Origin of the sequence: Streptomyces sp. B6B3, assembly GCF_039871525.1 — a bacterium.
Lineage (GTDB): Bacteria > Actinomycetota > Actinomycetes > Streptomycetales > Streptomycetaceae > Streptomyces.
Window position 1 is genome coordinate 55,102 of sequence record NZ_JBDPLU010000016.1, and the last position, 56,325, is coordinate 111,426.

50 protein-coding genes (2 of these 50 cut by a window edge) are annotated in these 56,325 nt (G+C 73.1%); 33 read left to right on the top strand and 17 right to left on the bottom strand.

The window, feature by feature from the left end; all coding sequences use genetic code 11:
* On the bottom strand, positions 1–1,100 hold the 5' portion of the coding sequence (locus ABGB06_RS27880) for a hypothetical protein (protein WP_347594308.1). It extends 238 nt beyond the left edge of the window; only the first 1,100 of its 1,338 coding nucleotides appear in the window; its start codon is at positions 1,098–1,100; its stop codon lies beyond the left edge, outside the window.
* Positions 1,101–1,651: 551 nt separating this feature from the next.
* Between ABGB06_RS27880 and ABGB06_RS27885 the strand changes: the two genes are divergently transcribed.
* From ABGB06_RS27885 to ABGB06_RS27900, 4 genes are all read left to right on the top strand, one after another.
* Complete coding sequence (locus ABGB06_RS27885; RefSeq protein WP_347594310.1) at positions 1,652–2,188, top strand: GNAT family N-acetyltransferase; 537 nt, start codon at positions 1,652–1,654, stop codon at positions 2,186–2,188.
* A 382-nt stretch (positions 2,189–2,570) separates the two neighbouring features.
* Positions 2,571–3,005 (top strand): hypothetical protein, encoded by a 435-nt coding sequence (locus tag ABGB06_RS27890; protein WP_347594312.1) that lies wholly within the window; start codon positions 2,571–2,573, stop codon positions 3,003–3,005.
* 107 nt (positions 3,006–3,112) lie between these two features.
* Entirely contained in the window at positions 3,113–3,979 is an 867-nt protein-coding gene (locus ABGB06_RS27895) for an alpha/beta hydrolase (RefSeq protein ID WP_347594314.1), read from the top strand.
* Between the two features lie 54 nt (positions 3,980–4,033).
* Positions 4,034–4,585 (top strand): hypothetical protein, encoded by a 552-nt coding sequence (locus tag ABGB06_RS27900; protein ID WP_347594316.1) that lies wholly within the window; start codon positions 4,034–4,036, stop codon positions 4,583–4,585.
* Positions 4,586–4,588: 3 nt separating this feature from the next.
* On the opposite strand, the gene ABGB06_RS27905 is transcribed toward ABGB06_RS27900, so the two are convergent.
* The 3 genes from ABGB06_RS27905 to ABGB06_RS27915 are packed head-to-tail and all read right to left on the bottom strand — an operon-like array spanning position 4,589 to position 6,975.
* Positions 4,589–5,392, bottom strand: a complete 804-nt coding sequence (locus tag ABGB06_RS27905; protein WP_347594318.1) for an SDR family oxidoreductase — start codon at positions 5,390–5,392, stop codon at positions 4,589–4,591.
* A gap of 59 nt (positions 5,393–5,451) precedes the next feature.
* The gene (locus ABGB06_RS27910; RefSeq protein WP_347594320.1) at positions 5,452–6,411 is read right to left on the bottom strand and encodes a nitronate monooxygenase; all 960 of its coding nucleotides are present in this window, start codon (positions 6,409–6,411) and stop codon (positions 5,452–5,454) included.
* Between the two features lie 39 nt (positions 6,412–6,450).
* A complete protein-coding gene (locus ABGB06_RS27915; RefSeq protein ID WP_347594322.1) occupies positions 6,451–6,975 on the bottom strand; it encodes an AAA family ATPase in 525 nt (174 codons plus the stop codon).
* Positions 6,976–7,121: 146 nt separating this feature from the next.
* On the opposite strand from ABGB06_RS27915, the gene ABGB06_RS27920 reads away from it, so the two are divergent.
* The gene (locus ABGB06_RS27920) at positions 7,122–7,862 is read left to right on the top strand and encodes a phosphotransferase (RefSeq protein ID WP_347594324.1); all 741 of its coding nucleotides are present in this window, start codon (positions 7,122–7,124) and stop codon (positions 7,860–7,862) included.
* A gap of 49 nt (positions 7,863–7,911) precedes the next feature.
* Here the strand turns inward: ABGB06_RS27920 and ABGB06_RS27925 are convergent, their stop codons facing one another.
* Entirely contained in the window at positions 7,912–8,883 is a 972-nt protein-coding gene (locus ABGB06_RS27925; protein ID WP_347594326.1) for a pyridoxal-phosphate dependent enzyme, read from the bottom strand.
* Between the two features lie 180 nt (positions 8,884–9,063).
* Here ABGB06_RS27925 and ABGB06_RS27930 point away from each other — a divergent pair, with 180 nt between their 5' ends.
* The gene (locus tag ABGB06_RS27930; protein ID WP_347594328.1) at positions 9,064–9,804 is read left to right on the top strand and encodes an HAD family hydrolase; all 741 of its coding nucleotides are present in this window, start codon (positions 9,064–9,066) and stop codon (positions 9,802–9,804) included.
* 16 nt (positions 9,805–9,820) lie between these two features.
* On the opposite strand, the gene ABGB06_RS27935 is transcribed toward ABGB06_RS27930, so the two are convergent.
* Positions 9,821–10,072, bottom strand: a complete 252-nt coding sequence (locus ABGB06_RS27935) for a hypothetical protein (protein WP_347594330.1) — start codon at positions 10,070–10,072, stop codon at positions 9,821–9,823.
* A gap of 73 nt (positions 10,073–10,145) precedes the next feature.
* Between ABGB06_RS27935 and ABGB06_RS27940 the strand changes: the two genes are divergently transcribed.
* Positions 10,146–11,063 (top strand): LysR substrate-binding domain-containing protein, encoded by a 918-nt coding sequence (locus ABGB06_RS27940; protein ID WP_347594332.1) that lies wholly within the window; start codon positions 10,146–10,148, stop codon positions 11,061–11,063.
* A 77-nt stretch (positions 11,064–11,140) separates the two neighbouring features.
* Here ABGB06_RS27940 and ABGB06_RS27945 read toward each other — a convergent pair whose 3' ends face one another.
* The gene (locus ABGB06_RS27945) at positions 11,141–11,740 is read right to left on the bottom strand and encodes an ABATE domain-containing protein (RefSeq protein WP_347594334.1); all 600 of its coding nucleotides are present in this window, start codon (positions 11,738–11,740) and stop codon (positions 11,141–11,143) included.
* Positions 11,741–11,825: 85 nt separating this feature from the next.
* Here ABGB06_RS27945 and ABGB06_RS27950 point away from each other — a divergent pair, with 85 nt between their 5' ends.
* Together ABGB06_RS27950 and ABGB06_RS27955 are read left to right on the top strand one after the other, a co-directional pair.
* Positions 11,826–12,614, top strand: a complete 789-nt coding sequence (locus tag ABGB06_RS27950; RefSeq protein ID WP_347594336.1) for an MBL fold metallo-hydrolase — start codon at positions 11,826–11,828, stop codon at positions 12,612–12,614.
* Between the two features lie 88 nt (positions 12,615–12,702).
* Positions 12,703–13,959 carry an MFS transporter gene (locus tag ABGB06_RS27955; RefSeq protein WP_347594562.1) on the top strand — a complete coding sequence of 419 codons (1,257 nt, stop codon included), beginning with the start codon at positions 12,703–12,705 and terminating at the stop codon, positions 13,957–13,959.
* A gap of 30 nt (positions 13,960–13,989) precedes the next feature.
* Here the strand turns inward: ABGB06_RS27955 and ABGB06_RS27960 are convergent, their stop codons facing one another.
* Entirely contained in the window at positions 13,990–16,113 is a 2,124-nt protein-coding gene (locus ABGB06_RS27960) for an alpha-galactosidase (RefSeq protein WP_347594338.1), read from the bottom strand.
* A gap of 50 nt (positions 16,114–16,163) precedes the next feature.
* Here ABGB06_RS27960 and ABGB06_RS27965 point away from each other — a divergent pair, with 50 nt between their 5' ends.
* From ABGB06_RS27965 to ABGB06_RS27985, 5 genes are all read left to right on the top strand, one after another.
* Positions 16,164–17,264 (top strand): LacI family DNA-binding transcriptional regulator, encoded by a 1,101-nt coding sequence (locus ABGB06_RS27965; RefSeq protein WP_347594340.1) that lies wholly within the window; start codon positions 16,164–16,166, stop codon positions 17,262–17,264.
* Positions 17,265–17,331: 67 nt separating this feature from the next.
* Positions 17,332–18,660 (top strand): ABC transporter substrate-binding protein, encoded by a 1,329-nt coding sequence (locus ABGB06_RS27970; protein ID WP_347594342.1) that lies wholly within the window; start codon positions 17,332–17,334, stop codon positions 18,658–18,660.
* The gene (locus tag ABGB06_RS27975) at positions 18,660–19,586 is read left to right on the top strand and encodes a sugar ABC transporter permease (protein ID WP_347594344.1); all 927 of its coding nucleotides are present in this window, start codon (positions 18,660–18,662) and stop codon (positions 19,584–19,586) included. Before ABGB06_RS27970 ends, ABGB06_RS27975 begins: the two co-directional genes overlap by 1 nt.
* Positions 19,583–20,425, top strand: coding sequence for a carbohydrate ABC transporter permease (locus ABGB06_RS27980; RefSeq protein ID WP_347594346.1), 843 nt, complete (start codon positions 19,583–19,585; stop codon positions 20,423–20,425). The genes ABGB06_RS27975 and ABGB06_RS27980 overlap by 4 nt, the downstream gene beginning before the upstream one ends.
* A gap of 18 nt (positions 20,426–20,443) precedes the next feature.
* The gene (locus tag ABGB06_RS27985) at positions 20,444–23,014 is read left to right on the top strand and encodes a CBM35 domain-containing protein (protein ID WP_347594348.1); all 2,571 of its coding nucleotides are present in this window, start codon (positions 20,444–20,446) and stop codon (positions 23,012–23,014) included.
* A gap of 79 nt (positions 23,015–23,093) precedes the next feature.
* On the opposite strand, the gene ABGB06_RS27990 is transcribed toward ABGB06_RS27985, so the two are convergent.
* Positions 23,094–24,179, bottom strand: coding sequence for an Rv2578c family radical SAM protein (locus ABGB06_RS27990; protein WP_347594350.1), 1,086 nt, complete (start codon positions 24,177–24,179; stop codon positions 23,094–23,096).
* A gap of 173 nt (positions 24,180–24,352) precedes the next feature.
* Between ABGB06_RS27990 and ABGB06_RS27995 the strand changes: the two genes are divergently transcribed.
* The 7 genes from ABGB06_RS27995 (at position 24,353) to ABGB06_RS28025 (ending at position 31,693) form a co-directional block, all read left to right on the top strand.
* Positions 24,353–24,805 (top strand): SRPBCC family protein, encoded by a 453-nt coding sequence (locus tag ABGB06_RS27995; protein WP_347594352.1) that lies wholly within the window; start codon positions 24,353–24,355, stop codon positions 24,803–24,805.
* Between the two features lie 230 nt (positions 24,806–25,035).
* Entirely contained in the window at positions 25,036–25,857 is an 822-nt protein-coding gene (locus ABGB06_RS28000) for a PAS domain-containing protein (RefSeq protein WP_347594354.1), read from the top strand.
* A gap of 189 nt (positions 25,858–26,046) precedes the next feature.
* A complete protein-coding gene (locus ABGB06_RS28005; protein WP_347594356.1) occupies positions 26,047–26,883 on the top strand; it encodes a M55 family metallopeptidase in 837 nt (278 codons plus the stop codon).
* Complete coding sequence (locus ABGB06_RS28010; protein ID WP_347594358.1) at positions 26,876–28,273, top strand: M20/M25/M40 family metallo-hydrolase; 1,398 nt, start codon at positions 26,876–26,878, stop codon at positions 28,271–28,273. Before ABGB06_RS28005 ends, ABGB06_RS28010 begins: the two co-directional genes overlap by 8 nt.
* Before the next feature lie 8 nt (positions 28,274–28,281).
* Positions 28,282–30,351 carry a prolyl oligopeptidase family serine peptidase gene (locus ABGB06_RS28015; RefSeq protein WP_347594360.1) on the top strand — a complete coding sequence of 690 codons (2,070 nt, stop codon included), beginning with the start codon at positions 28,282–28,284 and terminating at the stop codon, positions 30,349–30,351.
* A 570-nt stretch (positions 30,352–30,921) separates the two neighbouring features.
* Positions 30,922–31,353: a CBS domain-containing protein gene (locus tag ABGB06_RS28020; protein ID WP_347594362.1), complete on the top strand. Its 432-nt coding sequence runs from the start codon at positions 30,922–30,924 to the stop codon at positions 31,351–31,353.
* 85 nt (positions 31,354–31,438) lie between these two features.
* Positions 31,439–31,693: a LapA family protein gene (locus ABGB06_RS28025; RefSeq protein WP_347594364.1), complete on the top strand. Its 255-nt coding sequence runs from the start codon at positions 31,439–31,441 to the stop codon at positions 31,691–31,693.
* A 35-nt stretch (positions 31,694–31,728) separates the two neighbouring features.
* On the opposite strand, the gene ABGB06_RS28030 is transcribed toward ABGB06_RS28025, so the two are convergent.
* The gene (locus ABGB06_RS28030) at positions 31,729–33,072 is read right to left on the bottom strand and encodes a geranylgeranyl reductase family protein (protein ID WP_347594366.1); all 1,344 of its coding nucleotides are present in this window, start codon (positions 33,070–33,072) and stop codon (positions 31,729–31,731) included.
* Positions 33,073–33,428: 356 nt separating this feature from the next.
* Here ABGB06_RS28030 and ABGB06_RS28035 point away from each other — a divergent pair, with 356 nt between their 5' ends.
* From ABGB06_RS28035 to ABGB06_RS28060, 6 genes are all read left to right on the top strand, one after another.
* Complete coding sequence (locus tag ABGB06_RS28035; protein ID WP_347594368.1) at positions 33,429–34,190, top strand: DeoR/GlpR family DNA-binding transcription regulator; 762 nt, start codon at positions 33,429–33,431, stop codon at positions 34,188–34,190.
* Between the two features lie 130 nt (positions 34,191–34,320).
* Positions 34,321–35,676 (top strand): sugar ABC transporter substrate-binding protein, encoded by a 1,356-nt coding sequence (locus ABGB06_RS28040; RefSeq protein WP_347594370.1) that lies wholly within the window; start codon positions 34,321–34,323, stop codon positions 35,674–35,676.
* Positions 35,673–36,677 (top strand): sugar ABC transporter permease, encoded by a 1,005-nt coding sequence (locus ABGB06_RS28045; protein WP_347594372.1) that lies wholly within the window; start codon positions 35,673–35,675, stop codon positions 36,675–36,677. The genes ABGB06_RS28040 and ABGB06_RS28045 overlap by 4 nt, the downstream gene beginning before the upstream one ends.
* Entirely contained in the window at positions 36,674–37,561 is an 888-nt protein-coding gene (locus tag ABGB06_RS28050) for a carbohydrate ABC transporter permease (RefSeq protein ID WP_347594374.1), read from the top strand. Before ABGB06_RS28045 ends, ABGB06_RS28050 begins: the two co-directional genes overlap by 4 nt.
* Positions 37,558–38,547, top strand: a complete 990-nt coding sequence (locus tag ABGB06_RS28055; protein ID WP_347594376.1) for a zinc-dependent alcohol dehydrogenase family protein — start codon at positions 37,558–37,560, stop codon at positions 38,545–38,547. Before ABGB06_RS28050 ends, ABGB06_RS28055 begins: the two co-directional genes overlap by 4 nt.
* Before the next feature lie 148 nt (positions 38,548–38,695).
* Positions 38,696–39,541 carry an SAM-dependent methyltransferase gene (locus ABGB06_RS28060; RefSeq protein WP_347594378.1) on the top strand — a complete coding sequence of 282 codons (846 nt, stop codon included), beginning with the start codon at positions 38,696–38,698 and terminating at the stop codon, positions 39,539–39,541.
* 33 nt (positions 39,542–39,574) lie between these two features.
* Here the strand turns inward: ABGB06_RS28060 and ABGB06_RS28065 are convergent, their stop codons facing one another.
* The 3 genes from ABGB06_RS28065 to ABGB06_RS28075 form a co-directional block, all read right to left on the bottom strand.
* Positions 39,575–40,162 carry a hypothetical protein gene (locus ABGB06_RS28065; protein ID WP_347594380.1) on the bottom strand — a complete coding sequence of 196 codons (588 nt, stop codon included), beginning with the start codon at positions 40,160–40,162 and terminating at the stop codon, positions 39,575–39,577.
* Between the two features lie 17 nt (positions 40,163–40,179).
* The gene (locus tag ABGB06_RS28070) at positions 40,180–40,680 is read right to left on the bottom strand and encodes an SRPBCC family protein (protein ID WP_347594382.1); all 501 of its coding nucleotides are present in this window, start codon (positions 40,678–40,680) and stop codon (positions 40,180–40,182) included.
* Between the two features lie 138 nt (positions 40,681–40,818).
* Positions 40,819–42,741, bottom strand: coding sequence for an alpha-L-fucosidase (locus ABGB06_RS28075; protein WP_347594384.1), 1,923 nt, complete (start codon positions 42,739–42,741; stop codon positions 40,819–40,821).
* A gap of 122 nt (positions 42,742–42,863) precedes the next feature.
* Between ABGB06_RS28075 and ABGB06_RS28080 the strand changes: the two genes are divergently transcribed.
* Positions 42,864–44,810, top strand: a complete 1,947-nt coding sequence (locus tag ABGB06_RS28080) for a family 20 glycosylhydrolase (RefSeq protein WP_347594386.1) — start codon at positions 42,864–42,866, stop codon at positions 44,808–44,810.
* A gap of 48 nt (positions 44,811–44,858) precedes the next feature.
* A complete protein-coding gene (locus ABGB06_RS28085; protein WP_347594388.1) occupies positions 44,859–45,446 on the top strand; it encodes a GrpB family protein in 588 nt (195 codons plus the stop codon).
* A 68-nt stretch (positions 45,447–45,514) separates the two neighbouring features.
* Here the strand turns inward: ABGB06_RS28085 and ABGB06_RS28090 are convergent, their stop codons facing one another.
* A complete protein-coding gene (locus tag ABGB06_RS28090) occupies positions 45,515–46,213 on the bottom strand; it encodes a TetR/AcrR family transcriptional regulator C-terminal domain-containing protein (protein WP_347594390.1) in 699 nt (232 codons plus the stop codon).
* Positions 46,214–46,321: 108 nt separating this feature from the next.
* Between ABGB06_RS28090 and ABGB06_RS28095 the strand changes: the two genes are divergently transcribed.
* Positions 46,322–47,821: an MFS transporter gene (locus tag ABGB06_RS28095; protein ID WP_347594392.1), complete on the top strand. Its 1,500-nt coding sequence runs from the start codon at positions 46,322–46,324 to the stop codon at positions 47,819–47,821.
* Positions 47,822–47,955: 134 nt separating this feature from the next.
* Entirely contained in the window at positions 47,956–50,607 is a 2,652-nt protein-coding gene (locus ABGB06_RS28100) for a glycosyl hydrolase family 28-related protein (RefSeq protein WP_347594394.1), read from the top strand.
* A 2-nt stretch (positions 50,608–50,609) separates the two neighbouring features.
* Here the strand turns inward: ABGB06_RS28100 and ABGB06_RS28105 are convergent, their stop codons facing one another.
* From ABGB06_RS28105 to ABGB06_RS28115, 3 genes are read right to left on the bottom strand one after another with little or no spacing between them, the layout of a single operon-like run.
* Positions 50,610–51,482, bottom strand: coding sequence for a carbohydrate ABC transporter permease (locus ABGB06_RS28105; RefSeq protein WP_347594396.1), 873 nt, complete (start codon positions 51,480–51,482; stop codon positions 50,610–50,612).
* Between the two features lie 5 nt (positions 51,483–51,487).
* The gene (locus tag ABGB06_RS28110) at positions 51,488–52,423 is read right to left on the bottom strand and encodes a sugar ABC transporter permease (protein ID WP_347594398.1); all 936 of its coding nucleotides are present in this window, start codon (positions 52,421–52,423) and stop codon (positions 51,488–51,490) included.
* Entirely contained in the window at positions 52,420–53,733 is a 1,314-nt protein-coding gene (locus ABGB06_RS28115) for a sugar ABC transporter substrate-binding protein (RefSeq protein ID WP_347594400.1), read from the bottom strand. Before ABGB06_RS28115 ends, ABGB06_RS28110 begins: the two co-directional genes overlap by 4 nt.
* Positions 53,734–53,939: 206 nt before the next feature.
* Between ABGB06_RS28115 and ABGB06_RS28120 the strand changes: the two genes are divergently transcribed.
* Together ABGB06_RS28120 and ABGB06_RS28125 are read left to right on the top strand one after the other, a co-directional pair.
* On the top strand, positions 53,940–55,010 hold the full coding sequence (locus ABGB06_RS28120) for a LacI family DNA-binding transcriptional regulator (protein ID WP_347594402.1): 1,071 nt from the start codon (positions 53,940–53,942) through the stop codon (positions 55,008–55,010).
* A 145-nt stretch (positions 55,011–55,155) separates the two neighbouring features.
* On the top strand, positions 55,156–56,325 hold the 5' portion of the coding sequence (locus ABGB06_RS28125) for a beta-L-arabinofuranosidase domain-containing protein (protein WP_347594404.1). 723 nt of this gene lie beyond the right edge of the window; the window shows 1,170 of its 1,893 coding nt (coding positions 1–1,170); it begins with the start codon at positions 55,156–55,158; the stop codon falls past the right edge of the window.

The following is a 56,325-nucleotide window of genomic DNA, read 5'->3' on the forward strand; positions in this document are numbered from 1 at the left end:
TTGACGAGCAGCCGGTCGACGCGGTCCCGGTCCAGGGACGCCCCGGCGTTCTCGATGACGTACGCGTACGCCTCCGTCGGGCTCATCAGGTCCTCGACGGCCGGGTACGGGTACGGCGTGTCCATCCAGGTGACCGTCGTGTACTCCTCGCGCGGCACGTCGTAGCCGTCCAGCACGCCGTCGCGGTCGGGGTCGTGGTAGTTCTGCTCGGCGAACAGGTGGAAGTTCTCGTTGCCGCGGGTGAACGGGCCCGTCTCGGTGCTCGGCCCGGCGATGAAGTAGTTGTTCTGCACGTTGGCCTCGGAGGTGTACTGCGAGCCGCCGAGGATGTACGCCTCCCGCCGCCAGTTGTAGACGACGTTGTTGACGTACTGGTTGACGCCCTTGACCTTGGGGTTGCGGATGTCGTTGTCGATGTAGAGGTTCCGCAGCAGGCTCACGCCGCCGGCGGTCTCGATGAGCCCGCCGGCCGAGTGCGTGTCGAGCCCCTGGCCGATGATCGAGTCCTGGACGGTGATGCGGCTGGCGCCCGCGGCCGGGTCGCCGTTGCTGATGGAGAACACCTCGTCGCGGCCCCAGGTCACGGAGAGATGGTCGAAGATCATGTTGTCGCCGGTCACGATGGTGATGGCGTCGGTCTCGGGGGTCCCCTGGACGCCCTGGCGGACCCGGAAGTGTCGGGCGATGGTGCTGTTCGCGTCGGTGAAGGACAGCCCGTTGCCGTAGATGGTGATCCCCTCGCCGGGCGCGGTCTGCCCGGCGATGGTGATGTACGGCGCCACCTGGACGCGTTCCTCGATCTCGATGATGCCGCCGACGTCGAAGACCACGGTGCGGTGCGGCTGGCTCACCGCGTCCCGGAACGAACCCGGGCCGCTGTCGTCGAGGTTGGTGACGTGGTAGACGGTGCCGCCCCGGCCGCCGGTGGCGTAACGGCCGAATCCCTCGGCCCCGGGGAAGGCGAGCAGCTGCTCGCCCTCGCCCTCGGCGGCGGCCGCGGAACCGGCGACCGGCGCCGCGCCGGCACACAGGCCGAGCGCCGCGACCCCGGCGACCAGCATCCGCCCGCGTCGTTGTCTGTGACTTCCCGAACGAGTCATGCGGTGCTCCCTCTGGGCGATGACGCCCTGTCGTACCCATCGCAACTGGCTCGTTCCCGACATACCGTCGGGCATTGAATGGATTCAACTCTGGTTGGCCCAAGTCTGACATCCGCAGCTGATGTCCGACCAGACCCCTGCGGAAATCAATTTCCAGACGGTGTGTCAGCTCTGCGACCCACTCCGCCGGCCGCCGCGCCGGCCGCCGCGTTCCTCCGTCAGCCGCCCGACGGGTCGGGCAGGGGCCAGCGGTCGCTGCGACGGACGACTCCGCTAGCTGCCGGGCCGACGTGCAGGTGGCGGCCAGGTGATGCCAGAACGGCGGCTCCCATCCGGCGCCGTCACCCTGCTCGGAGGGCCGCGTCAGGGCTGTGGCAACCGGAGACGTGCCGACCGCCGGGGCGACGTCGAGCTGCCTCGTGGTCGTGGCGGATGCGGTCCCGGACGCCCCCCGGCGGCCGGGATGCTCTCCAGGCTCCGAGCGGGCCATTTCGTCCGCATATCGAAGACGCCATACGCGCTGACAACATCACGCTGCCTTGACTGGAGGCATGACCGACCGCGAGACGGCACGTACGGTGCCGGTAACGAGCGATGCCATCGCCGCAGACAACCGGTCGCGAGCCGCGACAGCCGCCGACATCACTGAACTCACTCGCCTGCGCTCCGTGATGCTGTCCAGCCTCGGCCAGGACCCCGGCGGCGAGGGCGCGCCGTGGAGGAAACAGGCCGCTGTCTGGTTCAGCGAGCGGCTGGCCCGGCCGGAGGAGTGGGCCCTCCGGGTTGTCGGTCCACCCGGGGGCCCGCTGGACGCGTGCGGCGCGGCCTGGCTGATCGAGCAGCTGCCCGGGCCAGCCGCCCCGGACGGCCGCCGCGGCTACATCGGCTTCATGTGCACCCGCCCCGGCGCCCGCCGCCGCGGCCACGGCAGCAGTATCTTCAACAGCCTGGTCGAATGGCTCGCCACGCGCGGTGTTGCCCGACTGGAACTGCACGCGGCACCAGACGGCCTCGACATGTACCGCAGAGCGGGCTTCAACGAAGATCAGTACCTGGCCATGTACCGGATGGGCAGTCCACCCGAGTGAGCGGTGCAGGCGTGGACGATCACCGACGGTATCCCGCACTGACGCTCTCCTCCTTGGCTCCGCTCATGCCGTTGTTTCTCGGTCAGCCCCGGCGATGAGCCGTGAACCCTGGTCGCGGACGCCCGGGGAGCGTTTTACGGTGCGGCGCCATTGGTTGGACAACTGGAATGGGAATGGCGATACGGTCCGATATTGGTTACTTGGTTCGCCCCATTCTTTTCAGCCGGGCCCGCATTTCCGAACGAATAAGGGTCGGCAAGGTTTTGCGGATGCCGCTCGGTGAGAACCTCCCCTCCGAGGCGACGTTCGGGAGAGGATTCAGATGCGGGGAAGATTCGCACGGCGCGCATTAGCCGCCGCAGGCTCGCTGGCGCTTCTCGGGATGGGCACGGCCGCCCAGGCCGCGCCGGTCGAGGCGGCGTACGAACCGGAGTTGGGCATCCAGAACTGCTGGATCAGCGGGGCCACGTACTTCGGCGTCGAGGGCGGCGAGGTCGCGGTCTGGGAGTGTTACGACATCCAGAAGGACGACCAGGGCTACAAGGTCGCCTCGGCCGTCCGGGTGCGGAGCGAGGCCGGAAGTCCCGAGCCGCTGACGGTCACCACCAACGTCGAGGGCGGTGAGGACGAGAGTTCCACGACCGAGACCGTGGAATTCGACGACCTCGACGGCTGGGCCACGGTGCGCAGCCCGTGGAATCGCACCACCGGCGTCACCTACGACGCCTACGGATTCGTCTTCGCCGACGGAATGACGAACGGGCCGCTGGAGCTCGACTTCATGCACAACGGTCATGTCTGGATTCCCGCGAGCTGACCGATTCACGCCCGGCGCCGCCACCCTGCCCAGGAGACGGCGCCGGGGCCGGGGCCGTGGGCGACCGTGGCTGGCGGGGTCCTGGCGGTGGCGTTAGGTTTTTGGTGGTGGGTGTGCGGGAGATCGAGGGCGTCGCGTCGATGGGTGACGGGGCGGGGATACGTTGGGTGGCGCTGGGTGGCGTGCCGACACGGCGGCGGGCGCCCGTGGTGCTGCTGCACGGTGGGCCCGGCCTGCCCGACTATCTGGGCGATGTCGCCGCCATGATCGCGGACCTCGTGCCCGTGTACCGCTACGACCAGCGCGGCACGGGCGGCTCCGGATGGCGGGGCCGCCACACGTTGGCCCGGCAGGTCGACGATCTGGCCGAGCTGCTCGACGCGTGGGACGCGCCGGAGGCGGTGCTGATCGGGCACTCCTACGGCGCCGACCTGGCCAGCCGGTTCTGCCTGGCCCATCCCGGCCGGGTGGTGGCGATGCTGCTCATGTGCGGGCCGTTCGTCCGTGACTGGCGCGCCGGGGACCGCGCGGCACGGGCCCGCCGCATGTCGGCGGCGCAGTGGGAGCGACTCCGCGAGCTGGCGGAGGCGGCGCCGCGGACGGAGGAGCAGGAGGTCGAGCTGCTGACGCTGTCCTGGTTCACCGACCACGCCGACCCCGAACGCGGTTGGCAGTGGGCCGCGCGGGCCGCCCGGAGGCGCCGTCCCGTCAACTGGGACATGAACCGGGAGCTCGGTGCGGAGGGACGTGCGGACCCGCTCGACCGGCATGTCGACGCGCTGCGCGCGTGCCGGCCCGAGCGGGTGGAACTCCTGGGCGGCGCCGAGGATCCGCGGCCGCTTTCGGCGCTGGACGCGCTCGCGCGCAGGCTCGGCGTTCCGCTGACCCGGGTCGCGGACGCGGGCCACGAACCGTGGCTCGAACAGCCCGACGCCGTTCGCGCACACCTGCGGCGCTTCCTGCGGGCGCGGTAGGCCCGAGCGAAAATCCCGTGCCCGCCCGTCCGGGCTCTGTCAGGCTGGCCGGCCATGACTGCCTACGAACTGTTGCTCATCGGTGGCGGTGCGGGCGTCGGGAAGACGTCCGTCGCCTGGGAGGTGTCCATAGCCCTGCAGGAGAGGGAGACGGCGCACTGCCTGATCGAGGGCGACTTCATGGACCAGATCCATCCCGCCCCCGACGGCGACCCGTACCGCTCGGCGATCACCGAACGGAACATCGCCGCGGTCTGGGCGAACTACGCGGCCCTCGGCCAGCACCGGCTGATCTACTCCAACACGGTCAGCATCCTCGAAGGCCCGATGATCAGCCGCGCCATGGGCGGCAACCGCGGCAACCGCGGCAACGAGGCCGACGGGGTCAGGGTCACCCACGTCCTGCTCACGGCCGAGGAGACCACCGTTCGTCAGCGGCTCGCCCAGCGGGAGATCGGGTCCCAGCTCGTCCCCCATATCGAGCGGAGCCTTTTCATGGCGCGGAAGCTGGACGACGAGGCGCCGCCCGGCACGGCCCGGATCCCGACGGACGGCCGGTCGGTCCAGGAGATCGCCGCGCATGTGGTCGAGGCGACCGCCTGGTGAACCTCAGAGCGCGGTGCGGAAGCCGCCGTTGCTGTAGAGGAGCTGGCCGTTGATCCACTGGCCCTGCGGGGAGCAGAGGAAGGCGACGAGGTTGGCGGGCTCCTCGGGACCGGCGAGGCGCCCGGCGGGCGTCCGGTCGCTGCCCGACGGGCGGACCTCGTCCGTCATCCATCCGGTGTCGACGGGGCCGGGGTTGATGACGTTGGCGCGGACGCCGAGCGCGGCGAACTCGTGGGCGGCGGCGAGCGTGATGCGGTCCAACGCGCCCTTGCTGGCGCCGTACGGGAGGTTGCCGACGACGTGGTCGCCGGTGAAGGCGATGATCCGCCCAGGATCGCTGTCGTCGGCCGCGCCCGCGAAGCGCCGCCCGAACTCGCGGATGAGCAGCCACGGGGCGCGGGCGTTCACGGCGAAGTGCCGGTCGAAGCTCTCCACGGTCGTGGTGAGCAGGTTCAGGTCGCGCTGCTCGCAGTGGCACATCACCAGGGCGTGCACCGGCCCGAGGTCGTGCTCGGCGGCGTCGAACACGGTCGCCGGGACGGCCGGATCCGCGAGGTCCGCCTCCACGGCGGTGCACCGGGCGCCCAGGCCCGCCAGCTCGCGGCCCAGCGCGGCGGGTGCCTCGGGTTCGGGCGCCCAGGGCTTGTCGTCGTCGTAGGGGCGCCAGTAGGTGAACGCCACGTCCCAGCCGGTCTCGGCGAGCCGGCGGGCCACGGCGGCGCCGATGTTGATCGTGCGGCCCCCCGCACCGGTGACGAGCGCGACGCGTCGGCGACTGGGGGGACGGGTGGGCGCGTTGTCCGACATGGGACGCGATCCTGGCCCGCCCGCACCACCGCGCTCAACCGAATATCACCCGACGACGTTCAGGGGCGACCCGCTCGGGCCAGCGCGTCCTGGGCCTGGGCGGCCATGGCGGTCACCAGGTCCTCGGCCGAGGGCAGGTCGGTGATGAGGTCGACGGCCTCGCCGGCCCAGACCGGCAGCGGGGGCACGACGCCCCGCGCCACGTCGTCCTCGTACGCCTGACGGGCCCGGGGATCGGCGGCGAGTTCGGCCTCCCGGCCGCGCCAGCGGTCGAGGTGGGGGTGCCCGAGGGTGCGGGCGGGGTACTTCGACGGCCACCGGGAGCCGCGCGCGATGTCCAGCACGGTGCTGCGCTCGGTGTCCTCCCCCCGCCCCTCGACGATCGCCCTGGCGATCGACGGATCGACCAGGGCCTCCGCCGTGGCCTGGAAACGGGTGCCGACGAGCGCTCCGGCGGCGCCGAGCACGAGGGCCGCCGCCACACCGCGCCCATCGGCGATGCCGCCCGCCGCCAGCACCGGCACCGGAGCCACGAGATCCACCACCGCGGGCACGAACGGCAGGGTGGACCGCCCGCGCGCGGCTCCGTGCCCCCCGCTCTCCGTGCCCTGCGCCACGATCACGTCGGCGCCCAGATCGGCGGCCCGCCTGGCCTCCTCCAGATCCGTGACCTGGAGGATCAACGCGGCTCCCGCCCGGCGGACGGGCTCCGCGTACGGGCTCGGATCGCCGAAGGACAGCATCACGGCGCCGGGTCCGTAACCCAGCGCCAACTCCACCGCGCCGAGATCGATGCCCCAGGTCAGGAACCCGACACCCCACGACCCTCCGGCGTCCGCGACGGTCGGCACCTCACGGGCCAGCCACTCCGGATCCCCGAACGCGCCGCCCAACATGCCGAACCCGCCACCGCGGGAGACCGCCGCGGCCAACGCACCACCGGCCGACCCACCCATCGGCGCCAACGCGATCGGGTGCCGCACGCCGAACATCTCCGTGAACGCCGTCGACAACGCCATGGCCCCATCCTCCGGCGGATTCCGCGTGGCGGACAGACCTCATCCCTTGACCGCTTCGGCGATCCGCAGGGCGGTCTGGTCGGGCGTGAGGTGCGTGGTGTCGACGACCTCGGCCTCGGCGTGCAGCCACGTGCGGGCCGCCTCGGCGTAGGGCTCGAGGTACTGGAGGCGGAACGGGGAGTTGGGGCCGAGAACGGTGTCGTTCGCGATGCGCCCGCGGAGGGTGTCCTGGTCGGCGTGGAGGACGAAGTGCCGCACCGGGATGTCGTGATGGGCGAGGCCCGTGCTGATCTCGCGCCAGTACGGCTCGACCAGGACGGTCATGGGCATCACGAGAGTGCCCCCGGTGTAGTCGAGCACGCGGCGGGCGGTCTCGACGACGAGCGGCCGCCACGGCGGCCAGTGCTGGAAGTTGTCCGTCCCGGGCAGCCCCGGCGTGATGTCCATGAGAGTCTCGCCGACCTTCTCGGCGTTGAACACCCGTGCATCCGGGAGGAGCCGCTGCACGAGCGCGCTGGTCGTCGTCTTGCCCGCGCCATGGGTGCCGTTGAGCCATACGATCATGTGCCCGACGCTAACCACGGGCCGGCCGCCGGCCGCCGCGGAACACGTCACAGAACCGCCACAGCGGGAGATCCGGTCGGCACGGCCTCGGAGCCCTACCCCGCGGGTGGCTCGTGGGATGGCCGGGCGAACGGGACACTGGAGCCATGCAGGGAGCAGAGGGCGAAGTGCCGTTGACCGGTGGGCGGATCACCGCGGGCGTCGTGCGGGTGGGGGACACCGTCCGCCGGCCCGTGACCGCCGCGTCGGGGTTCGTCGCCGAACTGCTCGGCCTCCTCGAACGGCGCGGGTTCGCCGGCGCGCCGCGCCATCTCGGTGTCGACGACGCCGGCCGCGACACGTTCAGCTATCTGCCCGGACACGTACCGACCCGGTTCCAGCCCTGGCGCCGGGACCAGGTCGCCGCCGCCGGCGCGCTGCTGCGATCGTTCCACGAGGCCACCCGCGGCAGCCGGCTCGCCGGACCGCGTCCGGTGGTGTGCCACCACGACCCGGGCCCGAACAACGTGGTCTTCCGCGACGACCGGCCCGCGGCCCTCATCGACTTCGACATGGCCGCGCCAGGACACCCGCTCGAGGACCTCGGGTACATGGCCTGGACCTGGTGCGTCTCCTCCAGGGCAACGGCTCCGCCCGCCCGCGCCCAGGCCGCCCAGGTGCGGGTTCTCGCCGACGCCTACGGTCTCGACGCCGCCGACCGGGCGGGCCTGGTCGACGCCATGCTCGACCGCCAGGCCCGCAACGCGGACTGGTGGCGAGGGCACCTCGACGCCCCCGAACCACGCGTGGCCGACCGCGAGCAGATCCTCGACCGGATCGCCTGGTCCCTGCGCGAACACGGCCATACGGCCGCCCACCGGCCCGTCTTCGCCGCGGCGCTGCGCTGACTCATCTCGCCGTGCGGCAGGTCGCCCGCCGAACAACGGCTCGGCGGGGTCACCCTTCTCGTCGGTCAGGACCTTCGTGCACCGGGCCGACCGGATCCGGGGGACCGGTGATGACGGCCGTGACGCGGGTGCCCGGGGGGAGGGTCGCGGTGCCGGCCAGGTCGTGGACGGCCCGGAGCATCTTCGCCACGTAACGACGCTCTATGCGGAGGCCGTGGCGGTCCTCGAAGTCCGCCGCGAACGCCTCCAGGTCCGCCGGGACGCGGCCGTAGCCGCCGCCGTGGTGGGCGTGGTCGATCCGCCAGTTCCCGAAACGCCGCCGCCACCCCAGGTCGTGGACGCGGTCCACCGCGCCGTCCAGGTAGCTCGCGCCGCGGAGCACGGCTATGCCGAGGGCTCGGCCTCCCGGGTGCAGACCCGCGGCGATGCCGGCGAGCGTGCCGCCCGTCCCGACGGCGCAGCACACCACGTCGCGCGGTCCCGTGTCGGTCCTCAGCTCGGCGGCGATCTCGGCCGCGCCCCGGGCCGCCAGCGCGTTGGATCCGCCCTCCGGGAGCACGTAGCAGCGGCCCCATCCGGCGGCCAGCCGTCGGCGGGTGTCGGGTTCGTCGAGGGTGTCCAGCATCCCGCGGTAGGAGGTCCGGTCCAGGAAGACCAGGTCCATGCCGTGGTCCTCGGCCTGCCTCAGGGACCAGTTGCGCGGCGCGTGCGCCAGCTCGTCGCCGCGGATGACGCCCACGCTGGACAGCCCGCACGCGGCCGCCGCCGCGGCGACGGCGCGGACGTGGTTGGAGTAGGCGCCGCCGAAGGTGAGCAGCCGGGTGTGCCCCTCGGCGAGGGCCGCCCGCAGGTTCGGGACGAGCTTGCGCCACTTGTTGCCCGGCACCATCGGATGGATGACGTCGTCCCGCTTCAGCCGCAACTCCACTCCGGCCCGCTCCAGCCGCGGCTCGGACAGCGTCAGCACGGGCGACGGGAGCCGGACGGGCAGCAGGGCGGGGGACGGGGCGGGGGACGGCACCTGTACAAGTGTACGAAGATCGTGCGGGGGTGCCCACCCGTGGGATGCCGGTCGGGGCGGACCGCAGCGCCGGATTCCGCGGGAGAGCGTCCGGGTCGCGCTGCTACGGTCCACGGAAGGAGACAAGGAAACAAGGAAACAGGGAAACGCGCTGAGGGAGCGAGCGTTGGTGGCGAGCGGATGAGCATTCGGGCCGTCGTCTGGGACATCGACGACACGCTGTACGACTACACCGGCTCGGACCGGACGGCCGCGCTCCGCTATTTCGAGGCGGTGGGCCTGCTGGCGCGGTTCGCCTCGCCGGAGGCGGCGTTCGCGCGCTGGGACGCGGTGATGCGCGCGACGTACCCCCGTTTCCTCGCCGGCGAGCTGAGCTTCGTCGCCATGCGGCGGGTCCGGGTCCGCACCTTCCTCGGCGAGTCGGTGAACGACGCCGACGCGGACCGCTGGTTCGCCGGCTACCTGGCGTGCCGCGAGGGGACGGACGCGCTCTTCCCCGACGTGCTGCCGGCGCTGGACGCGCTGGCGGGCGGCTACCGCTTCGGGCTGCTGTCCAACTCCAACGGGCCGCAGCAGGACCGCAGGCTCCGGACGTTGGGGGTCCGGGAGCGTTTCGAGGTGCTGCTCTGCTCGGACGAACTGGGCTTCGCCAAGCCGGCGCCGGAGGCTTTCCTCGCCGCCTGCGCGGCGCTGGGGCTGCCGCCGGACGAGGTCGCCTACGTCGGCGACCAGCCGGACACGGACGCCGCCGCCGCGCACGCGGCCGGCCTGCACGGGGTCTGGCTCGACCGCGCGAACGGCACGGGCCGCACGGACCAGGCCGACAGCGGTGTGCGGCCCACCGCCTCGGGTGGGCCGCACCGGATCGCCTGCCTGTCCGAGCTGCCGGCGCTGCTGGCGGGCCTCAGGCCGCCCGTCTGACCGCGGCGCTCGGCCGTCACAGGCAGTCGGGGCAGCCGGGGGTGCGCCCGCCGGCGAGGAGCTGCCGTTCGTCGATCGAGTCCGGCGTGTAGACCATCCGCAGTCGGCCGCAGGAGCAGCGGCTCCACACGACGGCGCCTCGGCTGGTGCGGTTTCGGGAGACCTCCCGGGACTGCCCGGGGGCGGTCGTCGGCGCCGCGCTGGGGCCCGTGGTTTCGGGCGTCGGGTGAGTTGTCCTGTCCGGGTTCGTGTGCGTTGTCGAGGTCATACCTGAAGTGTCGACCCGAAGGACCGTGCGCGTCCATTGCACGTTTCCGGCCTTCATCGTGCAGAATGATTACATGATTGATCTGCGTCGCCTCCAGGTGCTTCGCGCGGTGCACCACCACGGCACGGTCACCGCCGCGGCCGCCGCCCTGCATCTCACCCCCTCCGCCGTCTCCCACCAACTACGTGAGCTGGCACGCGAGTTGAAGGTGCAGCTGATCGAGCCGCAGGGCCGCCGGATCCGGCTCACCGGCGCCGCCCACCTGGTCATCGAACACGGCGAGGCGCTGCTGGCCCGCTGGGAGGAGGCGGACGCCGCGCTGGAGGCGTATCGCGACGGCGAGGCCGGGCTGCTGCGGATCTGCGGGTACCCCAGCGCCGTCACCGGGCTCATCGCCCCGGCGACGATGGTGCTGCGCAAGACCCACCCGGGCCTGCGGGTGGAGGTCTCGGAGGCCGAGACGACCCACGGCTTCGACCTGCTGATGTCCAGCGACGCGGACATCGCGGTGCTCGCGCCGTCCGAGGACTTCCCGCACTCCGGCGACGCCCGCTTCGACCTGGCGCCGCTGCTGGACGAGCCGCTGGACCTGCTGGTGCCCGCGACGCATCCGCTCGCCGAGCGGTCCGAGGCCCGGCTGGAGGACGTCGCCGACGAGGACTGGGTGCTGCCCGCGCCCGGCACGTGCGACCACCACAACCGGGTCATGGTGTTCTGCGCGCTCGCCGGCTTCACCCCCCGGGTCACCCACCACGTCAAGGAGTGGTCCGCCATCTCCGCGATGATCTGCAACGGCATGGGCGTCTCGCTCTTCCCGCGGCTCAGCCACATCAACCCGACGCACGCGGCGGTGCGGGTGCCGGTGGTCGGCGAGATCGCGCTGCACCGGCGGATCCTGACCTGCGTCCGGAAGGGCAGCCGCGAGCACCCGCTGGTGCGGCACGGCCTCGACGCGCTGCGCGAGGTGGTGTCCGCCAACCCGGCGCTCTGACCGGGCCGCCACCCGGTCGAACCGCCGACCGGGCCGCTGCGTCGGGGGTGGGCGGGGCGGCCGGCGGCGGGGGTTCGTCAGTCCGCCTTCGCCTGGGTGCGTCGGGCGTAGGCGCGGGCGGCACGGGCGCGGTCGCCGCAGCGGGTGGAGCACCAGTGGCGGCGGCCGTGGCGCAGCAGGTAGCGGTTGCAGGGGGGCGAACCGCAGCCGGTGAGGCGGTCGGCCTCGGGCCCGGTGAGAAGGTCGGCCGCGTTGGCCGCGAGGGTCGCGAGGGCGCGGTCCAGGATCTCGTTGGTGGGGCACGGCGCCGCGCGGTAGGGGCCGTTCTTCGCGTCCCAGTACAGCAGGGCCGCGGTGGGGGCTCTGCTCAGCGCGTCGTTGACGGCGGCGAGGGGCGCGGGCAGGGCGGCCAGGCCGGCGACGCGGGCGGCGAAAAGCGACCTGAGGTGTTCGCGGAGCGAGCGCAGCTGCGCCGCGCACATCTCCCGCACCCCGGCGTCCGCCGGCGCGAGGCCGTGTTCGGTGAGCCACCGGTTCGCGGCCTCGGGGGAGCCGAGGAGATCGACGAAGTGCCCTCCGGGCAGCGCCACGGCGCTGTTGACGAAGGCGAGGGCGAGATACTCCTCCGCCCCCGGCGCGGGCGGTGGCACCGATTCGACGGTCGCGGGCTCGCTCATGGTTGTCATGGTACGGCTTGCGTTCAACCGTGAGGCAACCCTAGTATCCGTCACGGATAAACGGCTCTCTATCCGTGAGGTTTCTATGGCTGGTACCAGTGCGAGCACTGAGCGGATACCCGTCCGCGTCTTCGGCGGCCCGACCACCCTCTTCGTGTACGGCGGCCTGCGCTTCCTGACCGACCCGACCTTCGACGCGCCCGGCGACTACCACGTGCCGGGCGGCGGTCTGACCAAGACGGCGCCCGCCGCCGGAACGCCGGCCGACCTCGGTCCCGTCGACGTGGTCCTGCTCTCCCACGACGAGCACCCGGACAACCTCGACCACTCGGGTCGGGCCCTGCTCGCCGACGTTCCGCTGATCCTGACCACACCGGGGGGTGGGCAGCGACTGGGGGCGGCCGCCAGAGGGCTGGCCGACTGGGAGTCGATCGAGCTGGACCGCCCCGGCGGCGGCGCGATCACCGTCACGGGGGTGCCCGCGGTCCATGGGCCCGGAGCGCGTGACGAGGTCGAACCGGTCACCGGCCAGGTCGTCGGATTCGTGCTGACCGGTGCGGGCCTGCCCACGGTCTACGTCAGCGGCGACAACGCCTCGCTCGACGCGGTCAGGGAGATCGCCGAACGGTTCGGCCCGGTGGACACCGCGATCCTGTTCGCCGGGGCTCCCCGCTTCCCCGCTCTCTTCGACGGCGCGCTGATCGTCCTGGACAGCGCGCAGGCCGCCGTCGCCGCCCGGATCCTGGGCGCCCGCCGCGTGGTTCCCGCCCACTACGACAGCTGGGCGCACTTCACCGAGGGCCGTGACGAGCTGGTCGCCGCCTTCACCGACGCCGGGCTGCTGGGCCGGCTGGACCTGGGCGACCGGGGTTGACCGCGCGTCCGCTCCCACCCCGCCGGAACCGCCGGAACGCCGTCCGGCGGGCCATGACCAGCGAAGGTGCCCGTTCGTGACGACTGCCGTGCCCCATCGGATCGAGGATCTCCCGCGGCCTCGGGCGCAGCGCCGCGTGCTGGTCGTGCTGACCGCCGCTCAGGTGCTCAGCGGTGCCGGACTGGCGGCGGGGGTGACCGTCGGCGCCCTCCTCGCGCAGGACATGCTCGGCTCCACGGGCCTGGCCGGCCTGCTCAGTGCCGTGTCCATCGCCGGTTCCGCGCTGGCGGCCCTCGTGGTCGGGCGTCTCTCCCAGGCGCGGGGGCGGCGCCCCGGCCTCGCCGCCGGGTACCTGGCCGGTGCCCTGGGCAGCGCGGGCGTCGTCGTCGCCGCCCTCGCTGGCAGCTCCGTGCTGCTGTTCGTCATGATGTTCGTCTACGGCGCGGGCGCCGCCACGAACCTCCTGGCCCGCTACGCCGGTGCCGACCTGGCGGCTCCCGAACACCGCGCCCGCGCCGTGTCCACCGTGCTGGTCGCCACCACTCTGGGCGGGGTGGTCGGCCCCGTACTCGCGGCGCCCACGGGCGACCTCGCGCAGGCCGTCGGCGTTCCCCGCCTGGCCGGGCTCTTCCTCCTCTCCGGCGCCGCATACGCGACAGCCGCCCTGGTTCTGATCGTCTGGCTGCGTCCCGACCCGCTGCTGCTGGCCCGCACGTGGGAGGCGGAGCGGGCCACCACGGCGGTCGCGGGTCCAGACGACGCCGCCGGCCACGCGGGGCCGGCGGGCGGACGGCGCCGCGCCGGCATCCTGCTGGGTGCGCTGGTCATGGTGCTCACCCAGCTGGTGATGGTGGCGATCATGACGATGACGCCGGTCCACATGCACGACCACGGCCAGGGCACCGCCGCCACCGGCCTCGTCATCGCCGTCCACATCGGGGCGATGTATCTGCCCGCGCCCCTGTCCGGCTGGCTCGTCGACCGCTACGGCCGGTCCACGGTCGCCTCCGCCTCCGCCGTGGTCCTGCTGGCCGCCGGGATCATCGCCGCCGAGACACCCGGCGGTTCGACCGCAGGGCTCGCGGTGGCTCTCGGGTTGCTCGGCATGGGCTGGAATCTCGGTCTCGTCAGCGGCACCGCGATCATCACCGACACCGTCCCGTTGGCCACCCGGGCCAGGACCCAGGGCCTGGTCGACCTCTCCATCGCCCTCGCGGGCGCCGTCGGCGGTACGGCCTCGGGTCTGGTCGTCGCAGCCGCCGGCTATCCGCTGCTGGCCGGCGGCTGCGGCATCCTGTCGCTGGCCTCCGTGCTGGCGGTCGCCGTCTCAGCGCGCGACCGCTGAGCCGACGACCCTCGTCGACCCGCCGGCCCGTCAGCGCTCCGGCGTCAGCCGCAGCAGCACCGCCGTCGGGGTGCGGGGCAGCGCGACCGAGAGCTCGCCGGACCCGGCCGACCAGGTGGCCTCGCCGGCCGGCAGGGCCGGATGCAGTACCTCCACCGCCAGGTCCCGGCCGCGCAGTTCCGGCAGCGGCAGCGCCCGCTCCGCGGGCCCGCCCTCCCGGTGCCAGACCGTCAGGTACCGGGTCTCGCCGGCGCGCAGCCCCAGCGCCAGCCACGGGTCCGTCCAGCCGGGCAGCCCCAGCGGCCAGAACGGCACGCCGCGCGCCACGTCGCCCCGGATCGACCGGTACACCGCCAACGCGTCGCGCACCAGCGCGAGCTGCTCCGGCGCCATCCGGTTCAGGTGCCCCGACAGGTGCACTCGGCCCAGCAGCGCGCCGGCCAGGATGAACGCGTTCTCGTCGTCGTCGAACTCCGGCTGCACGTACGCCCACACGGCGCCCTGCTCCGGCGGCACGGCCGTCGGCGCGGCGGCCGAGATCGCCGGATACCTGCGGAAGTCCTCCTGGTCGCTGGTGGACTGGAGCTGGAGCAGCCGCAGCATCGCGCCGTCCATCCGCATGCCGCCCGAGGCGCAGTTCTCCAGGACCAGGTCGGGATGCCGGTCCAGCACGGCGGCCAGCCAGTCCTGGTAGGCGCGGGCGTGCCCGAGCAGGCCGGCGCCGGGGCTGCCGGTGCCGCCGGTGTCGGTGCCGGGTGGCACGCTGATGTTGTAGTCCAGCTTGAGGTAGCCCACGCCCCAGTCCCCGACGATCCGGTCCACCGTCTCGTCCAGGTGCCGCACCGCCGCCGGATGCCGGAGGTCGAGGTGGTAGCGGCCGTGCTCGCGCACCCGCGCCCCGCCCCGTCGGAAGAACGCGGCGTCCGGCAGTGACGTCGCGACCGGGCTGCGCACCCCGATCACCTCGGGCTCCAGCCACAGCCCGGGCACCATGCCGTGCGAGCGGATCCGGTCGAGCACCTCGTGCAGGCCGCGTTCGCCCGGGAAGCGGCTGGCCGCCGGCTGCCAGGCGCCGACGCTGTCCCACCAGCCGGCCGCGTCGTCGTCGTACCAGCCGGCGTCGATCACGAAGTACTCGGCGCCCGTCGCCGCCGCCGCGTCGACCAGCGGCAGCAGCTTCTCGGTGGTCGGGTCGCCCTTCAGCGTGTTCATGTAGTCGTTGAAGATCACCGGCAGCGTCCGGTGGTCGGCGTGCGGGCGGCGCAGCGCCCGGCGGTACCCGGTGAGCGCGCCCATCGCCTCGGTCAGATCGCCCGCGACGACCGACAGCGCGACCGGCACGGTGCTGAACGACTCGCCGGGAGCCAGCGTCTGCGACCACTGGTGCTCGGTGTCGGTCGGGCCGTGCAGCGCCAGATACGTGCCCTGCCGCCGCTCGCCCACCTCCCACGCCCAGCCGTTGGCGGACTCCAGCTGCCACAACCAGGCGAACCCGGAGCCCGCGTCGGTGAGCGCGCCCATCGGCAGGTGGCCGTCGGTGGACCAGCTGCCGCGGCTGGCGTAGCCGGTCCGGCCGCGGCCGTCGGGGCCGTGCCCCGGGTGCAGCGCGGGCAGCCGCGCCCGCAGCGGTTCCTGGCGCCAACGGCACTCCGCCAGCCAGTCGTTGTCGGCCCAGTGCAGGTCCAGCGCGTCGGGCGCGGGCAGCCCGCCCAGCGTCAGCGAGGAGACGGCGAGCAACGTGCGCGGCGCGTCGCCCTCGTTGCTGATCCGGACCCGGGCGCGCACCACCGGGATGCCGTCGGGGGAGTCGAGCAGCAGCTCCGCGGCCAGTCCCGTGGTGGGGTCGTGCAGGTCGAGCCGCAGCCGGTGCCAGTCGCCGTCCCGGTCGCTCCCGTGCCCGCGCAGTCGTAGCCGAGCACCCGCCGCGGTCTCCAGGGACCGCTGCCCCGACCAGCCGCGGCCCTCGCCGAGCAGCAGCAGCTCGACCGCGCGGGTGGCCGCCGCCACGGGCGCCGCGGGTAGGCCGGGCGGCCCCAGCCGGACCGCGCGGAGGGTTCCGTCGTCGGCCGGAGCGAACTCCGCCGTCAGCGCGGAGTGGCCCCAACGAACGGGCTCGGAGGAGTCGGTCGCCGGGGTGGCGGTGCGTGCGGACAACGGTGGCGCCTCTCGTGGACTTCCTGGTTCGCTCTCTTGACTGCCCTTGTGTGACCGGTCACACTCCTGCAATGCATGTGACCGGTCACACAAGGAACCGGGGTGCCGACCGTCCGGCGAGCATCCGCGACGTCGCCGCCGCGGCCGGGGTGTCCCATCAGACCGTCTCGCGGGTCATCAACCGGCATCCCAGCGTGAAGGAGTCCACTCGCGCCCGGGTGGAGGCCGCCATCGCCGAGCTCGGCTTCCGGCGCAGCGTCACCGCGCACGCGCTGGCCAGCGGCCGGTCCCGCACCGTGACCGTGCTGACCTCCAACACCACGCACTTCGGCTACGCCGCCGCCCTCCAGGGCGTCGAGGAGGCCGCCCGCGCCGCCGGGTTCGGCGTCGGCGTGGTGGTGCTGGACTCCGACGACGACGCCGAGGTGGAGCTCGCGCTGCGCCGCGCCACCGACGGCGGCGGTGGCCTGATCGTGATCGCCTACGACCGTCCCGGGGTGCGCGCCCTGGAACTGGTCCCGGACAACGTGCCGCTGGTGGCCGCGGTCGAGACCCCCGCGGAACCCCCGCCCGAGGGCAGCCCGTGGGTGTGGACCGACGACCGGGCCGCGGCCCACGCGGCCACCCGGCACCTGCTGGGGCTCGGCCATCCGACGGTCCACTACCTGGCCATACCGTCCAGCACCCGCGCGCCCGGCACCAGCCAGCGCGCGGCCGGCTGGCGGGACGCGCTGCGCGAGGCGGGCGCGCCGGTGCCCGAACCGCTGTCCGGCGGCTGGGAGCCGGCCGACGGCCACGCGGCCGGGGCGCGGCTGGCCCGCGATCCGGAGGTCAGCGCGGTGCTCTGCGGGAACGACGACCTCGCCCTCGGCGTGCTGCGCGCCCTGCGCGAGGCCGGCCGCGACGTGCCGGGAGAGATCAGCGTGGCCGGCTTCGACGACGCCCCGCACTCGGCGTTCCTCAGCCCCGCGTTGACCACCGTCCGGCTCGACTTCGGCGGGGTGGGGCGGGCCTGCTTCGCCCTGCTGCACGGGCTGGTGGAGCAGGGCGACCCGGTCGCCCCGCATCCGGTGGCGGCGCCGCGCCTGATCGTCCGGGAGAGCACCGGTCCTGCCGCCGGCGGTCCGGCCGGGCCGACCGGCGCGCCATGAAGCGCGGAGCGCTCCCCGCGGGCGCTCCGGACCCGAAACGAGTCACCCGAGTCACCACGGAGCCGCGATGAAGACGAAAGCCACGGCAGTGGCCCTGACGTGTGTCGCAGCGCTGGCGTTGAGCGCGTGCAGCGACGACACGGCCGGGCAGACCGGCGCCGGGGGCACCGGTGCGGCCGGAGACCCGGTGGACCCGACGGCCAGCCTGGACGGCGTCGAACTGACCTTCTGGACGGCGCAGAACACGGCACACGCCGCCGACCAGGTCATCGAGGCGTTCGAGGAGGCCACGGGCGCCACCGTCAGCACCGAGGCCATACCCGACCTGTACGAGCAGAACGTGCCCACCCGGCTGGCCTCCGGCGACCGTCCCGACCTGATGTTCTGGCAGCCCAGCATCTCCACGCTGCCGTTCGTCCAGCCGGCGCGGAACCTGCTGCCGCTGGACGACGAGCCCTGGGTGTCCGACCTCGGCAGCACCGAACAGTCCCTCGGCGTGATCGACGGCACCCGCTACGCCGCGATCGTCACCAGCCCGGCGATGCTCGGCGTCTACTACAACAAGGACGTGTTCGCCGAGGCCGGCGTCACGGAGGCGGACTTCCCCCGGAGCTACGACGAGCTCCTGGACCTCGGCGCGACGATCCGGGACGAGACCGACGCCTCGGCGTTCTACGAGGTCGGCGGCGACCAGTGGCCGCTCCAGTGGCAGGTGCAGGTGCAGCTCACCGACCAGCCCGACGCCTGGTGGGACGGGCTGAACCGGAACGAGGAGTCCTGGACCGACCCGGCCGTGGTGGACGCCATCACGAAGTACGACGAGGAACTGCTCGGCGCGGGCCTCGCCCAGGACGGGTACCGGACGGGCACCTTCACCGGGCAGGCCGAGGCCCTGTGGGACGGCTCGTCGGCGATGGCGCTCAACGTCACCTCCTTCCAGTCCCAACTCCAGGCGGAGCACGGCACCGCGGAGATCGACGAGCGCATCGGCTGGTTCCCGATAGCCAACTCCGAGGCGCGCGGCCTCTACTCGCCCGACCAGACCAACGGCGTGGTGGCGTTCGCCACGGGTGACGAGGAACGGCAGAACGCCGCCCGGCAGTTCCTCGCCTTCTGGCTCGGGCCCGACTACGCCGACTTCATCGACGACCGGAAGATCCCCTCGGTCCAGCCCGACGTGCCCAGCCCCGAGGGCATGCCGCAGACCGCCGTCGATCAGGTCGAGGCGCTGCCGGACGCGCACGGAGTGTTCCAGGCCCGGGCGATCGTCGCCCCGGAGCTGCACGTGGCGCTCGCCGACATGATCTACGGCGAGAAGAGCCCGCAGGAGGTGGCGGAGTTCGTCGAGAACCAGTTCGACGATATCGCCAGGGCGCAGGGCGCCGAGGGCTTCTAGTGGCCGGCACCGCCGTGAGGACCCGGGGCCGTCCGCCGGCCGGCGTGGCCGCCGGACGGCCGCCGGGGCGGATGTCCCGGGCCGCCGTGCACCACCCGTGGTGGTTCGCGCTCCCCGCCGTCGTGATCTTCGGCGGCTTCTTCCTGCTGCCGAACCTGCTGAACTTCTACTACCCGTTCACCAACTGGTCCGGGTACCACAGCGAGATCTCGTTCATCGGCCTGGCCAACTTCCGCGAGATCATCGACGACGGCACGCTGGGGCAAGCCATCCGCGTCACCCTGGTGTACGCGCTGCTGGCGGCCTTCTTCCAGAACCTCTTCGGGCTGCTGCTGGCGCTGCTGCTGGAGCGGGACACCGCGTTCAACCGCTGCTTCCGCGCGCTGTTCTTCCTGCCGGTGCTGATCTCCGCGCTGGCCGTCGGCTACGTCTTCCAGGCGCTGCTCGACACCGACGGCGCGGTCAACGAGGCGCTCGGCACGGACGTCCCGTGGCTGGGCTCGACCACCTGGACCATCCTGCTGGTCGCCGTCGTGCACGGGTGGAAGTGGATGGGCCTGGCCATGCTCATCTACCTGGCCGGGCTGAAGGGCATCCCGACCGACGTGACCGAGGCCGCCCGGGCGGACGGCGCCGGACCCTGGCGGATGTTCTGGTCGGTGCGCTTCCCCATGCTCGCCCCGGCCGTCACCTTCAACGTCACCACCTCGCTGCTCGGCTCGATGAACACCTTCGACATCGTCCAGGCCACCACGGGAGGCGGCCCGGCCGCCTCGACCGAGGTGATGAACATCTACATGTTCCGGGTCTTCGGACAGGGCCTCTACGCCCAGGCGTCCGCGATGAGCCTGGTGCTCTTCCTGGTCGTGGTCGCCATGGCGATCCCGCTGGTGACCGGCCTGCGCCGGAGGGAGCAGCTGCTGTGAGCCGACCGGGAACGGGAGCGCGGGTCTGGCGCTGGGCCCGGCCGGCCATCGTCGTGGTGCTGGCGCTGGTGGCCGTCGGCGTTCCGCTGTGGCTGGTGCTGGCCACCTCGGCCAAGCCGCAGGGCGAGGCGGTCCGCCCCAACCTCGACCCGCCCGAGCAGTGGCAGCCCTCGACCAACTACGCCGACGCGGTCAGCCAGGGCGAGATGCTGCGCGGCTTCGGCAACAGCCTGCTGGTGATCGTGCCGTCCGTGGTGCTGGTGCTGTTCCTCGGCGCCGCGGCCGCCTGGGTGTTCGCGCGCCGCAAGGGCCGGCTGGTCGCCGGCGCCTACGCGGTGTGCATCAGCGGCCTGCTGCTGCCCCCGGCCATCATCACCATCGTGCTGCAGCTGCGCCAGCTCGACCTGGCCGGCACCCGCCCCGGCATGATCGCGGTCTACACCGCGATGTACCTGTCCACGTCCATCTTCTTCATGACCGGCTTCATCCGCGCCATCCCGTACGAGCTGGAGGAGGCCGCGCGGATCGACGGCGCCACCCCGGCGCGGGTCTTCCTGCGGATCGTCCTGCCGCTGCTCCGGCCGGTCATCGCCACCGCGACGATCATGGTGATGCTCTACGCCTGGAGCGACATCTTCTACGCGTTCTTCGTGCTCGGCGGGGGCGACGCCGCCACGCTGCCGATCAACCTCTACCAGGTGGCCAGCGCCGAGCTCTACCTGAACAACTGGCACCTCATCTTCGCCTACGTGGTCGTGATGAGCCTGCCCATGGTCGCGATCTTCCTGGTCGCCCAGCGAAGGATCGTTTCCGGAATCACCAGCGGAGCCGTCAAGTAATTCCGAAGGGACCCCCACATGAACGAGCTCACGCACCACAGGAGAAGGCACTTCCGGCAGGTCAGGTCCGTCACCGTGGTCGCCGTCGCGGGTGCCGCGGCGCTGGCCGGGGCGAACCTGACCGCCGCGGCACAGGAGGACACGATGCGTCAGGAGACCACGGCCGCCGCCCAGCTCACCGTCGACCTCGCCCAGCCCCAGGGCGAGATGCTGTACGGCGCCAACGGAGCGCTCTACGGGCTGAGCGACGACGGCGTGCCGGGCGACGCGGCGCTGGCGCCGTTGAAGCTCACCTCCACCTCGCAGAAGCCGGAGGGCGGCCTGCAGCACCCCAACGGCGACGCCCTCACCGTCTCCGACTCGTTCTTCCGCAACGGCGGCGGCGACGTCTACGTGCTGATGCAGGACATCTACACGCAGTGGCCGTACGAGAACCTGGGCCTCGAGGACTACCTGAACAAGATCGACCCGATGGTCAGCGAGATCGCCGCCCACCCGGACAGCGACCGCTTCGTGCTGGTGCCGTTCAACGAGCCGGACTACATCTGGTACGACGGCATCAACGCCGACGACCAGGCGGAGTACGAGCAGGCCCTGGCCCACTACCTCGCCGACTGGACCACCGTCTACGAGCGGATCCGCTCCATCGCCCCCGACATCAGGATCGCCGGGCCGAACACGGCGGGCTACGACCGCCGGTTCCTGGCGGACTACTACGCCTACGCGCTCGAGAACGACGTGCTGCCCGACGTCACCACCTGGCACGAGCTGTCCGCCCAGTCGCTCGCCAACTTCCAGGGCAACTACGACCACTACCGCGCCCTGGAGGAGGACCTCGGCTTCGGCCCGCTGCCGGTGAACATCGACGAGTACGCCAACCGCCGCGACCTGTCCGTGCCGGGACAGCTCGTCCAGTGGGTCGGCATGTTCGAGCGGAACAAGGTCTACGCCAACCAGGCGTACTGGAACGCCGCCGGCAACCTCTCCGGCAACGTCGTGCAGACGTCCATCCCCAACGGCGGCTGGTGGTTCTTCCGCTGGTACGCCGCGATGACCGGCCAGTCCGTGCGGGTCACCCCGCCGCGGGCGAACGCCATCGACACGCTGCAGGGCCTCGCCTCCCTGGACGCGGACCGGCGCCAGGCGCAGGCCCTCGTCGGCGGCACCGACGGCGACTCCGACGTCGTCTTCCGCGACGTGGACCCGGCGCTCTTCGGCGACGCCGTCACCGTCAGCGTCGCCGAGGCCGAGTGGTCCGGATACGAGGGCCCGCACCCGGCGCCCCAGGTGCTCGCCCGCGGCACGGTCGAGGTGGCCGAGGACGGCACCGTGACCGTGCCGCTGACCGACATGGACCGGATGTCCGCCTACCGCGTCGTGCTCACCCCCGCCGGCGCCGGCGCCCCCGACCAGCCGCGGGTGCCGTGGACCGCGACGTACGAGGCCGAGGACGCCGCGATCACCGGCGGGGAGGTCTTCACCCAGGGCACCGTCGAGAACGCCAACGGCTACGCCGCCTCCGGCACCCGGGACGTCGGCTCGCTCAACGAGGCCGACGCGCGGGTCGCGTTCACCGTGGACGTCCCCGAGGACGGGGACTACACGCTCGACATCACCTACGGCAACCAGACCGGCGAGCCGTCGAGCCAGCGGCTCACCGTGGACGGCGGCGCCGCCACCACGGTCGACTACCCCGCCACCCTGAACTGGACGCACTACGGCACCGCCAGCGTCCCGCTGGAGCTGACCGCCGGCCGCCACACCCTCACCCTGGCGCACGACACCGGCGAGGCCACCCTGGACAAGATCGACCTGACCGCCGCGACCGATGAGCCGCACACCGCGTACGAGGCCACCCTCGCCGACACCACCGGCGACCCGGCCTACGACTACACCAGCTCGGCGGGCACCGGCACCGGCGCGCTGGTGCTCGACGGGGGCGACGACGGCGCGGTGTTCGACGTCTACGCCCCGCGCCACGGCTACTACACGCTGGCCCCGCGGCACACCGGCGGCGACCTGATGCTGGCGGTGCACAACGCCGAGGTCACCGCCGCCCCCGGCGAGACGGTGCGGCTGCTGCTGACCGCGGGCAACAACCGCGTCACGGCGACCGGCCGGGCCACCCTGGACGCGCTGGAGGTCTCCGGCGCGGGCGACACCGCGGGGCTGGCCGAGTACCAGGACACCGAGGCGGTGCTGACCGGCGAGGCCGTGCTGGAGCAGAGCCCGCACGCCTCGGGCGGCAGCTACATCGGCCGGCTCGGCGGCTCCGGCACCTCCGCCGAGTTCACCGTGGACGCCGAACAGGCCGGCGCCCACCTGCTCGTCGTGCACTACGCCAACGACGACCGGTCGGAGAGCGAGCACGACTACAACACCAACATCATCTCCCGCCCCGCCGACATCCGGGTCAACGGCGGCGAGGCGCAGCAGGTGATGTTCCGCAACACCTGGTCCTGGGGCAACTTCTGGAGCCTGGCCGTCCCGGTCGAGCTCCGGGCCGGCAGCAACACGCTGACGTTCGCCAACGCGGACGGCTACGCCCCGAACATCGACCGCGTCGAACTCGCGCCGGTCACCGGCTGAGCCCGTCCCCGCCGGCGCCGCGCCCCAGTCGGCGCCGGCGGGGAGTCCCGTGGCCGGGCCGGTCGGCCCAGCGGTCGGGTCACAGCAGGGTGAGCTGCGTCCCGTCCGGCGCGTGGCTCGGTCGGGCGCGGGCGCCGTCCGCCGCGGCGGCGCCCCGCCGGTGCTCCGGTTCCGGTTCCGGTTCCGGTTCGGGCAGCGCCCGGTGCGCGCCGGGCCGCGGGGTCGGCCCCATTCCGTACTCGGCGGCCAGGTCGTGCACCTGCCCGGTGATCCGGCGCTGGTACCAGCGCGGCGCGTAGGCCCCGTCCCGGTACAGCGTCTGGTACCGCCGCACCAGGCCCGGGTGGTGCCGGTCCAGCCAGGCCAGGTACCACTCGCGGGCGCCGGGCCGCAGGTGCAGCGCCAGCGGCGTCACCGAGGTCGCGCCCGCCCCCGCGATCGCCCGCACCGTGGCCCGCAGCTGCTCCGGGGTGTCGGTGAGGTACGGCAGCACCGGGGCCATCAGCACCCCGCACGGGATGCCGACCTCGGTCAGCCGCCGCACCACGTCGAGGCGCCGCGCCGGCGCCGGGGTGCCCGGCTCGACCGTGCGCCACAGCGCCTCGTCGACGAAGCCGACCGACACCGAGATCCCGACGTCGGTGACGTCCGCGGCCTGCCGCAGCAGGACCAGGTCGCGCAGGATCAGCGTGCCCTTGGTGAGGATGGAGAACGGGTTCGCGTGGTCGCGCAGCGCCGAGATGATCCCCGGCATCAGCTGGTACCTGCCCTCGGCCCGCTGATAGCAGTCGACGTTGGTGCCCATGGCGATGTGCTCGCCCGTCCAGCGCCGCCCGCCCAGCTCCCGGCGCAGCAGCTGCGGCGCGTTCACCTTGACCACGATCTGCGAGTCGAAATCGGCGCCGGTGTCCAGATCGAGATAGCTGTGACTCTTTCGGGCGAAACAGTAGACGCAGGCGTGCGAGCAGCCGCGGTACGGATTGACGGTCCAGGTGAACGCCATCCGCGAGCCGTTCGGCACCCGGTTGACGATGGACCGCGCCCGCACCTCGTGGAAGGTGATCCCGCGGAACTCCGGGGTGTCGAACGTCCTGGTCACGACGTCGGTGCCGAAGAGCGCGGGTGGGGCGTCCGCCGCCGAGTCGGTCAGGTTGTTCCAGCGCATGGGACCCTCCTTCGCCGTCGTGTCGGCCCGCCGGACCGGGGACGCACGAAGAATAGAACATCTGTTCGCAAGCTGTCCTGTCAACCCGTCGCCCTGGTGTCGGGCCGAGGCGCCTTCGGTGATTGGCTTGGTCCGGGCCCGGTCCCGGGCCATCCGACGCCAGGAGGAACGCAATGGCGCAGGTCGAGGTCGTCGCGGCGCGAGACGTCGCGGCGAAGCCTGACGACGTGTTCGACGCGCTCGCGGACTACGAGGACTTCCACAGGAGGCTCCTCCCCGAGCAGTTCACCGACTACGAGGTGCGCGAGGGAGGTGACGGCGAGGGCACCGTCCTCTTCTTCCGGTTCCACGCCACGTCCCGGCGGATCCGGGAGGTGCTGGCCGACATCACCGAGCCGGACAAGGACCGGCTGGTGGAGACCGACCGGAACTCCACCCTGGTCACCAGCTACACCGTGGTGCCCTCCGAGGAGCTGACGGGTGGCGCCCGGGTGACCATCAGGACCACCTGGGAGGGAGCCGGCGGGATCGGCGGTTTCTTCGAACGCCTCTTCGCGCCCCGCGCACTCCAGGCCGTGTACCAGCGAATCCTGGCCAATCTCGCGGCCGAAATGGACAAGCGCTGATCCGGAGCTCCGTCCGGTGGGGCGGCCCGAGGCCGCCCCGCCACCCGGACGTGCGGACCGGCCGCAGCTCAGGGAGCCGGCGCGGTCCGCGCCCGCCCGCCGCCGGTCGGGCACGGAGCGCGACCGGCGTGGCGCGTATGCGCGCGGGCGTACGCCCTCGTTGGCCACGGCCTCCCGTCCCGCCCCGGCCGGGGCGTACCGTTGATGCGCTCCCCCCGGAAGGAGAGACGGTGGCCGTTGAGCCGGATCATCCGCGCCCCCACCCCGACGCCCATCACCTCGAACACCTCGGCGAACGCCTTGGCGAGCAGCCCGAGGGCACACCCGACAGCACGCCCGACGGCACGATCGGCCGGCAGCCCGGCGACCGCCCGGGCGCCGTCCAGCCCGTCGCCGACGCTCCCCCGGACTCCGTCTGGGGAGACCCCCATGGCCGCACCCCGCTCGCCGTGGTCGTCGTGGACGGCGCGGGACGGATCACGCACTGGAGCGCCGGCGCCGGCACCCTGTTCGGGGTCGGCCGTCAGGAGGCCGAGGGGCGGCAGGCGGTGGACATCCTCCCGGTCTCGGGGGCGGACGACCTCGACGCCGAACACGGCGGCGCCCGCGAGGGCGCCGATCCCGAGCTCGGCCCGCTCGACCCCGAGGGCCGGGTGGAGTTCCTGTTCGGCTCCGACACCACCGAGCTGACCCGGCCCACCGCCGGCCGGTACTGGACCCAGGAGTGGTCGGGCGAGCGCGGGCCGCGCGACGTGCTGTGGTGGGCCTACCCGCTGCTCGGCCCCGGCGGCGCCCGGATGCTGCTGCTGGCCGCGGACGCCGGCCGGTTGGCCGCCGTGGCCGCGGTCCGGCACGAGATGCCCCGGCTGGCGCCCGGATTCGCCGGGCACGCCGAGCTCGCGCGGGCCGAGGAGTTGGCCAGACGGCTGCCCGAGGCACTGCCCGACATGAGCGCGGCGGAACGCGCCGCCGTCGCCGACCAGGTGCTCCGGCTCGGCTGCCCCGTCCTGGACTTCAGCCGCCAACACCGGGTGCCCGTCACGCCCGCGTGAGCGACACGCCGGACCATCGGCACCCGGGCTCGGGACGGTCCGGAGGCACGACCGGCGCGGTCGTGCCTCCTCCCGGGCCCTGGGCCCCGGAGGTACCCCGCGGGACGCGCGGCGCGTGGCGGACCCTCACCCGGCTCCGCGCAGCTGCCCACGTGCCCGTGGGGATCCGAGCGGGTACCGTGACGGGCCATGACCAAGATCCTGATCAGCGCCGACATGGAGGGCGCCACCGGCGTCACGTGGCCGGCCGACTGCCTGCCCGGCACCCCGGAGTGGCAGCGCTGCCGACACCTCTTCACCTCCGACGTGAACGCCGCGATCCGGGGTTTCTTCGACGGCGGCGCCGACGAGGTGGTCGTGAACGAGGCGCATATGACCATGCGCAACCTGCTGCTGGAGAAGCTCGACGACCGGGTCGCCATGCTCACCGGCCGGCACAAGGAGCTCAGCATGGTCGAGGGCGTGCAACGGGGTGACGTCGACGGCATCGCCTTCGTCGGCTACCACACCGGAGCCGGCGACGAGGGCGTGCTCGCCCACACCTACCTCGGCAACTCCATCACCGGGGTCTTCGTGGACGGCACCCGGGCCAGCGAGGGCCTGCTGAACTCCCTGGTGGTCGCCGAGTTCGGCACCCCCGTGGTACTGGTCACCGGCGACGACCGGACCTGCGCGGACGCCCGCGGCTACGCGCCCGACGCCCCGGCCGTGGCCGTCAAGGACTACGTCTCGCGCTACGCGGCGGTCTGCCGCACCCCGGGCCGCACCGCCGCCGACATCCGCGCCGCCGCGGCCCGGGCCGCGGCGCTCGCGGTGCGGCACGAGCCCGCCGCGCCGCGGCTCCGCACCGTGGAGGTCGAGTTCGACGCCGAGCACCTCGCCGGCGCCGCCACCACGGTGCCCGGCGTGACCCAGACGGGCCCGCGCCGGGTGTCGTACGACGCCCCCAGCATGGTCGCGGGCATCCGCTGCTTCAAGGCCGTCACCACCCTGGTCTCGGCCGCCGTGGAGGAATGGTATGGCTGAGTCAGTGAGCCCGGTCGAGAGCGCCGGTGAGTCCCGGGCGGAGTGGGCGACGTCGCATGTCGACGAGACCGCGCTCGCCGAGTCGGTCCGCTTCACGTCGGACCTGATCCGCTTCGACACCACCAACCGGGGCCAGGGGGAGGGCCGGGAGCGCGAGGCGGCCGAGTACGTCGCGGCGCGCCTGGCCGAGGCCGGCCTGGAGCCGACGCTGCTGGAGAAGGCGCCGGGCCGGACCAACGTGGTGGCCCGGGTCGCCGGCACCGACCCGGGCGCCGACGCCCTGCTGGTGCACGGCCACCTCGACGTGGTGCCGGCCAGGGCCGACGACTGGCGGGTGCACCCCTTCTCCGGCGAGATCACGGACGGCGTGGTCTGGGGACGCGGCGCCATCGACATGAAGGACGCCGACGCCATGGTGCTGGCCGTGGTGCGCGCCTGGGCCCGGGCCGGGGTCCGGCCCCGGCGGGACATCGTGCTGGCCTTCACCGCGGACGAGGAGGACACCGCCCAGTACGGCGCCGGGTTCCTGGTCGGCCAGCACCCCGAGCTGTTCGACGGCTGCACCGAGGCGCTCGGCGAGTCCGGCGCCTTCACCTTCCACCCGGGCGACGGCCGCCGGCTGTACCCGGTGGGCGCGGGGGAGCGCGGCACCGCCTGGGTCAGGCTCACCGCGCGCGGCCGGGCCGGGCACGGCTCCCGCATCAACCCCGCCAACGCCGTCACCCGGCTGACCGCCGCCGTCACCCGGATCGGCGAGCACTCCTGGCCGGTGCGGCTCACCCCGACCGTGCGCGCCGCGCTCGGCGAGCTCGCCGCGCTCTACGGACTCGACGCCGCCGGTCTGGACGAGACCGACCGGGACCGGCTCGGCGAGGCCGTGGACGCGCTGCTCGACCGCCTCGGTCCGGCCGCCGCCTTCGTCGCCGCCACCGTCCGCAACAGCGCCAACCCGACGATGCTGGAGGCCGGGTACAAGCTGAACGTCATTCCCGGAGAGGCCACGGCCGGGGTGGACGGCCGGGTGGTGCCGGGCGGCGAGGACGAGTTCGCCGCCACCCTGGACCGGCTGACCGGGCCCGACGTGGACTGGGACTACGCGCACCACGAGATCCCGCTGTCCGCGCCGGCGGACGGCCCGTCGTTCGCCGTGCTGCGCGAGGCGCTGCTGCGGTTCGACCCGGACGCGCACGTCGTCCCGTACTGCATGTCGGGCGGCACCGACGCCAAGCAGTTCTCCCGGCTCGGCATCACCGGCTACGGGTTCACGCCGCTGCGGCTGCCCCCCGGCTTCGACTACCAGGCGATGTTCCACGGCGTGGACGAGCGGGTGCCGGTGGACGCCCTGCACTTCGGCACCCGCGTCCTCGACCGCGCCCTGCTCGCGCTCTAGGAGTCCGGATGAGCACGCCCCCGCGCACGCCTTCGACCACGTCCCCGAGCGCGCCTCCGAGCACGCCGGGGGACACCGTCCCGTACGGCGCCTGGCCGTCCCCGATCGACGCCGCCCTGGTGGCCGCGCGCGACGGCGGCCCCGAGTTCCTCGGCGCGGTCGGCGAGGAGCTGTGGTGGACCGCGCCGCGCCCGGCCGAGGCCGGGCGCCGCGCGCTGCTCCGGCTCCGGCCCGGCGCGACCGAGCCGGTCAGCGTGCTGCCCCCGCCGTGGCACGTCCGCAACCGGGTCATCGAGTACGGCGGCCGGCCCTGGGCCGGACTGCCGCGTCCGTCCGGAGGGCCGCTGATCGTCTTCAGCCACTTCCTCGACCAGCGCCTGTACGCCGTCGAGCCGGACGTCGGGGGCGGCGGCGCCGTGCCCACCCCGTTGACCCCGGTGTCCGGGGTCGGTGGCGGCCTGCGCTGGTGCGATCCGGTGATCAGGCCGGAACTGGGCGAGGTCTGGTGCGTGCTGGAGGAGTTCACCGGGCCCGGGGCCACCGCGGTGCGCCGGCTGCTGGTCGCGGTCCCGCTGGACGGCGCGGCCGCGGAGGACCGCTCCGCCGTCCGGGAGCTGACCGACGACCGGCACCGGTTCGTCACCGGACCCCGGCTCTCGCCCGACGGCCGGCACGCCGCCTGGCTGGCCTGGGACCATCCGGCCATGCCCTGGGACGGCACCGAGCTCAGGCTCGCCGACGTCACCGGCGACCCGCCGCGGCTCACCGGGGCGCGCACCGTCGCCGGCGGGCCCGACGAGGCCGTGGCGCAGGTGGACTGGGCCCCCGACGGCACGCTGCTGGCGGTCACCGACCGCACCGGCTGGTGGAACCCGTACCGCCTCGATCCGGCGGACCCGGCCGGCCCGCCAGCCAACCTGCACCCGGCCGACGAGGAGTTCGCCGACGCCCTGTGGCGCGTCGGCTGGCAGTGGTTCGCGCCGCTGGACGACGGCTCGGTCGCGGTGCTGCACGGCCGCGGCGCGCTGCGCCTCGGCATACTCGACCCGGACACCGGCCGGCTGGCGGACGTGCCGGGGCCGTGGACCGAGTGGTCGCCCTGCCTGGCCGTGCAGGGCACCCGGGTCACCGGCATCGCCGCGGGGCCCGAACGCGAACACGAGATCGTGCAGCTCGACACCGCCACCGGCCACTGCCGGGTGCTGGCCGAACCGCACCACGACGCCGTGGACCCCGCCTACTACCCGGAGCCGGTCACCCGGGTCGTCGCCGGGCCCGACGGACGCGACATCCACGCCACGGTGTACCCGCCGCGGAACCCCGACGTCACGCCGCCGGCCGACCGGCCGCCGCCGTACGTGATCTGGGCGCACGGCGGCCCCACCTCCCGGGCCGCGCTCGTCCTCGACCTGGAGATCGCCTACTTCACCTCCCGCGGCATCGGCGTCGCCGAGGTCAACTACGGCGGGTCCACCGGACACGGCCGCGCCTACCGGAACCGGCTGCGCGAGGCGTGGGGCGTGGTGGACGTCGAGGACTGCGCCGCGGTGGCCCGGGCGCTGGCCGCCGACGGCGTCTGCGACCCGGACCGGATCGCCGTGCGCGGCGGCAGCGCCGGTGGCTTCACCACCGCGGCCTCCCTGCTGTCCGAGGACACGGCGGGGCTGTACGCGTGCGGCACCATCAAGTACCCGATCCTGGACCTGGCCGGCTGGCTGGACGACGACACCCACGACTTCGAGTCCCGCTACCTGGAGTCGCTGGTCGGCCGGCCGGACGAGGTGCCCGCGCGCTACCGCGAGCGGTCCCCGATCACCCACGCGGACCGGCTTTCCGCGCCGTTCCTGCTGCTCCAGGGCATGGACGACGTGATCTGCCCGCCCGTGCAGGCCGAGGGCCTGCTGGCGCTGACCGCCGGCCGCGGCGTGCCGCACGCGTATCTGGCGTTCCCCGGCGAGGGCCACGGCTTCCGCCGCGCCGAGCACATCGTCCGCGCCGTCGAGGCGGAACTCGCCCTCTACGCCCACGCCTTCACCTTCACCCGCCCCGACCTCCCCACCCTCCCCCTCCGCCACTGAGCCGCTGCGCGGCGCCCGGCCACCTACCGCCGCGCGGTCGGTGGCGAGCCCGGGGCCGCCGGCCCCGGACCCCGCGTCGCTGGGCCGCTGTGGGTTCAGCCGGGTGCGAGCGGCCGCCCGCTGGTGGCCGGGGCGCGGTCGTCGGCGAGCCCCGCGCCGCCCGACTGGGCCCACGGGGCACGTCTGCCCTGCCCCTCCGCTACCGGGTCGCTGCGCCGCTCAGCCGCACAAGGAGCGACGCCCCCGCGGGCGCGGCCGGCCCGCCGGCGGGCGGGCTGGGCTGGCGTCTCGCCAGCGGGGCGAGGCGGAGGGCCCCGGCATCGCTGGCCGGGCGCCGGGGGCGCAGTCGCTGGAGGGGCGCCCCGCTGCCGGCCGCGCCGGTCGTCGGCGGGCACCCGGTCGCCGGACATCGCGGGTGCCGGCCGGCCGGCACCCGCGCCCGCGGGGAATCGTCCCGGATCGCCCTGCATAAATCGGCGCACACCGGTCACCCGCCCGGGGTCGGCGGTTTCCGCCCGCGCGTGGGTGCCGCCGAGCACGACTGACTCCGCAACCCAGGAGGCACGAACCATGACCACCGCAGCCGACATCATGAGCCCCGGCCCGCAGTGGATCCCCTCCACCGAGACGCTCGACCGGGCCGCTCAGCTGATGCGCGAACTCGACGTGGGGGCGCTGCCGGTCAGCGACGTCAACGATCCGGACGAGCGCATGTGCGGCATCGTCACCGACCGCGACATCGTGGTGGAGTGCGTGGCGGCCGGCCACGACCCCTCCCGCGTCACGTGCGGCGAGATCTGCAAGGGCACCCCGCGATGGATCAGTAGCGACGCGACCGCCGACGAGGTGCTGGAGGAGATGGAGAGCCACCGCATCCGGCGGCTGCCGGTCATCGACGAGAACAAGCGACTCGTGGGGATGATCAGCGAGGCCGACCTGGCCCGACACCTGCCCGATCAGCAGGTGGGGGAGTTCGCCGAGCACATCTACGCGAACGCCTGACGGCTGACCGACTCCGGCCCCATTGCCCCGCGCCGGATCCCGCGCCTGACGCGCGGGATCCGGCGCGGGCTCGCATGCTGGAGACATGAGTACCAGGTCGCCGGGCCAGCGAGGCCAGCGGAATCCGAAAGGCCCCAGCGGCGAGTTCTTCACGCCGGGCCGCATCGTCCTGATGGTGATCGCGGCCCTGACACTCGTCTTCATCTTCGAGAACAACCAGCGGACCAAGATCCGGCTGCTCATCCCCGAGGTCACCATGCCGCTGTGGTTCGCCCTGCTGGGCACCGCGGTGATCGGGGCACTGTGCGGCGTGTACCTGGCCCGCCGTCCACCGCGCTGAGCCCGCCGCCGAGCCCGCCGGCAAGGCGCCCGCGGTCAGGAGCGGGCGCGGGGCAGCCGGGCGGGCACCGCGCGGATGAGCGGGGCGAGGACCCGGTCGAGGGCGTCGCCGCCGCGCTCGTCCCGCACGTTGGCCAGCAGCCGCAGGCCGACGCGCCGCACCGCCGGCGAGGCCACCAGTCCGCGCCCGAGCGAGGACACGAAGGCCGGCCTGCCCAGCAGCCGCGCGAACGCCGTGCCCAGCCGGTAGTAGCGGGCGTGCCGCTGGTGCAGCTCCCGGGGGTAGCGCCGCAGCAGCGCCTCGCGCCGGGACGCCGCCCCGCGGGCCAGGGCGTCGGCCGTCAGCTCGGCGGCCAGCTCGCCCGCCTCCATCGCGTAGGAGATGCCCTCGCCGTTCCACGGGCTGATCATGCCGCCCGAATCGCCCGCCAGGAGCACGCCGCGGACGTAGTGCGGCAGCCGGTTGAAGCCCATGCCCAGGGCCGCGCCGCGCACCGGCCCGGCGGCCCCGCCGGGGTCGCTCAGCCCCCACTCCTCGGGCGTTCGGGCCAGCCACAGGTCCAGCAGCCGGCGGCTGTCCCGGCGCTCGGCGCCGCGCTGGCTGATCAGGCCGAGGCCCACGTTGACCCGCCCGTCGCCCAGCGGGAAGACCCAGGCGTAGCCCGGCAGCAGGGGCTGGCCCGGGCCGGCCCGCAGCTCCGGCCAGATCTCCAGATAGCCGTCGTCGTGCCGGGCCGGCGAGCGGTGGTACCGGCGGATCGCGGTGGCCACCGGGCGCCGCCCGAGGCGCTGCACGCCGAGCGCCACGGCCAGCCGGGCGGACACGCCGTCCGCCGCGACGACCACGGGCGCCTCGCAGGTCACCTGCCGTTCCTCGGGTCCCACCACCGCCCGGACCCCGCGCGCCCGGCCGTCCCGGTCCAGGACGGGCTCGGTGACCCGCGCCGAGGTCCACAGCCGCGCCCCAGCGTCGACCGCCCGGTGGGCCAGCAGGTCGTCGAAGTCGTGCCGGGAACGGGTCAGGCCGTGGTCGGGGTAGCGGGTGCTCTCCGGCCAGTCGACCTCGGCGCCGCGCCCGCCGAAGACCAGCCGCACGCCCCGGTTGCGGTGCCAGCCGGGTCCCGTGACGTCGACGCCCATCCGGCGCAGCTGGTGGACGGCGCGCGGGCCGAGCCCGTCGCCGCAGACCTTGTCGCGGGGGAACGTGGACTTCTCCAGCAGCAGCACGTCGAGGCCGTGCCTGGCCAGGTGGTACGCGGCGGCGGAGCCGGCGGGACCGGCGCCGACGACGATCACGTCGGCCGACCCGCGGGCGTCCGAGCCGTCGACAGGGCCGTCGGGAGGGCCGCCGAGCGGGCCGCCGGTGGGGGAGTCGGACATGGGCGGACCTCCCGGTGAGCAGGGGCGCCGGAGTATCGGGACAAACATACCCATCACCGACCCGGCCAACCGGCGCGTCGGGCCCGGCCATGACCGGCCTCGGGCGAGAACGGGCGGCAAACGGGCGAGCCGGACGCCCGACCGGGCATCGTCGCGATCGGGAGAAAGTGCCTTCCCCGCACGCCGCGCCGCATCGGGCGGGCCCGGGACTCGGGCACATCCGGGCACGATAATCCTCACCTTGAGCCTGTTCGGTACCGTTTGCCGGCGGTAGAACTTCCCTGTCACGCCCGAACGGGCAGCACACGCAGCAGACGGCAGCAGACGGCAGCAGGCGGAGAGCGAAGGGGGACACCATGACCGCGGAGGAGCGACAGCGCGCGATCGTCGGCGCCGCCCGGGCCGCCGGGTCCGTCGAGGTCACCGAGCTCGCCAGGGAGCTCGGCGTCGCCAAGGAGACGGTGCGCCGCGACCTGCGCGCGCTGGAGGCGCACGGCCTGCTCCGCCGCACGCATGGCGGCGCCTACCCCGTGGAGAGCGCGGGCTTCGAGACCACGCTCGCCTTCCGCTCCACCATGCACGTCCCGGACAAGCGGCGGATCGCGACCGCCGCGGCCGAGCTGACCGGGGACGCCGAGACGATCTTCGTCGACGAGGGCTTCACCCCGCTGCTCATCGCCGAGTCCCTGCCGAGGAACCGGCCGCTGACCGTGGTCACCGCCTCCCTGGCGGTGGCCGGCACCCTGGCCGCCGTCGACGGCTTCACCGTGCTGCTGCTCGGCGGCCGGGTGCGCGGCGGCACGCTGGCCACCGTGGACCACTGGGTGACCCGGATGCTCTCCGGATTCGTCATCGACCTGGCCTTCATCGGGGCCAACGGCATCTCCCGCGAGCACGGGCTGACCACCCCGGATCCGGCGGTCAGCGAGGTCAAGCAGCGGGCGGTGCTGGCGGCCAGGCGCCGGGTGTTCGTGGGCGTGCACACGAAGTTCGGCGTGGCCAGCTTCTGCCGGTTCGCGGCCGTCTCCGACCTGGACGCGATCGTGACCAGCACCAGACTCGGCGCCGCCGAGGCGCACCGGTACTCCCTCCAGGGACCCCAGGTCATCCGGGTCTGACCCGCGGCGACCCCTTCCTCCCCACCCGCAGCTCTCACAGCTCCGACAACCACGTCCACCGCGACGACATCGTCAGTCCCGGGCGCCCTCGCGCGCCCGCTCACATCTCATCCACCCAGGAGTCCCCAGCATGCGCGGTCAGCGTCGACGCACCATGCGCTCCCTCATCGCCGCCGTAGCGGCCGGCGCGGTGCTCACCGCCTGCGCCGGAGCCGGCGAGATCGGCTCGGGGGGCGACAGCATCAACGTCCTGATGGTCAACAACCCGCAGATGACTCAACTCCAGCGCCTCACCGAGGAGCACTTCACCGAACGCACCGGCATCGAGGTGAACTTCACGGTGCTGCCGGAGAACGAGGTCAGGGACAAGATCAGCCAGGACTTCGCGAACCAGGCCGGCCAGTACGACGTGGCCACCATCAGCAACTACGAGACCCCGATCTTCGCGGCCAACGGCTGGCTGCACGCCCTCGACCCGTACGTCAACCAGGACACCGACTACGACGCCGAGGACGTGCTGCCGCCCATCCGGCTCTCGCTGACCGGGGAGGACGGGCAGCTCTACGCCCAGCCGTTCTACGGCGAGTCGTCCTTCCTGATGTACCGCGAGGACGTCTTCCAGGAGCACGGCCTAACCATGCCGGACCGCCCCACCTGGCAGCAGGTCGCCGACCTGGCGGCCCAGGTGGACGAGGCCGAGGACGACATGAAGGGCATCTGCCTGCGCGGGCTGCCCGGCTGGGGCGAGGTCCTCGCCCCGCTGACCACGGTCGTCAACACCTTCGGCGGCACCTGGTTCGACGCCGACTGGGAGGCCCGGCTCACCGACCCCGAGTTCGTCGAGGCCACCGAGTTCTACGTGAACCTGGTGCGCGAGCACGGCGAGGCTGGCGCCGCCCAGTCCGGCTACGCGGAGTGCCTCAACAACATGGTCCAGGGCAACACCGCCATGTGGTACGACGCCACCGCCGGCGCCGGCTCCCTGGAGGCCGACGACTCCCCGGTCGCCGGGAAGATCGGCTACGTGCCCGCTCCGGTCCAGGAGACCGACAGCTCCGGATGGCTCTACACCTGGGCCTGGGGCATCCAGCAGGCGTCGGGAAACCCCGACGCCGCCTGGGAGTTCATCAGCTGGGCGTCCAGCAAGGGCTACGAGGAACTGGTCGGCGAGACCGTCAGCTGGACCGACGTGCCGGCCGGCAAGCGTTCCTCCACCTACGACAACCCCGCCTACCAGCGGGCCGCCTCCGCCTTCGCCGAGGTGACCAGGGACGCCATCGCCGAGGCCGATCCGGTCAACCCTGGTCTCCAGGAACGGCCCGCCCCGGGCATCCAGTTCGTCGGCATCCCCGAGTTCGCGGACCTCGGCACCCGGGTCTCCCACGAGATCAGCGAGGCCATCGCGGGACGCCAGAGCGTGCGGGAGGCACTGGAGAAAGCCCAGGACATGGCCCAGGAGATCGCGGAGGAGTACCAGGACCGATGAGTACCTCGACGAATCCCCCGCCGCAGTCCCCGCCCGTGACGGCCGACCCCGCACCGGCCGCGCGCCGCCCCGCACCCCCCGCGAGCGCCGCGCGCAACGCCTCCTCCTCCCGGGCCCGTGCCTGGGCCACCCGGGCGCCGTTGATGCCCGCCCTGGTCTTTCTGATCGTGGTGACCCAGCTGCCGTTCGCGGTCACGCTGGTGATATCGCTCTTCGACTGGAACGCGCTCTATCCCGACGAGCGGGCGTTCTCGGGCTTCGACAACTACACGACGGTGCTCGAGGACGAGGCCCTGCGCGAGTCCGTCGTCACCACCGCGCTGCTCACCGCGACCGTGGTGCTGGTCAGCCTGGTGCTCGGCATGCTCCTCGCGCTCCTGCTCGACCGGAGGTTCCGCGGCCGTGGCCTGGTGCGGACCATGGCGATCACCCCGTTCCTGATCGTCCCGGTGGCCGCCGCGTTGCTGTGGAAGCACGTGCTCTTCAACCCCGAGTACGGGCTGCTCAACGGCGGGCTCGCCTGGTTCGGCGACCTCTTCGGCTTCACCGCGCCGCAGCCCGACTGGGTGTCCGACATGCCGCTGGCCGCCGTCGAGGTGGCGCTGATCTGGCAGTGGACGCCGTTCATGATGCTCATCCTGCTGGCCGGGCTGCAGAGCCGGTCGGAGGAGACCCTGGAGGCCGCCCGGATGGACGGCGCCAGCGGCTGGCAGATCTTCCGCCATCTGACGCTCCCGCATCTGCGGCGCTACCTGGAGCTCGGCGCGCTGCTCGGCTCGATCTACATCGTCCAGAACTTCGACGCGGTCTTCACCATCACCGCCGGCGGCCTGGACACCGCGAACCTTCCCTACTCGATCTACCAGGAGTTCTACCAGGCGCAGGAGTACGGGGTGGCGTCGGCGGCCGGGGTGCTGGTGGTCATCGGCTCCCTCGTCATCGCGACCTTCGCGCTGCGCGTGGTGTCCTCGCTCTTCCGTGAGGAGGGGAGCCGCTCATGAGCACCGCGACCGCGACCTCGACCGCCGCCTCGACCAGGTCCCGCTCGACCGGGCCCCGCTCGGCCGGACCGCGCCGGAACGTGCGCGCCTCGGCGCTCGGCCTGCTGGCCTGGCTCGCCGGCCTGGTCTTCTTCCTGCCCGTGGCCTACATGCTGCTGACCTCGTTCCACGCCGAGTCGGACGCGGCCAGCAATCCGCCCGACCTCACCGCCCCGCTCACGCTCGGCAGCTACCGAGAGTTCTTCGGCAGCAACCCGTGGCCGCCGCTGATCAACTCCACCACCGCGTCCGTCTGCTCGACGCTGCTGGTGTTGCTGCTGGCGCTGCCCGCCGCGTACGCGCTGTCCATCCGGCCCGTGCGCAAGTGGACCGACGTCCTCTTCTTCTTCCTCTCCACGAAGATGCTGCCGGTGGTGGCGGGCCTGCTGCCGATCTACCTCTTCGCCAAGAACACCGGCTTCCTGGACAACGTCTGGCTGCTGGTCCTGCTCTACACCTCGATGAACCTGCCGATCGCGGTGTGGATGCTCCAGTCCTTCCTCGCCGAGGTGCCGGTCTCGGTCATCGAGGCGGCCCATCTCGACGGCGCCCGGCTGCCCGTCATCCTCGGCCGGGTGATCGCCCCGATCGTCCTCCCCGGCATCGCCGCCACCGCGCTGATCTGCTTCATCTTCAGCTGGAACGAGATGCTCTTCGCGCGGGTGCTCACCGGCGTGATCGCCGAGACCTCCCCGGTGTTCCTGACCAGCTTCATCACCAGCCAGGGCCTTTTCCTGGCCCAGGTGTCCGCCGCCTCGATCGCCATCTCCCTGCCGGTGCTCGCCGCGGGGTTCGCCGCCCAGGACAAGCTGGTCCAGGGCCTGTCGCTAGGAGCAGTCAAGTGAAAGCCGCCCTCATCGAATCCGTCGGCACGGTCTCCCTCACCACGGTTCCCGACCCGGCCCCCGGGCCGCGCGAGGTGGTGGTGGACGTCGCCGCCTGCGGCCTGTGCGGCACCGACCTGCACATCCTGCAGGGCGAGTTCGCGCCCCGGCTGCCGATCGTGCCGGGCCACGAGTTCGCCGGCGAGGTGGTGGGGGTCGGCGCCGAGGTCACCGAGCTGACGGTGGGGGACCGGGTCGCGGTGGACCCCTCGCTCTACTGCCACGAGTGCCGCTACTGCCGGACCGGGCACGCCAACCTCTGCGACCGCTGGGCCGCCATCGGGGTGTCGGTGTCCGGCGGCGCGGCCGAGTACGCGGTGGCGCCGGTCGCCAACTGCGTCCGGCTGCCCGACCACGTCGGCCTCCAGGACGCGGCGCTGATCGAGCCGCTGTCCTGCGCGGTGCGCGGCTACGACGTGCTGCGCTCCACGCTCGGCGCCCGGGTGCTGATCTACGGCTCGGGCACGATGGGGCTGATGATGCTGGAACTGGCCAAGCGCACCGGCGCCGCCGGCGTGGACGTGGTGGACATCAACGCCGACCGGCTGGTCACGGCCCGCACGCTCGGCTGCTCCCGCACGGCGACCGGCGCCGACGAGTTCGACCGCCCGGAGGGCTGGGAGGTGGTCATCGACGCCACCGGCAACGCCGCGGCCATCCAGGACGGCCTGGGCCGGGTCGCCAAGGCCGGCACCTTCCTCCAGTTCGGCGTCTCGGACTACGCGGCGACGGCCACCATCGAGCCGTACAAGATCTACAACCGGGAGATCACCATCACCGGCTCGATGGCGGTGTTGCACAGCTACGAACGCGCGGCCGAACTCTTCGCCAGCGGCATCCTCGACCCCCAGGTCTTCATCAGCGACCGCCTCCCCCTGACCGAGTACCCCGCCGCCCTCGACCGCTTCGCCGCCGGCCTCGGCCGCAAGATCGTGGTCCTGCCGTGACCGGATGAGCCCGACGGCCGGCCGACCCCGCGCGTTCGCGGGGTCGGCTCCGCCGGATCTTCACGCCGGCCGGAACGAAACCGGTGCCCCGCGCAGTTAATCTGACTGATCGTAAGGTGAGACGGCGAGAGGCGACGAGAGGCTCAGCATGCGCGACAACCAGCCCGCCGCGGGGGCGGCTTCGGAGGTGACGCTGGAGGATCTGCGCCTGGACCGGCCGCATTCCGCCCGGATGTACGACCACTTCCTCGGCGGCAAGACCAACTACGAGGCCGACCGCGAGGCGGCGGCACGGGCGGTGACGGTGTATCCCGGCATCGTCGTGCTGGCCAGGGAGAACCGCGCGTTCATGCACCGGGCGACCCGGATGCTCGCCGAGCACGGCATCCGGCAGTTCCTCGACATCGGCACGGGCATCCCCACCCGGCCCAACCTGCACGAGGTGGCGCAGGGCGTCGGGCCCGAGTCCCGGGTGGTGTACGTCGACAACGACCCGCTGGTGCTCGTCCACGCCCAGGCGCTGCTGGACAGCTCCCCCGAGGGGCGCACCGCCTACATCAGGGCGGACGCCAACCAGCCGGAGCAGATCCTCTCCGCGCCCGAGCTGACCGCCACGCTCGACCTCAGCCGGCCGGTGGCGCTCAGCCTCAACGCCATCGTGCACTTCCTCCCCGACGAGCGGGACCCGCACGGCCTGATCGGGCGGCTGCTGGACGCCCTCCCGTCCGGCTCCGCGCTGCAGATGAGCCACGCCACCCCGGACTTCGACCCGGAGGCCACGGCGCGGGCCGTGGAGATCTACCGGGCCAGCGGCACCCCCGCGCAGGTCCGCACGAAGCAGGAGGTGGAACGCTTCTTCGCCGGCCTCGACCTGGTGGAGCCCGGCATCGAGGTGGCCCACCGCTGGCGCCCGGACACACCCGAGGGGAGCGCCCGCGAGACCCCGACGGACGCCGAGGTCAGCCTCTGGGTCGGCGTCGCCTTCAAGCCCTGAGACGGGCGGCCCGGGCCACCACAGCACTCAGGCTCAGGCGAGCTTGGGCCAGGTGCCCGGATCCCTGTGGTCGTTCTCCGGAGCGTTGGCGTGGGCGTACCAGCCGGGCTTGGAGTTCCACACGGACAGCGGCGCGGTCTTCACGGTGAGGGAGGTCGGCCGTCCCATCGGCCACCTGTCCGGCACGCCCCACGAGCGCACCCACGCGTGCAACTCGTCCCAGCCCCTGAGCGGGGTGTCGGTCAGCTTCGCGAACACCTTGTTCCCGACCCGGCAGTGCGGGAAGAAGAGGGCCTCGATCTGGATGACCACCTTGCCCGTGCGGTTGGGCTTGATGCCGCCCGGCGGGTCGGCCAGCGCCTTGCAGCGGGAGGTGGCCGGGAAGAACTGGGCGAACTTGCCGGTGAAGGGATCCCACAGGATGTGCGGTGCCGAGCCCCTCCCGCTTCCGGTGAAGAAGCTCTTGAGGTCGGCGAACGGCTTCAGGGGCAGGGGCCGCGAGGCGGTGGCCTCCTCGTCCGCGGTGATATGGGCGATCGCCTTGGGCGGCTTGTCCTGTTCGCACGGCGCGTGGTCGCCGAGGTCGTTCTTGGTGGCTTCCGGGAACCACTGAGCAGGCATGACTCCGACCCCTTTCCCTAGGGAGTGTCTCCTTCCCGGTCATCGTGTGACTGGTTCGTGGCTCCCGCAAACGGAGTAGTCCGGCGCTGCTCGCGCACCGCGATCCGGGCCAGCTTCGTCAGCATCATGCCGTTGCGGACCGCGACGACGTAGTCCACGGGGAGCCCGTGCATCCGGGTTCCGGGGCCGCGCAACGGGTGCCAGTCGAGGACGAACAGGGTGTGCTCGTCCCAGGGGATCAGGTTCATGGCGATCCGGGCCGCGCCGAAGCGGTCCGCCTTCGCCTCCAGCTCAAGACGGCGCTCCGGTTCGCAGATGCGCACGACGCAGGCGTCGTCGAGGGTCAGCCGGCCGACGCCGACCCGGACGCGCAGCCGGGCGCCCACGTCCGGCCAGTTCGGGTCCGCCGCGAGGACCCGCTGCGTGCCCGTCACCCACTCCCCGTACCGACGGCCGTCGGACAGCAGGCCCCAGACCGTGGACGGCGGACTCAGGATCAGCCGGCGGGTCCGGGCCACACTGACCACGCTCCTTCCGCCGGACAGTCACACACCGTGCCCTCCGAGGCTAGCCGCGGGGCCCCACCCGGGCACCCGGAAACGTGCCCACGGCGGTGCCCCGCTGGGCCAGTCGGGTGAACGCCCGAGCGAGCCGACCTACGCCCCGCGGGCCAGGTAGAGCCCGGCGAAGGCGAGGTGGGGGGTGGCGCGGGTGATGCGGATGTGGAGGCGGAGGCGGGTGGTCGTGAGGGGGGTGGGGAGCGTCAGGATGCGGCTGTAGCCGATGGTGGTGCCGGTGCCGACGGTGGACCAGGACGTGCCGGTCCGGGCGTCCACGGCGAAGTCCTCGACGCGCTGGCCGCGCGTGATGTCCTCGCCGAGGCGGATCCGGTCGAACGTCACCGGGTGCGGCAGGCGGAGCTCCAGGGTGCCGGTCGTCGCCTCGTCCGCGGGGGTCCAACCGGTGTCCAGCGCGTCGTCCGTCAGGGCGGCGATCAGCGGGTCCTGGTCGGCCGCGGCGGCCAGCAGGTTGGTGCCGTAGGTGGCGCGGATCGTCGCGGCGAAACCGGTGAGCGCGTCCACGTCGGCCCGGTCGAGCCGGCCGCTCGGGGCGGGCGGGACGTTGAGCAGCATCACGGCGTTGCGGCCCACGGACGTCAGGTACCGGTCGACGAGTTGGGCGGGCGTCTTCGGCGTCTCGTCCGGGTGGTAGAACCAGCCGGGCCGGATGGAGAAGTCCGCCTCCGCCGGGAACCACTGGAGGTACCGCACGTCGGGTCCTGTCAGCACGGACCGGGAGCCGATGTCCCCGGCCTGCGCGCCGCCGGGGATCAGGCCCTCGTTGTGCGCGGTGTCCGGGTCGGCCGTCGCCGGGACGACGCTCCACTCGGTGGTGCGGGCGACGCCGTCCTCGTTGCCCACCCAGCGCGTTCCCTGGGGCCCCGCGAAGACCACGGTGTCGGGGGAGAGGGCCCGGATCACCCGGAACCAGGTGGTGAAGTCGTACTCCTGGGTGATCCCTGATCCGGCCCACGGGTTGGCGCCGTCCAGCCACAGCTCGTCGATCGGGCCGTACTCGGTGAACAACTCGTAGACCTGGTTGAGGTAGTAGGCGTCGTAGTCGTCGAGCGTCACGTCGAAGGACGGCAGCCGGCCGTCGGCCACGGCCTCGGCGCGGTCGTCGCCCGGTACCAGCGTCGGGATGGTGCGGGGCGTCGCGGCGCTGCCGTTGCCGAAGCGGCCGTGCCCGGCTGGCGGTGCCGGGGCGTCCTCCAACGTCGCCCGCTCGGCGTACCCGCGCTCGGACTCCGGCATCGCGCGGACGTAGGGAAGGTACGTGTCGGCGTGCCACCGGTGCGGCAACTCCGCGCCGTCCGAGGGCGAGAGGTAGACCCCGACGCGGAGCCCGGCCTCCCGGGCCGCGCGCACGACGACGCCCAGCAGGTCGCCGTCGGGGTTGCCGCAGCCGGCGTTCCTGACCTGCCAGTACGCGGACGGGTCGGCGCCCCGCCGCTCCTCCGCCTCGGCGCGGGCGCGGGCCACGGCGTCCGCGTCCTCGCAGCCCTCGGCGCGCACCCACCAGGGGCTGGCGACGACGGAGTGGCAGGTGTAACGCGTCGGGTAGAGCGTGAAGCCGTCGTGGTGCTTGGCGGTGAAGATGACCTGTTCGGCGCCCATCGCCCGGTAGGCGCGCATCCACTGCGCCACGTCCACGGAGGTCGGGGCGAACCGGGACTCCGCCTCCATGCCCGAGCCCCACTCGCGGTCGGTGAAGGTGTTCATCCCGAAGTGGGTGAACGCGATGATCTCCCGCCGCTGCCAGGCGACCTGGGACGGGCGGGGCACGATGTTCGCGGCCTTCTCCAGGATGCGGGCCGGGGTGTCGGACGGGTCGACGGGCAGCACGGGCGCGGGCTCCACGGCGGCCCGGCCGACCGCCGCACCCGCCGGGGCACCGACCGCCGCACCTGCCGAACCACCGGCCGCCGCGGCCGTGCCGGCCCCGGCGCCGGTCGCCATCCCGGTCGCCGCCATCGCGGCGAGCACCTCTCTGCGGGAGATGGAGCGGGAGTTGGACATGACCGCGCCGCCAATCTTGACAGGTTCGGGACAGCTAGGGAGAGGGTAGTCAGCGGTCGTTCTCGGGCGGAAGTGGTGAGAGGTGGTCGATCATGCGGCTGTTTCGTTCGGTTAGCCGGTCGGTGAGCCGCACGGTCTGGGTGCTCCTGGTGGCCCTGGCCCTGCTCGCGCCACCCGCCGCCGGGGCGTCCGCACCGCCCCGCCAGGCGCCGGCCCCGGCCGCCGTCCCCGAGGCGCTGCCCGCGCTGGCGGACTGGACCGCCGGCTCCGGCAGCCTCCGCCTCACCCCCGCCTCCCGCATCCTGGTACCGGACGAGGAACTCCGCGCCGACGCCGACACCTTCGCCGCGGACCTCGCGGACGCCACCGGCCTCCGGCTGCCCGTCCTGACCGACAGCGCCGGTGACGTGCGGCCCGGCGACGTGGTGCTCACGCTCGACCCGTCCCGCCGCGCCGCCCTCGGCGCGGAGGGCTACGAACTCGCCGTCGACGACGCCGTGCGCGTGACCGGGGCGACCGACGACGGCGCCTTCTACGGCACCCGCACCGTCCTCCAGATGCTGTCCGGCGGCGAGACGCTCCCGCGCGGCAGCACCGTCGACCAACCCGCATACCCGGAGCGGGGCGTGGGCGTCTGCGCCTGCTACATCCACGTGTCGCTGGAGTGGTTCGAGCGGCTGATGCGGGACATGGCGTACCACAAGCTGAACCAGCTGTGGATCGAGGCGAAGGTCGCCAGCGACGCGTACCCGAGGACCCGGTTCTGGGGCTACTACACCCGGGACGAGGTGCGGCAGCTGTCGGCGATGGCCCGGAAGTACCACATCACCCTCGTCCCGGAGATCAACTCCCCAGGCCACATGGACCCGTACCTGGAGAACCACCCCGAGCTCCAGCTCACCGACACCGCCGGCGAACGCTCCCCGAGCCGCCTCGACATCACCGAACAGGCGGCGTTCGACTTCTACACCGGCCTGCTGGACGAGGCCCTGACCGTGTGGGACACGCCCTACTGGCACATGGGCGCGGACGAGTACATGCTCGGCTCGCAGTACGCGAACTACCCGCAGATCGCCGCCTACGCGGAGGACCGCTTCGGACCGGACGCCATGCCGCAGGACGCCTTCGTGGACTTCGTCAACCGCGTCAACGCGCATGTGCGCGGGGACGGCAGGACGCTGCGGATCTGGAACGACGGGCTGACCGGCGAGCACACCATCCCGGTCGACGACGACATCCAGGTCGAGTACTGGCTCGCCGAACCGGGCCAGCGGCCCTCCTCGTTGCTCGCGGACGGGCACCGGGTGATGAACGCCGCCTACGCGCTCTACCTGGTGCGCGGCGGCTTCCACATGGACACCGAGCAGCTCTACGAGAGCGGCTGGACGCCGCTGGTCTTCGAGGGCGAGACGCTGACCGGGGAACAGCCGGGCGTGACCGGCGCCAAGATCACCCTGTGGCCGGACTCGGCGTCGGCCGAGACGGAGAACGAGGTGGAGGCCGCCGCGTTCCTGCCGCTGCGCTTCATCGCCCAGGCGACCTGGGGGAGTCCGCGGCCGGCCGACACGTACGCCGCGTTCGCCGCGCTCGCGGAACGCGTCGGGCACGCCCCGGGCTGGCGGAACGTGGACCGCCGGCCGCTGCCCGCCGGCGGCTACGCGCTCACCGTCCCGGGCTCCGACGCCGAACGGCTGGCCGTCGCCGGTTCGGAGGCGGTGTTCGCCGGCGACTCGGCGGCGACCTGGGAACTGACCCCGACCGACGACGGCTACTACCGCCTCCGCGCCGCCGGCACTCAGCGCTGCCTGGACGTGGTCCGCGGCACCCACTACCTGGGCGCGCCGCTGGAGGCCGGGGCGGTGCTCACCGTGGAGCCCTGCGCGGCGGACGACCGCACCCAGCGCTGGCAGCTCACGGAGGCCGCCGACGGAACGATCTCGCTGACCAACGCGATCTCCCAACTCGCCCTGACCCGCCACCCGACCGACGACACGGCGACCCAACAACCCCCGGACACCCACCCCACGCCCCCGCTGCTGCCGGTGCCCGCCGCCTCCCCCGCACCCTGACCCGCCGCGCCGAGCGCGGCCGCGGCCCGGTCCCGTAAGGTGGGCCGAATGCCCAGGAACCCGATGCTCGCGCCCCTCGTCGTCGACCATGACCCCACCTGGCACCGGCGAGGGCTCGCCCTCGCCGACGAACTGCGCTCCGCTCTCGCGCCGTCGGCCCTGCGCGTCGAGCACATCGGGAGCACCGGAATCCCCGGCATGGCCGCCAAACCGATCCTCGACCTGCAGGTCAGCGTCCACGATCTCGACGACGCCGCGCGCGCCTTCGACGGGCCCCTGGCCGACCTGGGGTTCGAGCGGAGCCGCCATCGGCACGACCACGTCCCCGCCGGATGCGACGACGACCCGGAGCGCTGGACGAAGCGGCTGTGGTCACGCTCCGGGCGGCCGGACGAGGACGTCAACCTGCACGTGCGCGTCCTGGGCTCGCCCAACGAGCGGCTCGCGCTGCTGTTCCGCGACTGGTTCCGGGTGCACCCCGAGGCGATCCCCGCCTATGCCCGCTTCAAGAGCGTCCTCGCGGACGCCGTCGACGACACGGGCGTCTACACCGACGTCAAGGACCCGGTCGTGGACCTCGTGATCACGGTCGCCGAGTCCTGGGCCGCCACGACCGGCTGGACGCCCCACGCGTGAAACGCTCCCCACGTGTACGCCCTCCCATGTGAACGCCCCCACGACCCGGCGGCCAGGGCCGGTACGGGCTACTCGGCGCGGTCGAGCTGTGCCTGGAGGCCGTCCAACAGATAGTCCAGGCCCGTGGTGAAGCTGCCGTCCCAGTCGTCGTCGTAGAGGTAGCCGTTGGCCGCCAGGGTCGGGTAGCGGGCCCGGTCGGCTCGCAGCCGCTCCTGGCCCACGCGTCGTTCCTCGTCGGTGATGTGCAGGGCGGTCTCGGCCGACGCGGAGCCCATGACGTGGTTGTAGAGCGCCCAGGTGGCCGCCGGGAGGCCCTTGCCGGTGAATCCGGCGCGAACGAGCGTCGCCTGCAGCAGCTCCATCCAGGCGAGGAAGTTCGGACCGATGGTCGGGCGCCGTCGGGCCGGGACGGCGGCGGCCCACGGGTGGCGGAGCAGCGCCGTCCGCCAGACCGTCAGCACCGTGGTGACGGCGTCGCGCCAGGGGGACGCGCCGACCGCCGGGGGCGCGGATCGGCCGAAGATCGCGTCGACGGCCAGGTCGATGACGTCGTCCTTGGTGTCCACATGCCAGTACAGCGACGGTGCGACGACGTCGAGACGCTCGGCGAGCCGCCGCATGGTGAGGCGGTCGATTCCCTCCTCGTCGAGCAGGGCGACGGCCGCGTCGACGATGCGGGTCAGCGTCAACGGAGGCTCGCCGCGGGACGGTCGACGCGGTCGCAGCCAGACGCTCCGGACGTCACCCTGCTCGCGCTGCCTGGCCATCGCCACCTCCTGTCCTGATCACCCTGACCGGTGCCAGCAGTGTAGTACGTTGTTCGCCGTCCCTAACATTGTTAGGGAGATTCGAACCACGTTAGAGAAGAGCGGCGGATGACCGAACCAGAGACGACCCAGCGCGAGACGACCGGTTCCGTGGGGCCTCCCGACCTCGTCGCCGCGCGGCGGCGACGGTGGACGCTGCTGGCGGTGAGCGCCGCCCAGCTCCTGGTGGTGCTGGACGGGACGATCGTGAACATCGCGTTGCCCTCCGCCCAGGCCGCGCTCGGGATGACCGACGCCAGCCGCCAGTGGGCGATCACCGCGTACGCGCTGGCCTTCGGCGGGCTGCTGCTGATCGGCGGCCGGATCAGCGGCTCGTTCGGCCATCGCCGCACCTTCCTCGTCGGCCTGCTCGGCTTCGCCGCGGCGTCGGCGCTGGGCGGGGCCGCCACCGGACCCGGCGTGCTGTTCGCGGCGCGGGCGTTGCAGGGCGCCTTCGCCGCGGCCCTCGCGCCCGCCGGGCTGGCCCTGCTGACGACCACGTTCACCGAGACGCGCGAACGCGGCCGGGCGCTCGGGGTGTTCGCCGCCGTCGGCGCCGCGGGCTCGGCCGTCGGCCTGATCGCCGGCGGTCTGCTGACCGAGTACGCCGGCTGGCGGTGGTGCCTCTACGTCAACGTCCCGGTCGCGCTCCTCGCGGCGCTCGGCACGGCGTTCGTGCCCCGGGACCGACCGATCCGCGGCGCCGGAGGCCTCGACGTTCCCGGCGCGCTGCTCAGCGCCGCCGGCTTCGCCGCGCTCGTGTACGGCTTCAACGAGGCCGAGCCGCGCGGTTGGGGATCGCCGCCGGTGCTGGCGCTGCTGCTGGGCGGCGGCCTGCTGCTGGCCGCGTTCGTCGCCGTCGAACTCCGCACCGCCCACCCCCTGCTGCCGATGCGGGTCCTCCTGCACCGCGTGCGCGGCGGGGCGTTCCTCGCGATCACCTGGATGTTCGTCGCGATGTTCGGCTTCTACCTCTTCATGAGCTACTACACCCAGACGGTCCTCGGCTACTCGCCGATCCAGGCGGGCCTCACGCTGATCATCAACGCGCTGGCCGCCCTGGTCGGCGCGACGCTGATCGCCGGCAGGCTGCACGGCCGCGTCGCCCCCGCCGCGCTGATCCTGCCGGGACTGCTCGCCGCGGCCCTCGGCGTTCTCCTGCTGACCCGGCTGACGGCGGACAGCACCGACGTCCTGCCGCTCTACCTGACGCCCGCGCTGCTGCTCACCGGGCTGGGCCTCGGCTGTGTCCTGCCGCCGACCGCCGGACTGGCCACCGCCGGAATGCACGGGCACGACATCGGGGCGGCGTCGGCGGCCTACAACGCCGCCCAGCAGCTCGGGGCGGCCCTCGGCACCGCGCTGCTCAACACCGTCGCGGCCAGCGCCACCGCGTCGTACCTGGTGTCGCACGGGCCGGCCGCGCGCACCGCGGCCTCGGTGCACGGCTACACCTCGGCCCTGACCGTCGCGTTCGGCATCCTCGTGGCCGCCGCCCTGGTCGCCGCGCCGCTGCTCACCGTGGCGCGACGGAGCCCGCCCCGGCCGGCGGCTGAGGCGGAGGCCTGAGCCGGCGGCCGGCCGGTGCGTGTCCCACGATCGGGTGAATCTGGGCGGCGGGGCCGGTGTCGGCCCCGGCGGTGGGCTTCGCTCGGCTCACGGCCGGACGGGCCGGGTGGCCGCGCGGCAGGCGGGAGCGGGCGATGGCAACAGCGGTGGTCGCGGTGGACGTCGCCGTGGGGGACGTGCTCTGTTCGGCCAGGGATCCCCTGGAACCGGAGAAGCTGACGAAGGCCGTCCCCGCGGCGCTCGCCGCCGGGACGACGGTGACCGGGGTCGCCGCCCAGCCGGCGGTGGCCGGCACCGCGGTGACGTACTTCGCCGCCGGCGAGCGGGTGCCCGCCGCGACGAGCGGGCTGCCGGCGGGGCCGGCCTGCACCGTCGTGGTGGACGCGTCGGCGCGGGCGGTGCGGCAGGTCCCGCTCCAGGAGGACTCCTGGACGGTCGGCACGTGCGACGCGCTGGGCGTGCTGACCGTGGCCGCGCGGCACGGTCTCGCCAACGTGCTGGACTTCGGCGCCAGGGCGGACGCCAGGACGGACGACTGGGTCGCGATCACCGCGGCCATCGCGTCGTTGATGGGCACCACGGGGACCGGCACGGTGTACTTCCCGCCGGGCTTCTACAACATCGGCCGCCCGCTGCTCGTCAGCGGCCTGCCCGGCATCGAACTGCGGGGCGAGAGCCGGGAGACGAGCGTGATCCGGTTCAACACCGGCGACCACGGCCCGGCCCTGTGCGTCTGCCCGGCCGAGGTGGGGCCGCTGCCCACCGGGGAGGCCCTGCTGTCAGGACCGGGCCGGGCCGGCGCGCTGGACCCGGGGCGCCTCGACACGCTGGATCTCCGCGACAGCGCGGCTCTCGACCTGGACGGGCTCGGCGCGTTCTCGGTGGAGTGCACCGTCCGGGTCGACGGCACGCCGGCCGGGACCATGGCCGTCATCTCCAGTTCCGGGCGGCGGAACGCGCGGGATCCGCAGCACCACGCCTTCACGTTGTTCCTGGTGACGGTCGCCGGGGCCGCGGCGCTCACGCTCTCCGCCACCGTGACCGTCGGCGGGCGGGAGGCGACCCTGCGGTTGCCCGGGGCCGTGCCCGTCGGCGTCACCACGCACCTCGCGCTCACCTACGACGGCGACCGGCTCCGGCTGTTCGCCGGGGCGCCGGGGACGACGACCGTCATGAAGGAGACGGCGGACGGGGAGGCGGGCGGGCCGCTGACCCAGGCCGTCGAGGAGGGGGTCTACCTCGGCCTCTACAGCGCGGCCTCCTGGCCCGAGTACCACCCGGTGCGCAGGGCGTTCCCCGGCCGGATCGACTCCCTCCGGATCTCCGCCCGGGCCACCAGGACCGCGCCGTTCACCGCGCCGACCGCCAAGTTCCCCACCGACAACGCGAGCAACGGCGACACCCGGCTGCTGGTCAACTTCGACCGCGACGTCGACGTCTTCACCGTCGGCTACACCTGGTACGGCCGGCCGCCGGGAGCGGCGCCGGTGCTGGTCTACCTGCCGCACCACTTCGACGGGATCCCCAGCTACGCCACGCCGGCGGTGCGGGACCTCGGCTTCCAGTCCCCGCAGGGCACGGGCGTCTACGGTCAGCTCGCGCCGGCCGTCCTCGACCGCGTCAAGGTGTCGGCGGCCCGGGACGGCATCCGCTTCCGCGGCCAGTCCTACCTCGCCGAGTTCGAACACGTCGACGTGGCCGCCGACCGCCTCGGGCTCCAGCTGAGCGGCAACACCGCGCTGGTCAACGTCAAACGGTTCCAGTGCCGCGGCGCCCAGTACGACTTCGTGGCCACGGGAGACATCGGGATCTTCGCGCGGGACTGGTACATCGGCAACCAGCGCTCGATCGTGCCCGTGCTCCTGACCTCCTCGGCGTCCTACGGCTCGTTCCACGGCGTGAGCATCGCGATCAGCTCGGAGAACGTTCCGCTGGTGCCGCCCGAGGAGCGGAGGTGGCAGGCCGCGGTGATGACCTCGCTGCTGAGCCATCTGGTGCTGGAGAGCTGCACCCTCGACACGAACCGAAGCGACACCACCCGGTGCCCGTGCGTCATCATCGACAGCTCGCACAACAGCCTCGGCGGCGCGGACAACTTCCACAGCAACTACACCTTCGTCAACTGCGACTTCTGGTCCAGCCCCGACGCGACGTCGGTGTTCGTGCTCTCCGGCGAGACCGTGCCGCATCCGGTGCGGATCATCGGCGGCCGCAAGAGCAGGCCGGCCGCCGCCCCGGCGCCGATCCCCTGGACGCTGCCCCACCAGGCGCCGCTCGTGTCGTTCGTCGGCGGCGCCGTCTCCACCACCGACGCCGGGTTGACCCAGTGGCAGGGGACCAGGGACTGGGTCTTCGCCTACGACACCAGCACCGGGCTGGTCCAGGCCGCGGAGCGGGAGACCCAGACGACGGGCTCGATCACCGCGGGCGGCGGCACCGACCTGTGCACGCTGCCCCTCGGCGCCGGCGCCACCATCCTGCGCGCCGAGGTCGCCCTCGCGGACACCGGCGGCAGGGCGGCCCGGTGGATCCTCGAACAGGGCTTCACCAGGACCGGAACGGGGACCGGCACCGGACCGGGAGCCGCCGTGCCCTGGGCCGCGGCGGCCCGGCTCCTCGACGCGTTCGGCTCCGCGAGCGGCGCGCCCCCGGCGGACTGGCCCGCCCCGACCCTGGTGGCGTCGGACGCGTCGGCCGACACCGCCGTCGTGCGCTGGACCGCGCCCGCCGGCCAGCGGCTGGCGTTCACGGTCAGGCTCCGCACCCTCGACGCGCTCGTCCCCTGACGTCACCCCTTGACGGAGCCGGCGGTGAGACCGGCCACGTAGAAGCGCTGCAGCGCCACGTACAGCACCACGCACGGGATCATCGCGATCACCGCGCCGGCGGCGAGGAGGCCGAAGTCGACGGTGCCGTAGGTGCCCTGCTGGAGGTTGGCCAGCGTGACCGGAAGCGTGTAGAGGTCCTGGTCGGTGAGGAACGTCAGCGCGCCGAGGAACTCCGTCCACGACGCCAGGAACGCGTAGAGCGCCACGGTCGCCGCGCCCGGCGTGACCAGCGGCCGCATCACCGACAGCAGCATCCGCAGCGTGCCGGCGCCGTCCATGTGCGCCGAGTCCTCCAGTTCGCCGGGCACGGCGGCGAAGGCGTTGCGCATCACGAAGACGCCGAACGGCAGGTTGAGCGTCGTGTAGAAGAGCACCAGGCCGAACAGCGAGTCGGTCAGGCCCATCGTGTTCATCTGCAGGTAGAGCGGGGTCAGGATGGCCTGGAAGGGCACCATCATGGTCAGCACCAGCACGCTGAACAGCACGCCGCGACCGCCGAACCGGTAGCGCGCGAAGCCGTACCCGGCCAGCGTCGACAGCAGCGCGGTGAGCGCCGCCGTGGACAGCGACACGATGAGGCTGTTCAGCACCGGGCGGGCCAGCGAGCCCTGGGAGAAGAGGTCCGTGAAGTTGGCCGTGGACCAGTCGAAGAAGGTGGACCAGCTGGGCGCGCCGATGATCACGTCGTTCGACTGGAGCGAGCGGACCAGCGCGAACGCCAGCGGCACGGCGAAGACGAGCGCGGCGCCCCCGCCGCCCAGCGCGTAGAGCAGGATCTTGACACGGTCCTCGCTCCGGCCGCGCGCCGAGCGGTTGACGGTGGTGGTGGCCATGGGCTTCAGTCCTTTTCGCGGAGCAGCCAGAGCTGGGTGGCGGCGATGACGGCGATGACGAGCACGAGGATCAGCGACATCGCGGTGGCGGCGCCCAACTGGAGGTCGACGAAGGCGCGTCGATAGATCGACATGACCACCGTCGTGGTCTCAGAGCCGGGCCCGCCCTGGGTGAGGATGAGGAACTGGGTGAAGGCCAGGAACGAGCCGATGACCGAGATCACGGTGCTGAACGCGATGGTGCGGCGCACCATCGGCAGGGTGACGTCGCGTTCGGTGCGCCACCAGCCGGCGCCGTCCATCTCGGCGGACTCGTAGATCTCCCGGGGGATGGCCTGCATGCTGGACAGCAGCAGCACCATCGTCAGGCCCGAGGTGCCCCAGATCACCAGGACGCAGATGAGGCCGGTGGCCAGCGGGCCGTCCACCAGCCAGGCCGTCGTGCCGTCGGTGATGCCCAGGGACTTCAGCAGCACGTTGAGCGCGCCGCTGTTCGGCTGGGCCTCCAGCAGCATCACGAAGCTGATGGTGGTCAGCCCGATGATGAACGGCAGGAAGAAGACGGTGCGCAGCAGGGTGGAGCCGCGCCGGTTGGCGCGGACCAGGACGGCCAGCCCGTAGCCCAGGGCCAGGATGGGCACGGTGACGATCGCCGTGTAGGTCAGGGTGTAGAGCAGGGAGTGCCGGAAGACCGGATCGGACAGCGCCAACGAGTAGTTGTCGAGTCCGACGAACTCGTAGTCGCCGATGAGCGGGAAGTCCGTCAGTGAGACGTAGACCGCGACGACCAGCGGCGTGAAGACGAACACGATGACGAAGAGCACGGCCGGCATCACCAGCGCGAGCCCGGTGGACGGCGGGTTGGTGAGCGACCCCCGGCGCCGTCGGGCGGCGGGGCGTTCGGCTGGTCGGCCGGCGGATCGGGTGGCGGTGGCGCTCATGCGTCCCCCTGGCGCAGGATCTCGTCGAAGCGTTGCTGGGCGTCGGCCATGGCGCCGTCGACGTCGCCGCCGAAGACCGCCCGCCGGAACATGGCCAGCCACGGTCCGTCGTTCTGGTTGTAGATGCGGTTGTAGGCCAGCGACAGCGGCGCGTGTCCGGCGTCGATGTCGAGCAGGGTGGGCAGCGCGAGCGGGAACCGCTCGCGGTAGTCGGCGGTCGCGGCGTCCGAGCGGACCGGTATGTAGCCGCTCTCCGGCAGCGCGGCCTGCTGTTCGACCTCCAGGCAGAACCGCACGAACTCCCAGGCGGCCACCGGGTTCTCGGAGCCGTTGGGCAGGCAGAAGTTGTTGCCGCCGTCGAAGAACGAGCCGCCGCCGTCGGGGCCGCTGAGCAGCCGGACGGCGGTGTGGTCGAGCAGCCCGTCCGGCGCGTCGCGGCTGATGATGCCGTAGCCGTTGGGGATCATCGCCACCTTCTCCTCGTGGAAGCCGGCGGCCCACAGCGCCCCGTCGTCGGAGTCGGCGTTCGAAGGCACCAGGCCCTCGTCCCACAGCGTGTGCAGGAAACGCAGGGTGCGGCGCAGCGCGTCGTTGTCCCGGATGGTGGCCCGCTGGTCGCCGATCTCGCCGGCGATGAGGTCGGCGTCCGCCGCCCAGAAGTGCGGCTGCACGGTGAAGGCCAACGCCCCGCTGCCGTTGCCGGGATAGGACCAGCCGTGGATGTCGTCGCCGAGCGCGGAGACGGCGCGGGCCGCCTCCAGGTAGCCCTCGAAGGAGCCGGTCGCGTCGTCGATCCCGACGCCGGCCCGGTCCAGCAGGTCGAGGTTGCACCACAGCGCCGAGTTGTCCGCGAGGGCGGGAACGCCGTGGTAGCGCCCGTTCCGCTCCGCGAGGGCCAGATGGCCGGGGCTGAGCCGGTCGCGGAACGGCAACTCCTCGATGAGCGGCGTGAGGTCGGCGAAGACGCCGCGGTGGATGAAGGCCGCGGAGTTGATGTCGTCGATGTCCACCAGGTCCGGCACCCGGCCGCCGCGGATGGCGGTGGCCAGCTTGGTGACGTACTGCCCGTCCGGCACGGGCGTGAGGTCGACGCGCACCTGGTCCTGCGCGGCGTGGAAGCGGTCCACCAGCCACTGGCTCACCGGCGACATGCCGCCGCGACACCACAGGCTGAACGTGCCGCGGGCCGGCGCGTCGAACCGGGACGCCGTCACGTCGATCGGCGGGGGCGACTTGGCGCAGCCGCCGAGTAGCACGCCGGCCGCGCCCGCCCCCATCAGCGACAGGAATCGGCCCCGAGTCAGCCCCATCGTCGTGCCCCAATCGTCCGTGCCCGGCCCGCCGCTCCCGCCTGCTGCGGAAACTCCAGGAAACCGTTGTCCGCAGACCCTAGGAGTGCCCTTTCGGGCAGTCAACCCTTCGTGACCACGCTTTCTTCGTGGCATGAACACCATGGCTGCCCCGAGCTGATCGCTGTTAGGGTGCTCAGGAACGGAAGGAAAACGGGAGGGGAACCATGAAGCAGGACGGCCGGCCCGTGCGCATCGTCGACGTGGCCCGGGCCGCCGGGGTCTCGGCGAGCACCGTCTCCAAGGCGCTCAACGGCTCGGGATCGCTGCGGCCCGACACCCGGGAGCGGGTCCGCGCCGTCGCCGATCGGCTCGGGTTCGTCTCCGACGCCGGCGCCCGCGCCCTGTCGATGCGGCGGACGTTCATCGTGGGCCTGCTCAGCACCGACGACGTCGGCCGGTTCAGCCTGCCCGTGATGCTCGGCGCGGAGAACGCGCTGACCGTCGGCGAGATCTCCACCCTGCTCGCCACCGCCCGGCGCGACTCGGTGCGCGAGCAGCACCATCTCCGCACGCTCCTCGCCCGCCGCGTGGACGGCATCATCGTCACCGGCAAGGCCACCGACCACCGCGAGCCGCTGGACGTGTCCGTTCCCGTGGTCTACGCCCTGGCGCCCTCGGCCCGCGCCGAGGACATGTCGGTGGTGCCGGACGACGCGGCCGGCATGCGGCTGGTCGTCGACCACCTCCGCACGCTGGGCCACCGCCGGGTGGCGCACGTCGGCGGGCGCGCCGACCAGCGCACCTCGCAGGTCCGTTGGGAGTCCCTGCGCGGCGCCCTGCCGAAGGCCGGCATGGAGTTGGTGGGGGAGCCGCTGTTCGGCGCGTGGAGCGAGAGCTGGGGGCGGCAGGCCGTGGACGTCCTGCTGCGCGAGTCGGATCCGGGCACGGCGCCGGTCACCGCCATCGTCTGCGCCTCCGACCAGCTCGCCCGCGCGGTCGGCGACCGGCTCAGGGAGCGTGGCCTGCGGGTGCCGCACGACGTCGCGGTCACCGGCTACGACAACTGGGAGGTCATGTGGGAGGCCAGCCGGCCGCCCCTGACCACGGTGGACATGGAGCTGGAGCATCTGGGCCGGCGCGCGGCCGAACGCCTGCTGGCGGCGATCACCGCCGACGCCGACTCCGACGCCGACTCCGACGCGGACGGCGAGGGGCCGGCCGACGGCGCCGCGCCCGGCCTCGAACTGATCCCGCCCCGGCTGGTCGTGCGCGGCTCGACCATCGCCGACGACTGACGCCCGACCGATCTGACCGATCCGACCAATCCGACCGATCCGACCGGCACCCCGACCCCCACCCGCGCCACACCGGCACGACCAGCATGACCAGCACGACCAGCACGACCAGCACGACCAGCACGAAAGGAACATGGTCCGCACCATGGGCAAGCGTTACGAACCGGTCCGCCTCGGCGAGATACGCCCCGACGGCTGGCTGCGCCGGCAACTCGAACTCCAGGCCGCGGGCCTGACCGGCCAGGTGGAGGAGGTCTGGCCCGACCTCGGCCCGGACTCCGGATGGCTGGGCGGCGACGGGGAGGACTGGGAGCGCGGCCCGTACTACCTGGACGGCCTGGTGCCGCTGGCGCATGTGCTGAACGACGAGAAGCTGCTGGACAGGGCCGAGGCGTGGATCGAGTGGATGCTCGCCAGCCAGCGCCCCGACGGCCAGTTCGGCCCGGAGACCAACGACGACTGGTGGCCGCGGATGGTCGCCCTCAAGGTCCTCACCCAGCACGCCGACGCCACCGGGGACGACCGGGTGCCCGGCTTCCTGGCCCGCTACTTCGCGTACCAGCTCGCCCACCTGCCCGACCGGCCGCTGAGCAGCTGGGGCGCGCACCGCGCCACCGAGAACGTGCTGGCGGCGCTGTGGCTGCATCGCAGGGACCCGGACCCGCGCTGGCTGCGCCTCGCCGACCTGCTGATGGAGCAGAACGCCGACTGGGTGGGGTACCTGACCGGCGACCTCATCACCGGGCGCGCCATGGTGTGGAACCACCTCACCCACGGCCCGAACGTCGCGATGGGCCTGAAGGTCCCCGCCGTCCGCGCCCTCCGCGACGGCCAGGACGACGCCGCCGGGCAGGCGGCGAAGCACTACGACGATCTGCGGGCCTGCCTCGCCGCCCTGGACCGCTGGCACGGCCAGGTGCACGGCATGTTCTCCGGCGACGAGTGGCTGGGCGGCCGCGAGGCGTCCGCCGGCATCGAGACCTGTCAGGTCGTCGAGTACCTCTTCACCCTCGAACAGTCCGCGCTGGCCTTCGGCGAGGGCGCCCTCGGCGACCTGGCCGAGGAGGCCGCGTTCAACCAGCTCGCGGCGAGCTGCGACCCGCGGATGCTGGCCCACCAGTACCACCAGCAGGCCAACCAGATCTCCGCGACCGTCGCCGAGCGCGACTGGACGATGAGCTCCGACGACGCCAACATCTTCGGCCTGGAACCGCATTTCGGCTGCTGCCTGGCCAACCTCCACCAGGGCTGGCCCAAGTTCGCCGCGTCGCTGTGGATGCGGGTCGCCGACGGCGAGGGCGACCGCGACGGGCTG

What these genes read in the sequence shown, in the direction of transcription:
- ABGB06_RS27885 (WP_347594310.1), top strand. Translation starts at nt 1,652, where the DNA reads ATGACCGACCGCGAGACGGCACGTACGGTGCCGGTAACGAGCGATGCC.
- ABGB06_RS27890 (WP_347594312.1), top strand. Translation starts at nt 2,571, where the DNA reads ATGGGCACGGCCGCCCAGGCCGCGCCGGTCGAGGCGGCGTACGAACCG.
- ABGB06_RS27900 (WP_347594316.1), top strand. Translation starts at nt 4,034, where the DNA reads ATGACTGCCTACGAACTGTTGCTCATCGGTGGCGGTGCGGGCGTCGGG.
- ABGB06_RS27905 (WP_347594318.1), bottom strand. Translation starts at nt 5,392, where the DNA reads ATGTCGGACAACGCGCCCACCCGTCCCCCCAGTCGCCGACGCGTCGCG.
- ABGB06_RS27910 (WP_347594320.1), bottom strand. Translation starts at nt 6,411, where the DNA reads ATGGCGTTGTCGACGGCGTTCACGGAGATGTTCGGCGTGCGGCACCCG.
- ABGB06_RS27915 (WP_347594322.1), bottom strand. Translation starts at nt 6,975, where the DNA reads ATGATCGTATGGCTCAACGGCACCCATGGCGCGGGCAAGACGACGACC.
- ABGB06_RS27920 (WP_347594324.1), top strand. Translation starts at nt 7,122, where the DNA reads ATGCAGGGAGCAGAGGGCGAAGTGCCGTTGACCGGTGGGCGGATCACC.
- ABGB06_RS27930 (WP_347594328.1), top strand. Translation starts at nt 9,064, where the DNA reads ATGAGCATTCGGGCCGTCGTCTGGGACATCGACGACACGCTGTACGAC.
- ABGB06_RS27935 (WP_347594330.1), bottom strand. Translation starts at nt 10,072, where the DNA reads ATGACCTCGACAACGCACACGAACCCGGACAGGACAACTCACCCGACG.
- ABGB06_RS27940 (WP_347594332.1), top strand. Translation starts at nt 10,146, where the DNA reads ATGATTGATCTGCGTCGCCTCCAGGTGCTTCGCGCGGTGCACCACCAC.
- ABGB06_RS27945 (WP_347594334.1), bottom strand. Translation starts at nt 11,740, where the DNA reads ATGAGCGAGCCCGCGACCGTCGAATCGGTGCCACCGCCCGCGCCGGGG.
- ABGB06_RS27950 (WP_347594336.1), top strand. Translation starts at nt 11,826, where the DNA reads ATGGCTGGTACCAGTGCGAGCACTGAGCGGATACCCGTCCGCGTCTTC.
- ABGB06_RS27970 (WP_347594342.1), top strand. Translation starts at nt 17,332, where the DNA reads ATGAAGACGAAAGCCACGGCAGTGGCCCTGACGTGTGTCGCAGCGCTG.
- ABGB06_RS27985 (WP_347594348.1), top strand. Translation starts at nt 20,444, where the DNA reads ATGAACGAGCTCACGCACCACAGGAGAAGGCACTTCCGGCAGGTCAGG.
- ABGB06_RS27990 (WP_347594350.1), bottom strand. Translation starts at nt 24,179, where the DNA reads ATGCGCTGGAACAACCTGACCGACTCGGCGGCGGACGCCCCACCCGCG.
- ABGB06_RS27995 (WP_347594352.1), top strand. Translation starts at nt 24,353, where the DNA reads ATGGCGCAGGTCGAGGTCGTCGCGGCGCGAGACGTCGCGGCGAAGCCT.
- ABGB06_RS28005 (WP_347594356.1), top strand. Translation starts at nt 26,047, where the DNA reads ATGACCAAGATCCTGATCAGCGCCGACATGGAGGGCGCCACCGGCGTC.
- ABGB06_RS28010 (WP_347594358.1), top strand. Translation starts at nt 26,876, where the DNA reads ATGGCTGAGTCAGTGAGCCCGGTCGAGAGCGCCGGTGAGTCCCGGGCG.
- ABGB06_RS28015 (WP_347594360.1), top strand. Translation starts at nt 28,282, where the DNA reads ATGAGCACGCCCCCGCGCACGCCTTCGACCACGTCCCCGAGCGCGCCT.
- ABGB06_RS28020 (WP_347594362.1), top strand. Translation starts at nt 30,922, where the DNA reads ATGACCACCGCAGCCGACATCATGAGCCCCGGCCCGCAGTGGATCCCC.
- ABGB06_RS28025 (WP_347594364.1), top strand. Translation starts at nt 31,439, where the DNA reads ATGAGTACCAGGTCGCCGGGCCAGCGAGGCCAGCGGAATCCGAAAGGC.
- ABGB06_RS28030 (WP_347594366.1), bottom strand. Translation starts at nt 33,072, where the DNA reads ATGTCCGACTCCCCCACCGGCGGCCCGCTCGGCGGCCCTCCCGACGGC.
- ABGB06_RS28035 (WP_347594368.1), top strand. Translation starts at nt 33,429, where the DNA reads ATGACCGCGGAGGAGCGACAGCGCGCGATCGTCGGCGCCGCCCGGGCC.
- ABGB06_RS28040 (WP_347594370.1), top strand. Translation starts at nt 34,321, where the DNA reads ATGCGCGGTCAGCGTCGACGCACCATGCGCTCCCTCATCGCCGCCGTA.
- ABGB06_RS28045 (WP_347594372.1), top strand. Translation starts at nt 35,673, where the DNA reads ATGAGTACCTCGACGAATCCCCCGCCGCAGTCCCCGCCCGTGACGGCC.
- ABGB06_RS28050 (WP_347594374.1), top strand. Translation starts at nt 36,674, where the DNA reads ATGAGCACCGCGACCGCGACCTCGACCGCCGCCTCGACCAGGTCCCGC.
- ABGB06_RS28060 (WP_347594378.1), top strand. Translation starts at nt 38,696, where the DNA reads ATGCGCGACAACCAGCCCGCCGCGGGGGCGGCTTCGGAGGTGACGCTG.
- ABGB06_RS28065 (WP_347594380.1), bottom strand. Translation starts at nt 40,162, where the DNA reads ATGCCTGCTCAGTGGTTCCCGGAAGCCACCAAGAACGACCTCGGCGAC.
- ABGB06_RS28075 (WP_347594384.1), bottom strand. Translation starts at nt 42,741, where the DNA reads ATGTCCAACTCCCGCTCCATCTCCCGCAGAGAGGTGCTCGCCGCGATG.
- ABGB06_RS28085 (WP_347594388.1), top strand. Translation starts at nt 44,859, where the DNA reads ATGCCCAGGAACCCGATGCTCGCGCCCCTCGTCGTCGACCATGACCCC.
- ABGB06_RS28090 (WP_347594390.1), bottom strand. Translation starts at nt 46,213, where the DNA reads ATGGCCAGGCAGCGCGAGCAGGGTGACGTCCGGAGCGTCTGGCTGCGA.
- ABGB06_RS28095 (WP_347594392.1), top strand. Translation starts at nt 46,322, where the DNA reads ATGACCGAACCAGAGACGACCCAGCGCGAGACGACCGGTTCCGTGGGG.
- ABGB06_RS28100 (WP_347594394.1), top strand. Translation starts at nt 47,956, where the DNA reads ATGGCAACAGCGGTGGTCGCGGTGGACGTCGCCGTGGGGGACGTGCTC.
- ABGB06_RS28105 (WP_347594396.1), bottom strand. Translation starts at nt 51,482, where the DNA reads ATGGCCACCACCACCGTCAACCGCTCGGCGCGCGGCCGGAGCGAGGAC.
- ABGB06_RS28110 (WP_347594398.1), bottom strand. Translation starts at nt 52,423, where the DNA reads ATGAGCGCCACCGCCACCCGATCCGCCGGCCGACCAGCCGAACGCCCC.
- ABGB06_RS28115 (WP_347594400.1), bottom strand. Translation starts at nt 53,733, where the DNA reads ATGGGGCTGACTCGGGGCCGATTCCTGTCGCTGATGGGGGCGGGCGCG.
- ABGB06_RS28120 (WP_347594402.1), top strand. Translation starts at nt 53,940, where the DNA reads ATGAAGCAGGACGGCCGGCCCGTGCGCATCGTCGACGTGGCCCGGGCC.